This window comes from Nonomuraea sp. NPDC049158, from assembly GCF_040648335.1.
Lineage (GTDB): Bacteria > Actinomycetota > Actinomycetes > Streptosporangiales > Streptosporangiaceae > Nonomuraea.
This window is the reverse complement of the sequence record NZ_JBEZDM010000012.1, coordinates 228853-283153: the sequence shown is the minus strand read 5'-3', so window position 1 is coordinate 283153 and position 54301 is coordinate 228853. Positions and strand designations below refer to the sequence as shown.

60 protein-coding genes (2 of these 60 running past the window's edge) are annotated in these 54301 nt (G+C 70.2%); 28 read left to right on the top strand and 32 right to left on the bottom strand.

Annotated elements, in window-relative coordinates; all coding sequences use genetic code 11:
• From AB0B61_RS26815 to AB0B61_RS26805, 3 genes are all read left to right on the top strand, one after another.
• Positions 1–483, top strand: partial view of a pyridoxal phosphate-dependent aminotransferase gene (locus AB0B61_RS26815; protein ID WP_358437036.1) — the end only. It extends 684 nt beyond the left edge of the window; the window shows 483 of its 1167 coding nt (coding positions 685–1167); the start codon falls outside the window, past its left edge; its stop codon occupies positions 481–483.
• A 121-nt stretch (positions 484–604) separates the two neighbouring features.
• Positions 605–1156: a peroxiredoxin gene (locus AB0B61_RS26810; RefSeq protein WP_358437033.1), complete on the top strand. Its 552-nt coding sequence runs from the start codon at positions 605–607 to the stop codon at positions 1154–1156.
• 28 nt (positions 1157–1184) lie between these two features.
• A complete protein-coding gene (locus AB0B61_RS26805) occupies positions 1185–1721 on the top strand; it encodes a carboxymuconolactone decarboxylase family protein (RefSeq protein ID WP_358437030.1) in 537 nt (178 codons plus the stop codon).
• A gap of 62 nt (positions 1722–1783) precedes the next feature.
• On the opposite strand, the gene AB0B61_RS26800 is transcribed toward AB0B61_RS26805, so the two are convergent.
• The 3 genes from AB0B61_RS26800 to AB0B61_RS26790 form a co-directional block, all read right to left on the bottom strand.
• Entirely contained in the window at positions 1784–2899 is a 1116-nt protein-coding gene (locus AB0B61_RS26800) for an FUSC family protein (RefSeq protein ID WP_358437028.1), read from the bottom strand.
• Between the two features lie 81 nt (positions 2900–2980).
• Complete coding sequence (locus AB0B61_RS26795) at positions 2981–4051, bottom strand: FUSC family protein (protein ID WP_358437025.1); 1071 nt, start codon at positions 4049–4051, stop codon at positions 2981–2983.
• 34 nt (positions 4052–4085) lie between these two features.
• Positions 4086–4751 (bottom strand): alpha/beta fold hydrolase, encoded by a 666-nt coding sequence (locus tag AB0B61_RS26790; RefSeq protein ID WP_358437023.1) that lies wholly within the window; start codon positions 4749–4751, stop codon positions 4086–4088.
• A gap of 140 nt (positions 4752–4891) precedes the next feature.
• Here AB0B61_RS26790 and AB0B61_RS26785 point away from each other — a divergent pair, with 140 nt between their 5' ends.
• The 7 genes from AB0B61_RS26785 to AB0B61_RS26755 all read left to right on the top strand — a co-directional run bounded on the left by AB0B61_RS26785 (position 4892) and on the right by AB0B61_RS26755 (position 10882).
• Positions 4892–5995, top strand: coding sequence for a ring-opening amidohydrolase (locus tag AB0B61_RS26785; RefSeq protein ID WP_358437021.1), 1104 nt, complete (start codon positions 4892–4894; stop codon positions 5993–5995).
• Positions 5996–6006: 11 nt separating this feature from the next.
• A complete protein-coding gene (locus AB0B61_RS26780) occupies positions 6007–6534 on the top strand; it encodes an SseB family protein (protein WP_358437018.1) in 528 nt (175 codons plus the stop codon).
• A gap of 10 nt (positions 6535–6544) precedes the next feature.
• Positions 6545–7180 carry an A24 family peptidase gene (locus AB0B61_RS26775; RefSeq protein ID WP_358437016.1) on the top strand — a complete coding sequence of 212 codons (636 nt, stop codon included), beginning with the start codon at positions 6545–6547 and terminating at the stop codon, positions 7178–7180.
• Positions 7181–7223: 43 nt separating this feature from the next.
• Positions 7224–8405, top strand: a complete 1182-nt coding sequence (gene aroC / locus AB0B61_RS26770) for a chorismate synthase (protein WP_358437013.1) — start codon at positions 7224–7226, stop codon at positions 8403–8405.
• Complete coding sequence (locus AB0B61_RS26765; RefSeq protein WP_358437011.1) at positions 8402–8902, top strand: shikimate kinase; 501 nt, start codon at positions 8402–8404, stop codon at positions 8900–8902. The genes aroC and AB0B61_RS26765 overlap by 4 nt, the downstream gene beginning before the upstream one ends.
• On the top strand, positions 8899–9975 hold the full coding sequence (gene aroB, locus AB0B61_RS26760; RefSeq protein ID WP_358437008.1) for a 3-dehydroquinate synthase: 1077 nt from the start codon (positions 8899–8901) through the stop codon (positions 9973–9975). Before AB0B61_RS26765 ends, aroB begins: the two co-directional genes overlap by 4 nt.
• Before the next feature lie 148 nt (positions 9976–10123).
• Positions 10124–10882: an SGNH/GDSL hydrolase family protein gene (locus AB0B61_RS26755; RefSeq protein ID WP_358437005.1), complete on the top strand. Its 759-nt coding sequence runs from the start codon at positions 10124–10126 to the stop codon at positions 10880–10882.
• 92 nt (positions 10883–10974) lie between these two features.
• On the opposite strand, the gene AB0B61_RS26750 is transcribed toward AB0B61_RS26755, so the two are convergent.
• Positions 10975–12945 (bottom strand): ATP-dependent DNA helicase, encoded by a 1971-nt coding sequence (locus AB0B61_RS26750; protein ID WP_358437003.1) that lies wholly within the window; start codon positions 12943–12945, stop codon positions 10975–10977.
• A gap of 249 nt (positions 12946–13194) precedes the next feature.
• On the opposite strand from AB0B61_RS26750, the gene AB0B61_RS26745 reads away from it, so the two are divergent.
• Together AB0B61_RS26745 and AB0B61_RS26740 are read left to right on the top strand one after the other, a co-directional pair.
• Positions 13195–14361, top strand: a complete 1167-nt coding sequence (locus AB0B61_RS26745) for a hypothetical protein (protein ID WP_358437000.1) — start codon at positions 13195–13197, stop codon at positions 14359–14361.
• Between the two features lie 72 nt (positions 14362–14433).
• The gene (locus tag AB0B61_RS26740) at positions 14434–16014 is read left to right on the top strand and encodes a Na+/H+ antiporter (protein WP_358436997.1); all 1581 of its coding nucleotides are present in this window, start codon (positions 14434–14436) and stop codon (positions 16012–16014) included.
• A 7-nt stretch (positions 16015–16021) separates the two neighbouring features.
• Here AB0B61_RS26740 and AB0B61_RS26735 read toward each other — a convergent pair whose 3' ends face one another.
• On the bottom strand, positions 16022–16279 hold the full coding sequence (locus AB0B61_RS26735) for a UBP-type zinc finger domain-containing protein (protein WP_225289458.1): 258 nt from the start codon (positions 16277–16279) through the stop codon (positions 16022–16024).
• A 96-nt stretch (positions 16280–16375) separates the two neighbouring features.
• On the opposite strand from AB0B61_RS26735, the gene AB0B61_RS26730 reads away from it, so the two are divergent.
• From AB0B61_RS26730 to AB0B61_RS26720, 3 genes are read left to right on the top strand one after another with little or no spacing between them, the layout of a single operon-like run.
• Positions 16376–16765, top strand: a complete 390-nt coding sequence (locus AB0B61_RS26730; protein WP_358436994.1) for a hypothetical protein — start codon at positions 16376–16378, stop codon at positions 16763–16765.
• 44 nt (positions 16766–16809) lie between these two features.
• Positions 16810–17136, top strand: a complete 327-nt coding sequence (locus AB0B61_RS26725) for a DUF202 domain-containing protein (protein ID WP_225289460.1) — start codon at positions 16810–16812, stop codon at positions 17134–17136.
• A 7-nt stretch (positions 17137–17143) separates the two neighbouring features.
• Positions 17144–17473 (top strand): DUF202 domain-containing protein, encoded by a 330-nt coding sequence (locus AB0B61_RS26720; protein WP_358436991.1) that lies wholly within the window; start codon positions 17144–17146, stop codon positions 17471–17473.
• Positions 17474–17566: 93 nt separating this feature from the next.
• On the opposite strand, the gene AB0B61_RS26715 is transcribed toward AB0B61_RS26720, so the two are convergent.
• Both AB0B61_RS26715 and AB0B61_RS26710 read right to left on the bottom strand, forming a co-directional pair.
• Positions 17567–19330 carry a PQQ-binding-like beta-propeller repeat protein gene (locus tag AB0B61_RS26715; protein WP_358436988.1) on the bottom strand — a complete coding sequence of 588 codons (1764 nt, stop codon included), beginning with the start codon at positions 19328–19330 and terminating at the stop codon, positions 17567–17569.
• A gap of 117 nt (positions 19331–19447) precedes the next feature.
• The gene (locus tag AB0B61_RS26710; protein WP_358436985.1) at positions 19448–20560 is read right to left on the bottom strand and encodes a CapA family protein; all 1113 of its coding nucleotides are present in this window, start codon (positions 20558–20560) and stop codon (positions 19448–19450) included.
• 68 nt (positions 20561–20628) lie between these two features.
• On the opposite strand from AB0B61_RS26710, the gene AB0B61_RS26705 reads away from it, so the two are divergent.
• Entirely contained in the window at positions 20629–20937 is a 309-nt protein-coding gene (locus tag AB0B61_RS26705) for a hypothetical protein (protein ID WP_358436982.1), read from the top strand.
• A 159-nt stretch (positions 20938–21096) separates the two neighbouring features.
• On the top strand, positions 21097–21483 hold the full coding sequence (locus AB0B61_RS26700; RefSeq protein ID WP_358436979.1) for a hypothetical protein: 387 nt from the start codon (positions 21097–21099) through the stop codon (positions 21481–21483).
• Positions 21484–21526: 43 nt separating this feature from the next.
• Here AB0B61_RS26700 and AB0B61_RS26695 read toward each other — a convergent pair whose 3' ends face one another.
• Positions 21527–23365, bottom strand: coding sequence for an ABC transporter ATP-binding protein (locus AB0B61_RS26695; protein ID WP_358436977.1), 1839 nt, complete (start codon positions 23363–23365; stop codon positions 21527–21529).
• The gene (locus AB0B61_RS26690) at positions 23362–25083 is read right to left on the bottom strand and encodes an ABC transporter ATP-binding protein (protein WP_358436974.1); all 1722 of its coding nucleotides are present in this window, start codon (positions 25081–25083) and stop codon (positions 23362–23364) included. The genes AB0B61_RS26695 and AB0B61_RS26690 overlap by 4 nt, the downstream gene beginning before the upstream one ends.
• Before the next feature lie 249 nt (positions 25084–25332).
• Here AB0B61_RS26690 and AB0B61_RS26685 point away from each other — a divergent pair, with 249 nt between their 5' ends.
• Positions 25333–25683: a hypothetical protein gene (locus AB0B61_RS26685; RefSeq protein ID WP_358436971.1), complete on the top strand. Its 351-nt coding sequence runs from the start codon at positions 25333–25335 to the stop codon at positions 25681–25683.
• A 9-nt stretch (positions 25684–25692) separates the two neighbouring features.
• Here the strand turns inward: AB0B61_RS26685 and AB0B61_RS26680 are convergent, their stop codons facing one another.
• On the bottom strand, positions 25693–25923 hold the full coding sequence (locus tag AB0B61_RS26680; RefSeq protein ID WP_358436968.1) for a hypothetical protein: 231 nt from the start codon (positions 25921–25923) through the stop codon (positions 25693–25695).
• Positions 25924–25951: 28 nt separating this feature from the next.
• On the bottom strand, positions 25952–26125 hold the full coding sequence (locus AB0B61_RS26675; protein ID WP_358436966.1) for a hypothetical protein: 174 nt from the start codon (positions 26123–26125) through the stop codon (positions 25952–25954).
• A 134-nt stretch (positions 26126–26259) separates the two neighbouring features.
• Here AB0B61_RS26675 and AB0B61_RS26670 point away from each other — a divergent pair, with 134 nt between their 5' ends.
• On the top strand, positions 26260–27084 hold the full coding sequence (locus AB0B61_RS26670) for a DUF1206 domain-containing protein (protein WP_358436963.1): 825 nt from the start codon (positions 26260–26262) through the stop codon (positions 27082–27084).
• A 46-nt stretch (positions 27085–27130) separates the two neighbouring features.
• Here the strand turns inward: AB0B61_RS26670 and AB0B61_RS26665 are convergent, their stop codons facing one another.
• On the bottom strand, positions 27131–29008 hold the full coding sequence (locus AB0B61_RS26665) for a right-handed parallel beta-helix repeat-containing protein (RefSeq protein ID WP_358436960.1): 1878 nt from the start codon (positions 29006–29008) through the stop codon (positions 27131–27133).
• 66 nt (positions 29009–29074) lie between these two features.
• Between AB0B61_RS26665 and AB0B61_RS26660 the strand changes: the two genes are divergently transcribed.
• Positions 29075–29992 carry a TetR/AcrR family transcriptional regulator gene (locus AB0B61_RS26660; protein WP_358436957.1) on the top strand — a complete coding sequence of 306 codons (918 nt, stop codon included), beginning with the start codon at positions 29075–29077 and terminating at the stop codon, positions 29990–29992.
• A gap of 101 nt (positions 29993–30093) precedes the next feature.
• Here the strand turns inward: AB0B61_RS26660 and AB0B61_RS26655 are convergent, their stop codons facing one another.
• The 9 genes from AB0B61_RS26655 to AB0B61_RS26615 form a co-directional block, all read right to left on the bottom strand.
• Positions 30094–31695 carry a fused response regulator/phosphatase gene (locus tag AB0B61_RS26655; RefSeq protein WP_358436954.1) on the bottom strand — a complete coding sequence of 534 codons (1602 nt, stop codon included), beginning with the start codon at positions 31693–31695 and terminating at the stop codon, positions 30094–30096.
• The gene (locus AB0B61_RS26650; RefSeq protein ID WP_358436951.1) at positions 31688–33352 is read right to left on the bottom strand and encodes an ATP-binding protein; all 1665 of its coding nucleotides are present in this window, start codon (positions 33350–33352) and stop codon (positions 31688–31690) included. The genes AB0B61_RS26655 and AB0B61_RS26650 overlap by 8 nt, the downstream gene beginning before the upstream one ends.
• Entirely contained in the window at positions 33349–34365 is a 1017-nt protein-coding gene (locus AB0B61_RS26645; RefSeq protein WP_358436949.1) for an ATP-binding SpoIIE family protein phosphatase, read from the bottom strand. Before AB0B61_RS26645 ends, AB0B61_RS26650 begins: the two co-directional genes overlap by 4 nt.
• Before the next feature lies 1 nt (position 34366).
• Entirely contained in the window at positions 34367–34768 is a 402-nt protein-coding gene (locus tag AB0B61_RS26640; RefSeq protein WP_358436946.1) for an anti-sigma regulatory factor, read from the bottom strand.
• Complete coding sequence (locus AB0B61_RS26635; RefSeq protein ID WP_358436944.1) at positions 34765–35130, bottom strand: STAS domain-containing protein; 366 nt, start codon at positions 35128–35130, stop codon at positions 34765–34767. Before AB0B61_RS26635 ends, AB0B61_RS26640 begins: the two co-directional genes overlap by 4 nt.
• Positions 35130–35963, bottom strand: coding sequence for an STAS domain-containing protein (locus AB0B61_RS26630; protein ID WP_358436941.1), 834 nt, complete (start codon positions 35961–35963; stop codon positions 35130–35132). Before AB0B61_RS26630 ends, AB0B61_RS26635 begins: the two co-directional genes overlap by 1 nt.
• 165 nt (positions 35964–36128) lie before the next feature.
• Positions 36129–37274 carry a DegT/DnrJ/EryC1/StrS family aminotransferase gene (locus AB0B61_RS26625; protein WP_358436939.1) on the bottom strand — a complete coding sequence of 382 codons (1146 nt, stop codon included), beginning with the start codon at positions 37272–37274 and terminating at the stop codon, positions 36129–36131.
• Between the two features lie 156 nt (positions 37275–37430).
• Positions 37431–38669: an NAD(P)/FAD-dependent oxidoreductase gene (locus AB0B61_RS26620; RefSeq protein WP_358436936.1), complete on the bottom strand. Its 1239-nt coding sequence runs from the start codon at positions 38667–38669 to the stop codon at positions 37431–37433.
• Between the two features lie 87 nt (positions 38670–38756).
• Positions 38757–39869 (bottom strand): ferritin-like domain-containing protein, encoded by a 1113-nt coding sequence (locus AB0B61_RS26615; RefSeq protein WP_358436933.1) that lies wholly within the window; start codon positions 39867–39869, stop codon positions 38757–38759.
• 86 nt (positions 39870–39955) lie between these two features.
• On the opposite strand from AB0B61_RS26615, the gene AB0B61_RS26610 reads away from it, so the two are divergent.
• Positions 39956–40606, top strand: coding sequence for a TetR/AcrR family transcriptional regulator C-terminal domain-containing protein (locus AB0B61_RS26610; protein ID WP_358436930.1), 651 nt, complete (start codon positions 39956–39958; stop codon positions 40604–40606).
• Positions 40607–40629: 23 nt separating this feature from the next.
• On the opposite strand, the gene AB0B61_RS26605 is transcribed toward AB0B61_RS26610, so the two are convergent.
• Positions 40630–41178 (bottom strand): lytic transglycosylase domain-containing protein, encoded by a 549-nt coding sequence (locus tag AB0B61_RS26605; protein WP_358436928.1) that lies wholly within the window; start codon positions 41176–41178, stop codon positions 40630–40632.
• Between the two features lie 340 nt (positions 41179–41518).
• Positions 41519–41941 (bottom strand): transglycosylase SLT domain-containing protein, encoded by a 423-nt coding sequence (locus AB0B61_RS26600; RefSeq protein WP_358436924.1) that lies wholly within the window; start codon positions 41939–41941, stop codon positions 41519–41521.
• Positions 41942–42128: 187 nt separating this feature from the next.
• On the opposite strand from AB0B61_RS26600, the gene AB0B61_RS26595 reads away from it, so the two are divergent.
• Positions 42129–42614 carry a glutathione peroxidase gene (locus AB0B61_RS26595; protein ID WP_358436922.1) on the top strand — a complete coding sequence of 162 codons (486 nt, stop codon included), beginning with the start codon at positions 42129–42131 and terminating at the stop codon, positions 42612–42614.
• An 81-nt stretch (positions 42615–42695) separates the two neighbouring features.
• Here AB0B61_RS26595 and AB0B61_RS26590 read toward each other — a convergent pair whose 3' ends face one another.
• A complete protein-coding gene (locus AB0B61_RS26590; protein ID WP_358436919.1) occupies positions 42696–43772 on the bottom strand; it encodes a LacI family DNA-binding transcriptional regulator in 1077 nt (358 codons plus the stop codon).
• Between the two features lie 170 nt (positions 43773–43942).
• On the opposite strand from AB0B61_RS26590, the gene ugpC reads away from it, so the two are divergent.
• On the top strand, positions 43943–45160 hold the full coding sequence (gene ugpC, locus AB0B61_RS26585) for a sn-glycerol-3-phosphate ABC transporter ATP-binding protein UgpC (RefSeq protein WP_358436916.1): 1218 nt from the start codon (positions 43943–43945) through the stop codon (positions 45158–45160).
• A gap of 152 nt (positions 45161–45312) precedes the next feature.
• Here the strand turns inward: ugpC and AB0B61_RS26580 are convergent, their stop codons facing one another.
• The gene (locus AB0B61_RS26580) at positions 45313–46062 is read right to left on the bottom strand and encodes an SDR family oxidoreductase (RefSeq protein ID WP_358436914.1); all 750 of its coding nucleotides are present in this window, start codon (positions 46060–46062) and stop codon (positions 45313–45315) included.
• Positions 46063–46177: 115 nt separating this feature from the next.
• Here AB0B61_RS26580 and AB0B61_RS26575 point away from each other — a divergent pair, with 115 nt between their 5' ends.
• Complete coding sequence (locus AB0B61_RS26575) at positions 46178–47131, top strand: LLM class flavin-dependent oxidoreductase (protein ID WP_358437074.1); 954 nt, start codon at positions 46178–46180, stop codon at positions 47129–47131.
• A gap of 12 nt (positions 47132–47143) precedes the next feature.
• Here the strand turns inward: AB0B61_RS26575 and AB0B61_RS26570 are convergent, their stop codons facing one another.
• The 5 genes from AB0B61_RS26570 to AB0B61_RS26550 all read right to left on the bottom strand — a co-directional run bounded on the left by AB0B61_RS26570 (position 47144) and on the right by AB0B61_RS26550 (position 49689).
• Positions 47144–47470, bottom strand: coding sequence for a MerR family transcriptional regulator (locus AB0B61_RS26570; RefSeq protein WP_358436911.1), 327 nt, complete (start codon positions 47468–47470; stop codon positions 47144–47146).
• Between the two features lie 108 nt (positions 47471–47578).
• Complete coding sequence (locus tag AB0B61_RS26565) at positions 47579–48019, bottom strand: Hsp20/alpha crystallin family protein (RefSeq protein ID WP_358436908.1); 441 nt, start codon at positions 48017–48019, stop codon at positions 47579–47581.
• Positions 48020–48158: 139 nt separating this feature from the next.
• Positions 48159–48299 carry a hypothetical protein gene (locus AB0B61_RS26560; RefSeq protein WP_358436905.1) on the bottom strand — a complete coding sequence of 47 codons (141 nt, stop codon included), beginning with the start codon at positions 48297–48299 and terminating at the stop codon, positions 48159–48161.
• Positions 48300–48437: 138 nt separating this feature from the next.
• On the bottom strand, positions 48438–49223 hold the full coding sequence (locus AB0B61_RS26555; RefSeq protein WP_358436903.1) for a neutral zinc metallopeptidase: 786 nt from the start codon (positions 49221–49223) through the stop codon (positions 48438–48440).
• 265 nt (positions 49224–49488) lie between these two features.
• Entirely contained in the window at positions 49489–49689 is a 201-nt protein-coding gene (locus AB0B61_RS26550) for a hypothetical protein (RefSeq protein WP_358436900.1), read from the bottom strand.
• Between AB0B61_RS26550 and AB0B61_RS26545 the strand changes: the two genes are divergently transcribed.
• Positions 49682–50617, top strand: coding sequence for a hypothetical protein (locus AB0B61_RS26545; protein ID WP_358436897.1), 936 nt, complete (start codon positions 49682–49684; stop codon positions 50615–50617). The two genes, AB0B61_RS26550 and AB0B61_RS26545, sit on opposite strands and share 8 nt — an antisense overlap.
• Before the next feature lie 44 nt (positions 50618–50661).
• On the opposite strand, the gene AB0B61_RS26540 is transcribed toward AB0B61_RS26545, so the two are convergent.
• Positions 50662–50847 carry a hypothetical protein gene (locus tag AB0B61_RS26540; protein WP_358436894.1) on the bottom strand — a complete coding sequence of 62 codons (186 nt, stop codon included), beginning with the start codon at positions 50845–50847 and terminating at the stop codon, positions 50662–50664.
• Positions 50848–50943: 96 nt separating this feature from the next.
• Between AB0B61_RS26540 and AB0B61_RS26535 the strand changes: the two genes are divergently transcribed.
• On the top strand, positions 50944–52113 hold the full coding sequence (locus tag AB0B61_RS26535) for a PQQ-dependent sugar dehydrogenase (protein ID WP_358436891.1): 1170 nt from the start codon (positions 50944–50946) through the stop codon (positions 52111–52113).
• Here the strand turns inward: AB0B61_RS26535 and AB0B61_RS26530 are convergent.
• On the bottom strand, positions 52073–52393 hold the full coding sequence (locus AB0B61_RS26530; protein WP_358436889.1) for a carboxymuconolactone decarboxylase family protein: 321 nt from the start codon (positions 52391–52393) through the stop codon (positions 52073–52075). The two genes, AB0B61_RS26535 and AB0B61_RS26530, sit on opposite strands and share 41 nt — an antisense overlap.
• Before the next feature lie 272 nt (positions 52394–52665).
• Between AB0B61_RS26530 and AB0B61_RS26525 the strand changes: the two genes are divergently transcribed.
• Together AB0B61_RS26525 and AB0B61_RS26520 are read left to right on the top strand one after the other, a co-directional pair.
• Positions 52666–53313: a hypothetical protein gene (locus tag AB0B61_RS26525; protein WP_358436886.1), complete on the top strand. Its 648-nt coding sequence runs from the start codon at positions 52666–52668 to the stop codon at positions 53311–53313.
• 10 nt (positions 53314–53323) lie between these two features.
• On the top strand, positions 53324–54301 hold the start of the coding sequence (locus tag AB0B61_RS26520) for an AAA family ATPase (protein ID WP_358436883.1). It continues 2079 nt past the right edge of the window; 978 of the gene's 3057 nt are visible here — the first part of the coding sequence; it begins with the start codon at positions 53324–53326; its stop codon lies beyond the right edge, outside the window.

Below are 54301 nucleotides of genomic sequence, written 5' to 3'. Positions count from 1 at the left end.
ATGATCTCCTCGGCGGGCAAGACGTTCTCCGTCACCGGCTGGAAGACGGGCTGGATCTGCGCGCCCGCCTCGCTGATCACGGCGGTGCAGACGGTCAAGCAGTTCCTCACCTTCACCGCGAGCGCGCCGTGGCAGCTCGCGGTCGCCTACGGCCTGCGCAACGAGCTGGAGTGGGTCTCGGCGCTCTGCGACGGGCTGGGACACAAGCGGGACCGGCTGATGGAGGGGCTGACGGCGGCCGGGTTCGAGGTGCTCAGGCCGGCCGGGACGTACTTCGTGCAGACCGACATCCGGCCGCTGGGCTTCGAGGACGGGCTGGAGCTGACCCGGCGGCTGCCGGAGCTGGTGGGGGTGGTGGCCATCCCGACGCAGGTCTTCTACGACCACCCCGACCGGGGCAGGCACTTCGTCCGGTTCGCCTTCTGCAAGAAGGACGAGGTCATCGACGAGGCGGTCACCCGGCTCAAGCGCCTGTCGGCCTAGCGGCCTCCCGGAACTGTAGTTGTTCGGCTACGGCGAGGAATGAGCGCAGGTGAGCTAGGGTAGGAGCCGCCCCCAAACAGGGATCGCCTCTGGGCCCCGACCCCCCGAAGGAGACGGAATCGTGCTCACCGTCGGTGACCGCTTTCCCGAGTACGCGCTCACGGCGTGCGTCGGCCTCGACCCCGAGCGGGCGTTCGCGGAGATCGACCACAAGACCTACGAGGGCAAGTGGCGCGTCGTGTTCTTCTGGCCGAAGGACTTCACCTTCGTCTGCCCGACCGAGATCGCCGAGTTCGGCCGGCTCAACGGCGAGTTCGCCGACCGCGACACGCGGGTGCTCGGCGTCTCCGTCGACTCCGAGTTCGTCCACCACGCCTGGCGCAAGCACCACGACGACCTGCGTGACCTGCCGTTCCCGATGCTGAGCGACGTCAAGCGCGAGCTGAGCGGCGCGTGCGGGGTGCTCGGCGAGGACGGCGCGGCCCAGCGGGCCACGTTCATCGTGGACCCGCACAACGAGATCCAGTTCACGATGGTGACCGCCGGATCCGTGGGCCGCAACGTCAAGGAGGTCCTGCGGGTCCTCGACGCCCTGCAGTCCGACGAGCTGTGTCCCTGCAACTGGAGCAAGGGCGAGACCGGTCTCGACGCGCGGATGCTGCTGGCCCAGTGAGCGAGCTGACCTACGGACACGGTGGCGTATGAGCATCGACGAGCTGAAGGCGGCGCTGCCCGGCTACGCCAAGGACATCAGGCTCAATCTGGGCTCGATCACGACCACCTCGCCGCTGACCGACCAGCAGCTCTGGGGCACGGTGCTGGCCGCCGCGCTGGCCACCAGGTCCGGGCGGGTCATCGCCGCGGTCTGCGCGGAGGCCGTCGGCAAGCTGTCGGCCGAGGCGTTCACCGCCGCCAAGGCCGCCGCCTCGATCATGGCGATGAACAACGTCTACTACCGGGCCACCCACCTCATCGGCGACGAGACGTACGCGACGCTGCCCGCCCGGCTCAGGATGACCGTGATGGGCGATCCGGGGGTGGACCGGGGCGACTTCGAGTTGTGGTGCCTGGCGGTCTCCGCGATCAACGGCTGCGGCCGGTGCCTGGAGTCGCACGAGCGGGTGCTGCGCGGTTCCGGCCTGCCTCGCGAGCACATCCAGGAGGCGCTGCGCGTGGCCGCCGTGATCAACGCCACCGCCGCGACCCTCGAGGCCGAAGCGGCCCTGATCACGCTCTGACGGTCGCCGTCCGCGCTTCCGTGGTGGAGGTGGGCTCTCCGGGTGTCCACCTCCGCCGCGGTTCAGCTCTTGGCGCTCTTGGCGTCGTTCGCGTCCTCGACCTGTGGCGCGTCCAGCGGGGTCAGCGCCGCCGTCGCCTCCTCGTGGTCCATCCCGGTCGCCTGGAGCAGGTCCACGGCGATGGAGCGCAGCTGCGCGATGATGACGTGCGCGGAGAAGCCCAGCCGTTCGGGACGCTCCCGCGCCGCGACGGCGAGCAGCGCCTGCCGGGCCAGCATGGGCTCGCGTCCGGCCGCCAGTTCGAGCTGGAGCAGCAGCGCCGCCTCCGACACCTCGCGCATCGCCTCGGCCAGCGAGGTCGGCGGCGGGCTCGTCTCGCCCAGCGCCGCCAGCGTCCGGCGGGCCAGCACCCTGGCGTTGCGCAGGGCCAGGTCCACCGGCACGGCCACGGTCTCATACCTGGCCAGCCGGCCACGGCGATGCCAGTGCAGCGGCGAGATCAGCGTGATCTCCTTGCTGGTCTCCACCGCCCGCTCGAACTCCGCGACCGCCGCCTGGGTGTTGCGCGCCTCCTCCAGCGCCTCGGCGGCCAGATCCACATCGCGCTTCTCGATCGCCTCCGCGGCCCGTTCGAGCACCGTGGACAGCGCGTCGAGCACGCCCGACAAGTGCTTGGCGGCGATCGTGAAAGGGCTGGCCGGAAGCAGCGCCGCCGTGGCGATGCCGATGACGCCGCCGGTGAGCGCGTCGGCCATCCGGTCCCAGCCGCCGGCGCCGTCGGCGGGCACCAGGGCGGCGACGAGTACCGCGGACGACCCGGCCTGCGCCACGAAGAGCGCCCCGCTGTTCAGCAGCACCGCGGCGGTCATCGCCAGCGCGACCACCAGCATGATCTGCCAGGCGCCCGAGCCGATCCAGGACACCAGCAGGTCGCCGACGCCGACGCCGAGGCTGACCCCGACCACGAGCTCGGCCACCCGGCGCAACCGCTGCCCGAGGCCCACACCGACACAGATCAGCACGGAGATCGGCGCGAAGAACGGGCGAGGGTGGTCGAGCAACTGGATGGCGACGGTCCAGGCGAGCGCCGCGCCGACCGCGCACTGCGCGATGGAGGGCGCCATCAGGCCGAACCCGCTCAGCCGTTCCCGTACATGATCGCTGAGCCTCGTTCGCACCCCTCTACCTTGGCGGATCTTTGTGACATTAAGGTCACATTGCCCGTATTCGGGCGTGTCGGGACCGTGGCGGTCACCACGTCAGGGGACGTCCTCCTCGCCCGCGTCCAGCGGCGGGAGGGCGTCCATCGCCTGCTCACGATGGCCGCCGCTCGCCTGGAGCAGATCCACCACGATCGACCGGTACTGCGCGACCATCACCCCGGCCGAGAACCCCCATCGCTCATCCGCCACCTGCCGCGACGCCACCGCCAGGATCGCCTCGCGGGCCCGATCCGGCTCCTGCCCCAGGGCCAGCTCCTCGCGGAGCAGCTGGGTCGCCTCGGCCAGGTCGCGCAGCGCGCCCGGCATCCAGGCGGGCGGCGGGCTCTGCCCCCCAAGGGCCACGACGGCCCGCCTGGCCAGCACCCGGGCGTTCCTGACCGCGTGATCGAGCGGTACGGCGGCCGTCTCGTACCCCTCCAGCCGGTGGCGGCTCTGCCAGTGCAGCGGTGAGATGGTGGCGATCTCCCAGCTGGTCCCCAGCGCCTGCCGGAAGGTGTCCACGCTCGTCTGCGTCCCCCGCGCGGCCTCCAGCGCCTCGGTCGCCAGAGCGGGGTCGGACCTCTCGATCGCCTCCGCGATCCGCCGCAGCGCGTCGCCCAGCGCCTCGAACATCCCCGACGCCTGCTTGGCCACCAAGCCGAACGGGCTGGCCGGCAGCAGGGCCATCGCGATGATCCCCATGACGCCGCCGACCAGCGCGTCGAGCATCCTGTTCACCCCGCCGATGCCCGTCGGGGGCAGCAGGGTGGCGACGAGCACGGCCGAGGAGCCGGCCTGCAGGACGATCAGGGAACCGCTGTCCAGGAGCACGCCCATGGCCATCGCCAGCGCCACCACGAGCGCGATCTGCCAGGCGCCCGAGCCGATCCAGGACACCAGCACGTCGCCGACGCCCACGCCGAGGCTGACCCCGACGACCATCTCGACCATCCGGCGCCGCCGCTGCCCCAGACCCACGCCGATGCAGATGATCACCGCGATCGGCGCGAAGAACGGGCGAGGGTGCCCGAGGACGTCCTTGGCCACCAGCCAGGCCAGCGCCGCCGCCACGGCACACTGCCCGATCGTCGGCGTCATCAGCGCCAGCCTGCTAAGCCGCCGTTTCACCTGCACCCACCCTGGCCTACCCAGCTCGCGGCGCTCAACCGGCCAGGAACTCGTCCACGGCCCCCAGGAACGCCGCCCGCGCGGAGACGTGGATGAGATGCCCGACCTCGATCGTGACCAGCTTGGCCCCCGGAATCCGCGCGGCCACCGCCTCGACGTCGAGGTGACTGGCGCCCGACAGCACCAGCGTCGGCGCGGTGATCGAGGCGAGCCCCTCGGCCCACGCCGGATCGGGCGCGAGGAACTGCCGCTCGGTCTCGTGCACCATCCGCCAGTCGAAGCCGGGGGACTCGCCGTCCTCCACGATCGGCGGGCGGTTCTTCATCGCGTACGGCGGCGCCGGATCCTCCAGGACCAGCCGCTCGACGCGATCGGGCCACGTCATGGCCACGAGGTAGCCCACCGCCCCGCCCAGCGAGTGCCCCACCAGCGTCGCCCGCTCGAAGCCCAGCTCGTCCAGCAGCGCGACGACGTCGCGCGCCATGTCGGCCAGCGCGTACGTGCCCGGGTAGTCGCTGGCGCCGTGCCCCCGCAGGTCGATGGCGAAGACGTGATAGCGGGCGGCGAAGTGCTGGGTGATGCCGTTCCAGTCGTTGTGGTCGGCGGTCCGCCCGTGGATGAGCACCAGCGGGGGAGCGGCCGGGTCGCCCTCCTCGCGATAGACGAGCTTGATCCCGTTGACGTGCGCTTCGCGAATCACACCGGTGACCCTATCCCCGAGGCCGGCCGCCACGTTGGGCGGACATTGCCGGTGAGAGCCCGATCGGCTGGTGGATAGCGTGTCGAGCGTGCCGCCGGGGTACGTCTGGGAGTCGCGGGAATCGTCGAAGAGGGGTTGCGATGCCGGATCCGATAGAAGTGCGCAAGGTGCCGATCGAGAGCGTGACGGACGCCTCCGGCCTGGCGCGGCTGATCGACGACGGGGTGATCGAGGCGCACCGCGTGCTCGCGGTGATCGGCAAGACCGAGGGCAACGGGGGTGTGAACGACTACACCCGGATCCTGGCCGACCGGGCCTTCCGTGAGGTGCTGGCGGCCAAGGGGCATCCGGCGCCGGAGACCGTACCGCTGGTGTGGTCCGGAGGGACGGACGGTGTGCTCAGCCCGCACGCCACCGTGTTCGCCACCACCGACCCGGCCGGCGCGCCGCGATCGGATGAGCCGCGCGTGTCGGTCGGCGTCGCGATGAGCGACGTGATCCTCCCGGAGGACATCGGCCGCCCGGCGATGGTGGAGAAGGTCGCGGCCGGGGTGCGCGAGGCGATGAAGATCGCGGGCATCGACGACCCGCGCGACGTCCACTACGTGCAGACCAAGACGCCCCTGCTCACTTTGGCCACCATCACCGACGCCAAGAGCCGCGGCCAGGACACCGCCATCGAGGAGACCGGCCCCTCCATGGACCTGTCGAACTCCACCACGGCCCTCGGCATCGCCGTCGCCCTCGGCGAGATCGAACCGCCGCGGGCCGATCAGATCCACAAGGACCTGTCCCTGTACTCGTCGGTGGCCTCGTGCTCGTCCGGGGTCGAGCTGGACCGGGCGCAGATCGTGGTGGTGGGCAACGTGCGGGGGATCGGCGGGCGCTACCGGATCGGCCACAGCGTGATGCGGGACGCCCTGGACGCCGACGGCATCTGGGAGGCGATCCGCGACTCCGGCCTGCCGCTCCCCGAGCGGCCGCACCACACCGACCTCGGCGACCGCCTGGTGAACGTCTTCATGAAGTGCGAGGCCGACCCGTCCGGCCGGGTCCGGGGGCGGCGCAACATCATGCTCGACGACTCCGATGTGCACTGGCACCGCCAGATCAAGGCCACGGTGGGGGGAGTGGCGGCGGCGGTCACGGGCGATCCGGCGGTGTTCGTCTCGGTCGCCGCCGTCCACCAGGGCCCGTCGGGCGGCGGCCCGGTCGCCGCCATCGCCGACCTGGGAGAAGGGTAGTCTCGGGCGTTGTGCCCAGCATTCCGCAGCCACTCGACCCCGGCGACGACGGCACGGCCGCGCCCGCCGTGGCCGCCGCCCTGGCCTCCTACGAGCGAGGCGCGGCGGAGGCCACCGAGGTGCTCAACGCCCTGACCGGCGCCCGGCTCCTGGTCCCCGTGGTCGCCCTGCTGACCGAGTCGGAGGTGGGCGAGCACGGGCTGCGCCAGGAGAAGGAGAGCGAGATGGCGCTGCCCAAGCTCGTCGGCAAGGACGGCAGGGAGGCGGTGCCGGTGTTCACCGGCGCCGAGTCCCTGGCCCGATGGCGCCCCGACGCCCGGCCGATCCAGGCCACCCTGCTCCAGGTCTGCCGGGCCGCCGCCGGTGAGCGGGTCGCGGCGGTCGTGGTGGACGTGGCGGGGCCGGTGCCGTTCGTGATCGAGGGCGGCGTGCTGGAAGCCCTCGCCGCCGTCGAGTCCGGCACGCTCGACGAGGTCTCCGGCGTGACCGTGGCCCACGTCGAGCCGGTACGCAAGCGCCGCTGGTTCTCCAGGAAGTAGTGTCGGCGGAGTGGAGGCAGTTGTCGCGCTCCTGGGACTGATCGTCGGCCGCTACGTCAGGACGCTCGCCGCCTGCTTCGTACCGAATCCCCCGGACACCCGCGAGGAAGCCCGCGCCGCCCTGGACGCCGTGCTGCGCACGGTGCCCGTGCCGCGCTGGCCGCCCGCCGTCGAGGTGGCCACCGCCGCCGTCGCCGCGCTCGTCGCCTGGCGCGCGGGCCCGCCGTACGTCTACTTCGCCCTGGCCGGTACGGCCCTGGCCCTCATCGACTGGCGGACGGCGAGGCTGCCCGACGTGATCACCCTGCCGTCGTACCCGATCCTGGCGCTGACCCTGCTGCCCACGGGAGAGCTGCCCAGGGCGCTGCTGGGCGCGCTGGCGCTGGCCGCCGCGTACGCCGTGCTCTGGTTCGCCCGGCCGGAGGCGATGGGCCTGGGCGACGTCAAGCTGGCGGGCCTGATCGGCATGGCGGCCGCGGCGATGAGCTGGCAGACGTGGGTCGTCGCGGCCGTCGGCGGCCAGCTGTCAGGCGCCCTCTACGCCATCGTCCTGCTCCTCACCAGACGCGCCACTCGCGACACACAGTTCCCTTTCGGCCCGTTCATGCTGCTCGGCGCCTTCACGGCGCTCTGTCTCGGCCAGTGAACACCGGACATCCCACTAGGCGGCACGTGGAAGACTTGTACGCATGTTGCGCTGGTTGACCGCCGGAGAGTCCCACGGCCCCGAACTCGTAGCCGTCTTGGAAGGCCTGCCGGCCGGGGTCGAGGTGACCACGGCCGCCATAGACGAGGCCCTGCGCCGCCGCCGGCTCGGCTATGGCCGCGGCGCCCGGATGAAGTTCGAGCAGGACCAGGTGACGATCGCCGGCGGCGTCCGGCACGGCCGCACGATGGGCAGCCCGATCGCCGTCCGCATCGGCAACACCGAGTGGCCCAAGTGGGAGAAGGTCATGTCGGCCGACCCGGTCGACCCGGCCGAGCTCGACGGCCTGGCCAGGAACGCCCCCAGGTCGCGTCCCAGGCCGGGCCACGCCGACCTGGCCGGGATGCAGAAATACGGCTTCGACGACGCCCGCCAGGTCCTCGACCGGGCCAGCGCCCGCGAGACCGCGGCCCGCGTCGCGCTCGGTGAGGTGGCCAGGCGCTTCCTCAAGCAGGCGCTCGGCGTCGACATCGTCAGCCACGTCACCTCCATTGGCGGCGCCCAGACGCCCACCGAGGACCTGCCGGGCCCCAACGACCTGGCGCGCATCGACGCCGACCCCGTCAGGTGCGCCGACCCCGAGGGCAGCGCCGCGATGGTCGCCGTCATCGACCAGGCGCACAAGGAGGGCGACACGCTCGGCGGCGTCGTCGAGGTGCTCGCCTACGGCCTGCCGCCCGGCCTGGGCAGCTACACCCACTGGGACCGCCGCCTCGACTCCCGGCTGGCCGGGGCGCTCATGGGCATCCAGGCCATCAAGGGCGTGGCGGTCGGCGACGGCTTCGAGACCGCGCGCCGGCCGGGCTCACGCGCCCACGACGAGATCGAATACACCGCGGCCGACGGCGTCAAGCGCATCACCAACCGCGCGGGCGGCGTCGAGGGCGGCATGACCAACGGCGAGATCCTGCGGGTCAGCGCCGCGATGAAGCCCATCTCCACCGTCCCGCGCGCGCTGGCCACGATCGACGTCAAGACCGGCGAGGCGGCCAAGGCGCACCACGAGCGCTCCGACGTCTGCGCGGTCCCGGCCGCGGGCATCGTCGCCGAGGCCATGGTCGCGCTGGTGCTGGCCGACGCGGCGCTCGAGAAGTTCGGAGGCGACTCCGTCGAGGAGGTCGCCCGCAACCTGTCCGGCTACCTGTCATCGATGGTGATCAAATGATCAAGGCCGTGCTGATCGGCCCGCCGGGGTCCGGCAAGACCACCCTGGGCCGCCTGCTCGCCGACCTGCTCGGCGTCTCCTTCCGCGACACCGACGCCGATGTCGAGGCCACGGCGGGCAAGCCCGTCGCCGACATCTTCATCGAGGAGGGCGAGGCCCGCTTCCGCGAGCTGGAGCTGCGGGCCGTACGCCAGGCGCTGGCCGAGCACGACGGCGTGCTGGCCCTGGGCGGCGGCGCGGTGCTCAACGAGGAGGCGCAGCGGCTCCTGGCCGGCCACCCGGTCGTCTACCTCCAGGTCGGCCTGTCCGACGCGGTCCAGCGGGTGGGCCTGGCCTCGGCCCGGCCGCTGCTCGTGCTCAGCCCGCGCAGCCAGCTGAAGAAGCTCATGGAGGAGCGCCGCCCGATCTACGAGCGGCTCGCCGTCCTGACGGTCGTGACCGACAAGCGCGAGCCCGCCGAGCTGGCCGAAGAGATCATGAAGGGGCTCCCGGCATGAGCGCGACCAGGATCGCCGTGCGCGGCGACAGCCCCTACGAGGTGGTGATCGGCACCGGCGTGCTGCCGGAGCTGGCCGGGCTGTTCAAGCCGGGCGTACGCACGGTCGCGGTCATCCACCCGGCGGGCCTGCCCGAGATCTCCCGCCCGGTCTGCGAGGCGCTGTCCGGCGCCGGATACGACGTGGTGGAGCTGCCCGTGCCCGACGGCGAGGCGGCCAAGTCGATCGAGGTGGCCGCCGAGCTCTGGTCCGCCCTGGGCCGCTACGGCGTGACCCGCTCCGACGCCGTCGTGGGCGTCGGCGGGGGAGCCACCACCGACCTGGCCGGGTTCATCGCCGCGACCTGGCTGCGCGGCGTCCAGGTGGTGCTGGTGCCGACGACGCTGCTGGCCATGGTCGACGCGGCGGTCGGCGGCAAGAACGGCATCGACACCCCCGAGGGCAAGAACCTCGTCGGCACCTTCCTGCCTCCGGCGGGCGTGCTGTGCGAGCTGAGCACGCTGTCGAGCATGCCGCGCGCCGACTACGCGGCCGGGCTCGCCGAGATCATCAAGGGTGGCTTCATCGCCGACCCGACCATCCTCATGCTGATCGAGGACGACCCCGACGCCGCCGCCACGCCCGAGGGGCCGCACACCCGCGAGCTGATCGAGCGGAAGATCCAGATCAAGGCCGACGTCGTCGGCGCCGACCTGCGCGAGGCCGGGCTGCGCGAGATCCTCAACTACGGTCACACGCTCGGCCACGCGATCGAGCGGGCCGAGGACTACACCATGCGCCACGGCGAGGCCATCGCCATCGGCATGGTGTTCGCCGCCGAGCTGTCCAGGCTGGATGGGCGCATCGGGATCGACCTGGTCGAGCGCACCCGGACCATCCTCACCTCCGTCGGCCTGCCCACGACCTACCGGGCCGAGGCCTGGCCGCGACTGCGCGACCACATGCGGCTCGACAAGAAGAACCGGGGCGCCAAGCAGCGTTTCGTCGTGCTCGACGGGCTGGCGAAGCCGGGGCGGCTGGAAGGGCCCTCCGAGGAGCTGCTGGAGGCCGCCTACCAGGCGGTCGGCCGGTGACGCCTTTCCCTTGATCGTCTTGTCTTAATCGTCTTCCGCTCCATTGCTTTCGCATGCGATCGGGGTGGCGGCGGGCGTGGCGGCCGGGGTTCGCACTACAGTCAGATGTCCTGACGCACCACGGCACGGCGGAGATGAACAGCAGGTCATGAGGCAATATCACTCTTTCGTCGCTCTTGGTGACAGCTTTACCGAAGGTCTCAACGACCCCGGCACCAACGGCCACTACCGCGGCTGGGCCGACCGGGTGGCCGAGCGGCTGGCGGCCGACGACCCGTCCTTCCGCTACGCGAACCTGGCCGTGCGCGGCAGGCTGCTCGACCAGATCGTCAGCGAGCAGGTGCCGATCGCCGTCGAGATGGCGCCCGACCTGGTCAGCCTGTGCGCGGGCGGCAACGACCTGCTCCGGCCGGGCAGCGACCCCGACGTGATGGCCAAGCGGCTGGCCCGCGCCGTGCGCGACCTGCGGGCCACCGGCGCCGACGTGCTGCTGTTCACCGGCGTCGACCCGCGCGACACGCCGGTGATGCGGCGGCTGCGCGGCCGCTTCGCGATCTTCTACCTGCACATCCGCTCCATCGCCGACCTGTACGGGTGCCGGCTCGTCGACCAGTGGTCCATGCAGGGGCTGCGCGACTGGCGGGCGTGGAGCGAGGACCGGCTGCACATGAACCAGGACGGGCACCGGCTGGTGGCCGCCCGGGTTCTCGACGTGCTGGGCGTGCCGTTCGACGACTGGCACAAGGTGTGGCCCGAGCGCACCCTCGACCCGCGCGCCCGGCGCCGCGAGGACGCGCAGTGGATCCGCGAGCACCTGGTGCCGTGGGTGACCCGCCGCCTGCGCGGCGCCTCCTCGGGCGACGGCCTCGACCCGAAACGCCCCGACCTCGCCCCTTGGGTCCACTGACGAGGCCAGCCCTCTGACCAGCCCAGCTCTCTGACCAGCCCAGCTCTCTGACCGGCACGGCTCTCAAAAACCCCTGCCGGGCAGGGGGCGGGTCAGTCTTCCGTTGACAGGCGCTTGAGGGCTGCTCGGGGGATCGCCGGGTCCGTGGTGCGCCAGAACGGGGGCAGCGAGCCCAGCAGGAAGCCGCTGTAGCGGGCGGTGGCCAGGCGGGGGTCGAGGACGGCGATGACGCCCTTGTCGTGCTGGGCGCGCAGCAGCCGACCGGTGCCCTGGGCGAGCAGCAGGGCGGCGTGGGTGGCGGCGACCGTCATGAAGCCGTTGCCGCCCTTGGCCGCCACGTGCCGTTGCCGGGCCGAGGTGAGCGGGTCGTCGGGACGCGGGAACGGGACCCGGTCGATGATGACCAGCCGCAGCGACGGGCCGGGGACGTCGACGCCCTGCCACAGCGACAGCGTGCCGAACAGGCAGGTCGCCTCGTCCTCGGCGAACTGCTTGACCAGCAGCATCGTGGAGTCGTCGCCCTGGCAGAGCAGCGGCACGTCGAGCCGGTCGCGCAGCGCCTCGGTGGCGGCCTTGGCGGCCCGCATGGAGGAGAACAGGCCGAGCGTGCGCCCGCCCGCCGCCTCGATCAGCTCGGCGATCTCGTCGAGGTAGGCCTGCGGCAGGCCGTCACGGCCCGGCTGCGGCAGGTGCTTGGCCACGTACAGGATGCCCGCCCGTGGATGGTCGAACGGCGAGCCGACGTCGATGCCCTGCCAGCCCTTGTCGCCCAGCCCCCACTGGCGGGCCAGGCCGTCGAAGGTGCCGCCGAGCGCCAGCGTGGCCGAGGTGAGGACCACCGTGCGGTCGCCGAAGAGCCGGTCGCGCAGCATGCCGCCCACGTTGAGCGGGGCCACCCGCAGCGCGGGCGGGCGCCGGTCGGTGGCGCCCTCCAGCCACACCACCTCGGCCCGGTCCTCCTCCGAGGCGTGGCCGTAGGCCTCGAGCATGCGCACCGCCGTGTCGTGCACCTCGTCGAGCGCGGTGAAGGCGGCCTTGCGCTGGCCGGCTCTGTCGGGATCGTCCTTGTCGCCGCCGCGCGGGCCGAGCGCCGAGACGCACCGCGCCGAGGCGTCGCGTACCAGCGCCAGCGTGAGCCCGAGCACCTCGGGCAGCTCGTCGACACGTCCGGGGGGAGCGGCGGCCAGCAGCGCCTTGAGGTCTTCGGCCGCCTCCATGAGCTGGTCGGCGATGGGCTGCTCGATGAGCCGGCCGACCCGGCGCACGGCGAGCGCGGCCGAGCTCTCCGACAGCTCGGAGGTCACCACCGAGGTCACCCGGTCGACGAGTTCGTGGGCCTCGTCGACGACCACCATGGCGTGCTCGGGCAGCACCGGGATGTCGCCCATCGCGTCGATCGCCAGCAGCGCGTGGTTGGTGACGACCACGTCGACCTCGCCGGCCCGGCTCCTGGCCAGCTCGGCGAAGCACTCGGCGCCGCTGGGGCAGCGCGTGGCGCCCAGGCACTCCTGGGCGCTGACCGAGAACTGCCGCCACGCCTGCTCGTTGACGCCGGGCACCAGCTCGTCGCGGTCGCCCGTCTCGGTCTCCTCGGCCCACTCCTGGATGCGCTGGACCATCCGGCCGGTCGCGCCGACCTCGCGGGGGTCGAAGAGCTGGTCCTGCTCGTCGTCCTCGGGCCAGCCCGCCGTCGCCTTGTAGCGGCACAGGTAGTTGCGCCGGCCCTTGAGGATCGCGAACGTCGGCTCGTGCGGCAACTCCTTGCCGAGCGCCTCGGCCAGCCGTGGCAGGTCGCGGTCCACGAGCTGCCGCTGCAGCGCGATCGTGGCCGTGGAGATGACGACCGGCTTGTCGGCCTCCATGGCGTGCCTGATCGAGGGCACCAGGTAGGCGAGCGACTTTCCGGTGCCGGTGCCGGCCTGGACCGCCAGATGCTCCTCTTCCTCGATGGCCCGTTGTACGGCCTGCACCATCGTGATCTGGCCCCGCCGTTCGCTCCCTCCGAGAGCGTTGACCGCGATGCTGAGCAGTTCTTCGGCTGAGGGAAGATGGGAGTCCGGCACGGCAGTAAACGGTACCTGCAATCAGGGGCCGACGCGCCGAACGCCGTGTGATCGTGCAGACGCATCCCGGCGTTCTGGGATGTCCACCGCGGCTCGCGTGGCACACTGAACGATCGGAACTCCAACTGGCCCAAAAGACCTGCCTGGAAGTGGCCAGTGGGGTATGAGGTCAGATGGGGAGAGCCGGTTCAGTAGGGTTTACCGGGGTTGAGTGGACGGATAAAGGCTGGTTAAAGCAGTATGTCTGCCATGTCGGAAGTTGTCCCGTTGCCGTCGTTCGGCGAAGTGTTCTTCGATGCTCGAGGTCAGGAGCGGTGTCTCCGGGTCACGTGGCATGAGGGCACCCTGGTGCTCAGCCTGTGGCGAGGTGAGATGTGCACCGCCAGCTTCCGCATGCCGATGGACGATGTCGGCCGGTTGCTCGACACCCTCGATGACGGGTTCGCTGAGGCCACGGGCGAGCAGCCCGCCGTGCCCGCGCACGACCCGGGCACCGAGGTGATCCCCGGCACCGGCCAATACCAACGGCCGCACCAGAGCTCCCCGCCGCCGCACGAGGACCGGCCCACCGCGGCGCTGTCCCCCAACGACGTCCTGGTGGCCAGGGGCACCCCGCCGCCTCAGGACAAGCTGGTCGCCTCCTACGGCGAGACGACCGCACCGCCGCCGCGCGACCCCCTCGGCCAGCAGTACGGCCAGCAGGGCTCCTTCGGCGCGCAGCAGTACGGCCAGCCCAACCCCCGTGAGCCGTTCACCGGCCCCCAGTACACCGAGCCCGAGCCGCCCGAGCCCTTCACCGGCCCGCAGTACGCGGTCCCCGCCGCCCCGGATCCCTACAGCGGCAGCCCCCAGTACACCGGCGACCCCTTCACCGGTCCCCAGCAGTACGCGCAGCCGGCGCCGGTCCAGGATCCCGGCGAGCCCGTCTACCAGATGCCCGGCGACCGCCGCCGGCCGGCGCCCAACACCGACCCGCTCGGCTTCCCCTCCCAGACGCCCGCGCCGGGCCGGCCGCAGCCCGAGCCGTTCGCCCAGCAGCAGCAGCCGCACGACCCCTATGGCCAGCGCGGATACCCGCAGCAACAGCCGCCGCAGCCGGACCCGGGCGCCGCCGGTCTCGGCACCCCGATGCACGGCATCCCCGGCGCGGGCCGGCGCCAGGAGCCCATCACCTACGGCAACCGCGACCTGTACCCGCAGGTGCCCTACCCCTCCACGGACGGCTTCCCCGCCTACCAGACCCCGCCCAACCCGGTCGACCCGCTGTTCTCGATGGGGAGCAACCAGCAGCAGGGCACGCCGTACCAGACGGACCTGTCCCGGCCCTATGTGGGCGACCCGATGTTCTCCACCGGTGAGCGGCTCCGTCCCGACCAGGAGTACGACGACGACAGGGACCGCCGCAGGGAGTGGTGAGCCCGAGGCGGCCGGGCCATCTCATGAGCGGTACGCTGCCTTCGCGTGCCCGTGCCGAGGTGGAGGAGCGCCGTGAACCCCACGATGGGCCTGCAACTGCTGCTGGTGGCGGCAGGGGCGGTCGCGGTCGCCGCCGTCGCCCGGCGCAAGGGCTGGCCGGCGCCGCTGCTGCTGGTGGCCGCCGGGCTGCTGGTCTCGCCGCTGGTGCCCGCCGTGCCGCTCGATCCGCAGCTGGTGCTGTTCGTGTTCCTGCCGCCGCTGCTCTACTCGGCCGCGCTCGACAGCTCCTACCTGCGCCTGCGTGACGTCAAGCGGGCCGTGGCGCTGCTGTCGGTCGGGCTGGTGCTGTTCACGACGGCCGTCGTCGGGCTGGTCGTCCACCTGCTGCTGCCCGACCTGCCGCTGGCGGCGGCGTTCGCGCTGGGCGCCATCATCGCGCCGCCCGACGCCGTGGCCGCCGTCTCGGTCGGCAGGCGGCTCGGGCTGCCGCGCCGGGCGCTGACGATCCTCATCGGCGAGAGCCTGTTCAACGACGCGACCGCGCTGACCCTCTACCGGGTGGCGATCGGCGCCGCCGTGGGCGGCACGGTGGACCTGCTCGAAGGGGTCGGCGAGTTCCTCTACTCGGCGGCGGCCGGGGTGGCGATCGGGCTGGCGCTGGCGTTCTTGTTCTCCTGGGTGTTCCGGCACACCCGTGACTCCCTGGTCGAGAACACGCTGATGCTGCTGATCCCGTTCGCCGCCTACCTGGCGGCCGAGTCGGTGCACGCCTCGGGCGTCATCGCGGTGGTGATCGTCGGGCTCTATCTCGGCAACCAGATGCACAAACGGGGGTTCGGCACCCGGCTGGTGTCCGACGCGGTGTGGAAGGTGACCGACTTCTTCCTGGAGGCGATCGTCTTCGCGCTGATCGGCCTGCAGCTGGTCACGGTGATCAAGGGGATCGGCGGCTACGGCGCCTGGGAGGTCGCGCTGTACGCGGTCGTGGTGTTCCTGGTGACCGTGCTGTCGAGGTTCGTGTGGATGTTCCCCGTCACGTACCTGACGTGGCTGTTCACCGGGAGGCGCAGAGGCGAACCGGCGCCCGCGCCCGCGCCGACCGTGATCATCAGCTGGGCGGGCATGCGCGGGGTCGTCTCGCTCGCCGCCGCCTTCGCCATCCCGGTCGGCATGCCCGACCGCGACATCCTGCTCTTCCTCACCTTCACCACCGTGATCGGCACGCTGCTCGTGCAGGGCACGACGTTCCCCGCGCTGATCAGGCGGCTGCGCGTGTCGAGCGAGCAGGAGCAGTATGAGGACAGGCTGGCCGAGGCGGCGGCGCAGCAGGCCGCGCTCGCCGCGGGCACCGAGGTGCTCGACGGGCTGGTCGAGGCCGAGGGCGAGCCCGACGAGATCCAGAAGCAGGTCATCGACCAGCTCAGGGAGAAGTCGTGGCGGCGCTCGCTGACCGCGTGGGAGCGTCTGGGCGGCGGCACCGCTCAGGGCGGCGCCGAGACGCCCAGCACGCTCTATCGCCGGCTGCGCCGGGAGATGCTGCAGGCCGAGCGCGAGACGTTCGTCCGGCTGCGCGACGAACGCCGCCTCGACGACGAGGTGCTGCGCGAGGTGATGGCCGAGCTCGACTTCGAGGAGGCCATGCTGGAGCGTTAGGCCCGCCTCAGGCCATCGCGTTGTCGACGAAGCACCACTTCCAGCTCTCGCCCGGCTCGTACGACTGCATCACCGGATGCGAGGTGGCGTGGAAGTGCTTGGTGGCGTGCTTGTTGGGCGAGGAGTCGCAGCACCCGATATGACCGCAGTCCAGGCAGCGGCGCAGGTGCACCCACCGGCCACCTGCCGCCAGGCACTCCTCGCAGCCCTCGGGCGTGCGCGGGGCCGGGTCGTCCGCTTGGGAAATATGCTCACACGTTGCCATAGGTGAAATCCTAGAGCTTCCGCGGCACGGCCATTTGCTGGCACCCCTCCCCGCTTGGCCCCGCCGGGGCGCGAACCCGTTGGGTAGGTTCGGAGTATGCGTCGCCTCAAAAGTCAGTTCGTGCCCCTTGCCGCCTTCACCATGCTCGTCTTCGCCGCGGGCTGCGGTGAGGTCAACAACACCATCGACAAGGCCCAGTCCTGCCTGGAGGCCCCCAAGATCGTTACCGAGCTGGGCGCCAAGCTCACCGAACTGAAGGACGACCCGAAGGCCATGGAGAAGGCCCTCGACGACAGCGCCGCCAAGCTCAACGAGGTGGCCGACAAGGCCGCCAACACCACGCTCAAGCAGGCCTCCGACGACCTGGCCAAGACCCTGAGCGGCATCAACGTCAACAACGTCAACGACGCCGTCGACGCGGTCCAGAAGGTCGGCTCCGAGACCGCCGCCTACCTGGAGAAGGTCGCCAAGGCCTGCGGCGGCTAACCCGGCTTCTCTAGGGGGAATGTGTGCCAATTAGCGTCGTTCGTATGGAGCCTGACCCGCGTTTCACGCTCGCGAACGAGCGTACATTCCTCACATGGCTGAGCACCGCGCTGGCACTCAGCGCCGGGGGCGTCGCCATGGCGGCGCTCCCCGACCACCTGTTCGTCCCCTGGGTGCGCACCGCCCTGGCCGTGGTCCTGGTCTCGCTCTCCGCGCTGGCGGCGGGCATGGCCTATCCGCGCTGGCGCAACATCCAGCGCGCGCTGCGCGAGCGCGCGCCGCTGCCGCCGCCCGCCCTCGCCGCCGTCTTCGGCTACGGGGTGGCGGCGGTGGCGGTGATCGCCCTGGTGGTCATCGTGATGGGCGCCTGATCCGCCCATGTCCGAGGAGATCTGGGACCCCGGGCTGCAGAGCGAGCGGACCCGCCTGGCCTGGGTACGCACCGCCGTGGCCCTGTCGTCGGGCGGCCTCGGCGCGATGGGCCTGTCCGCGCGGCACGGGCTGCCCCTCGCCGTCGTCGTCACGTTCGTACCGGCCGCGCTCTGCGGCGCCGCGCTGCTGCTCAGGACCCGGATACGGTTCCGCCGCGTACAGGAGGCGCTGCACGGCGGCCGGCCCGTCGATGCCGGGCTCGACGCGCTGTTCGCCTGGCTCGGCACGCTCAGCGTGGCGGCCGGAGCGCTCGCTTTCGTGCTGGCTCTCGCCTAGCTTTCGCGCTGGCTCTCGCCTTGTACGGCAGCCGGCGTGGCGTCCTGACCTGGTCATCCGATGCGGGGCGGCCGGGGCCCGTCCTGAATCGGGTCATCCGATGCCGCGTAGCTGGGTCCCGTCCTTCTCCAGCGAGCCCACGACGAGCAGGCCCGGTCCCGTCAGGAGCCGGGCCGTGGTGTTGCGGCCGCAGCTCGATCCGCATCCTGAGGGGTCGTAGGGTTGCCGGGCGCGTACTTGGCCGGTGGCGACGTCGAGCGAGAGCAGTTGCAGAGCGGATCGGGTCGAGTCGGTCGCCGCGTTCTCCGCCGGGCCCAGCAGCAGGTAGGCGATGCCGTCGCGGCTCACCGCGTCGATCGGCGCCCAGCCGGCCGGCTCGGTGATCCGCCGCGTCCAGCGCACCCGTCCCGTGGCCAGGTCCACGCCGACGGCCGGCTCACCCGGATAGATGATCGTGCCGTCCGCGAACAGCGGGAACCGGTAGTGCTCCAGCTGCTCCGAAGGCAGGGGATGCTCCGCCGTCATCGCGCCGGTGTCCGCGTTGAGCAGCGCAGCGGCCCGCGTCGCCGTCTTCTCGTCGGCGGACGTCCGGGAGTACGCGACCCAGAATCGGTCTCCGGCCGCATGGATCGGCAGTTCCAGTCCCAGGGTCCGCGCTCCCGCGCCGGCCGGGGGCCGCCACGTCCAGCGTTGCCGGCCGTCGGCGGTGGACAGCGCGATCACCATGTCCGCCTCGGGCCTGCCGCGGCAGCCGGCCAGCAGCGCGGCGACCGGACCGGCGACCGCAACCGCCGTGGCGACCTCACGGCAGCCGTTCTCGAGCTTCGCCGTGTCCCACCGCCACAGAGGCCTCCCGTCGCGGGGATGCAGCGCGACGAGCTCGCCGCCCAGGGCGGTGTTGTCGAGCAGCAGCACATCACCGCCGGCGACCAGACGGGGCAGCCCGGCGACCGGGCTCATCCGCAACTCGCGCCGCCAGCGCTCCTGGCCGGTCGCGGTGTCCAAGGCCACCACCATGGCGCCGGTGAAGAAGTGGTACGACAGGACGGTCATGAGCCCGTCGGTGGTGACCACGAGGCCCGCGAGATCGTCCTCCCTGGTGACGTCGTCACGCTCATAGGACCACAGCGGGCGGCCGGTGACGGCGTCCAGCGCACGTACGCCCCTGCCCTCCGGGACTATCACCTGGCGACCCGCGGCGACGGGCTCGACGATCAGCCGGAACGGCTCCGCGGGTGCCTGCCAGCGATAGCGGCCGAGCTGGGATGGCGGGCCGCCGGGCACGGCGGGCAGCGCCGCGCTGGTGGTGTGCCGGACGAAGCGGCCCTCGGTGTACCAGCCGATCGCGGGGCCGGCGCCGAGCCCCACCAGCAGCAGGACCGCCGACGCCGCGGCGATCGAGATCGGTGCCATGCGCGGCGGCGTACGACGGACCGGGAGGAGCGGCGGTGTACGGCGGACCGGGAGGAGTAGCAGCCAACCGGCGGCAGCGGCCGCGCAGGCGAGCACGGCCACCGGCCCGCCCGCTCGGATGCCTTCGTCCGGGGTGATGTCCAGCAGGGCCACCGTGGCGATCCCCCCGGCCAGGAGGGCGGCGCCCGCGGCCGTCAACGGCGCGCCGACGGATGTGCCCGCCGTCGGGCTTTGGCCGGCGGTCGGGCGGCGCATGGACCACAGCGCCACTCCGGCGCTCGTCACCGGTCCGAGAGCCAGGATCACGACCCACGTCGTCGTGCTCGGGGGATCCTTGGGCAGGCCGGCCCAGGACCACGGAACGAACAACGCCGCCACGACACCGATCCCGCCGAGCGCGACCAGGCCCGCCCCGGTCAGCCGTATCATCGCCCGCCAGTCCACTGATCCTCCCCTGGGGTGCCGATGAGGAGGCCCCGCGAGCCTATTCGTCACGTCGGTCCCAATGGATCACCGCCGGGGCTTCACATATGAAAAGTGGTACATCGGCGCTGGCCACGCTCAGCCCGCCACCAAGGCGAGCACGCCGTCGGGCTCGCTGCGGATCCGCCCTCCGAGACCGCGGCCGGCCCTGTCGAGGGTCGTACGCAGCCACGCAACGTCGTCGGGTGCGGCGTGGCGGAGTCGTATGCGCCGGATCCGCAGGGGCGCCATGCGCAGGGCGGCGAGCCGTCCGGAGTCCGGATCGAGCGAGGCGAGGTAGAGCAGCCGCAGGTCGCCGCGGTACTCCTCGTACCCGGTGATCCCCTCGTAGTCGTCGATCATGTCGCCGCAGCCGTACAGGACCAGGTGGCCGCGGTAGATCTCGATCGGGCGCGGATGGTGCGAGGAGTGCCCGTGCACCACGTCGACGCCGCCGTCGATGAGCGCGTGCGCGAAGACGATCTGCTCCCGGGAGACGAAATACCCCCAGTTGGAGCCCCAGTGGAGGGAGGCCACCGCGATATCCCCGGGCCGCTTGGCCCGCCGCACCCGTTCGGTGATCGCGGCCGCGGCGGTCGGCGACGGCTCCGGTACGAAGTCGACGCCGGCGCGGTCCGCGGTCGCCGCCCAGTGCGGTAGCACACCACTGGACGGCATGCCGAACGCGAACACCAGCACGCGCCGCCCTCCCGGCAGGGGTACGGCCACCGGACGGCGCGCCTGGTCCAGGTTCTTGCCCGCCCCGGCGGCCGCGAGCCCGGCGGCGGCCAGCGCGTCGAGCGTCTCGGCGAGCCCGGCGCGGCCGAAGTCCAGCAGGTGATTGTTGGCCAGCACGCAGGCGTCCGGCCGCGCCGCGGCCAGACAGGGAAGGTTGGCGGGGTTCATGCGGTAGTGGATGGCCTTGCCCGGAGCGTACGCACCGCTCGTGGTCACCGCCGTCTCCAGGTTCACCACCCGGACGGCCTGCTCGTACGCGTCGAGGACCGACAGCGCGTCACCCCAGGGCCACGCGAAGCCCACAGGGCGTGGGATCGGTCCGTTGACCGCCTCGGCGAGCTCGACGTAGGTGCGCGCGTCGTCGATGTGCGGCTCGCGCAGGGCGGGATCACCCGGATGCGGCAGGACCTGGTCCACACCTCGGCCGAGCATGACGTCGCCGCAGAGGCACAGGGTCACCAGGTCAGCGCCCATACCTCCAGGGTAGGGGGCGGTTGCCAGTTCGCGACAAATAGGACGACACTCAAAGGAGGGGGTGACTCATGGAAGAAGAGCTCAAGATCCTGCCATTCGAGTGCCGCGGGTGCTGGCATGTGTGGGAAGAGGAATACCTCGTCAGGCGCTTCGACGATCGTCACGGCAACGAGCGCGAGATCTGGTTGCGCTCCGGTGTGCCGGTCCCACCGCCTTCGTCGGGCGCCATCTGCCCCAACTGCGGCTGCCAGCAGGCCATCATGTTCCCGGAGGGATATCTCAGCCGGCATCCGGAGCTGAGGCCGCCGGCCGAGCCTGTTGCACCCGACGCGACACCGCTCCTCAGTCCGGTCCAGAGACGGGTTTACCCGCTCTAACCTGACAGTAGGTGAGCATTTCATAGCCCTGAGTGTCATAGTGCCGTCTTGCCGGGTGGCAGGACGAGGTGGACACTCTAATCGGATGGCGGCACGTGACCGGGGGTGGTCCTGGTGCGGGATGGGTTCAATACCCAGGAGACATGGCCTTTCGAGTGCATGCGCTGTTTACATGTCTGGGAAGAGGAGTACGTCGTCAGGCACCTCATGGACGACTACGGCAACGAGGTCACGATCTGGCTGCGGGCCGGCGTGACCGTGCAACCGCCCTGGTCAGGCATGTCCTGTCCGGGCTGCGGGGCATACCACGTCACGTCGTTCCCGACGGGATACCTGTCACGACACCCCGAACTGGTGCCGGTGCCGGTGCCTGAGCCCGTGGTGGAGGCGCCTGCCGTGGTCGCCGGGTCCGTGGCGGCGAGGCGGGTGCCCACGACACGGGCACCCCTCCCCGGACGGCTTCTGCTGGCGGTCGGCCTGCCCGTGGCGTTGTTCGTCGGCTACGAGCTGTACGAGAACATGACGCGCGTGGTGCACCCGCACTGACGACACGGACAGCGGGGTGCACCGCACCCCGCTGTCCGTGTCGTCAGCTGCTGAGGCTGTCCAGCCAGGCCTGGTGCAGGCCGGCGAAGCGGCCGGAGGCGGCGATGAGCCGGTCCGGCGAGCCGTCCTCGACGATCTCGCCCCCCTCCATGACCAGCACCCGGTCGGCGATCTCCACGGTCGACAGCCGGTGCGCGATGATCAGCGCCGTGCGGTCGGCCAGGATCGTGCGCAGCGCCCGCTGCACCAGCCGCTCGCTCGGCACGTCGAGGCTGGAGGTCGCCTCGTCGAGGATGAGCACCGCCGGATCGGCCAGGAACGCCCTGGCGAACGCCACCAGCTGACGCTGACCGGCCGACATGCGGCCGCCCCGCTTGCCCACCTCGGTGTCGTAGCCGTTGGGCAGCGCGGAGATGAACTCGTGCGCGCCGATCGCCTTGGCGGCCTCGCGTACCTCACGGTCGGAGGCGCCGGGGCGGCCGAACCTGATGTTGTCGGCGACCGTACCGCTGAACAGGAAGTTCTCCTGCGTCACCATGACCACGGCCTTGCGCAGCGTGGGCTCGTCGAGCGTGCGCAGATCGACGCCGTCGAGCAGGACGCGGCCCTCGGTCGGGTCGTAGAAGCGGGAGATCAGCTTGGCCAGCGTCGTCTTGCCCGCGCCCGTCGAACCGACCAGCGCGACGCTCTGCCCCGCCGGGATCGTCAGGTCCAGCCCCGGCAGGATCGGCCGGTCCTCGACGTAGGCGAACCTGACGCCCTCGAACCTGACCTTGCCGCGGGCCTTGGGCAGCGCCGCCGGCTCGCGCGGCTCCGGCACGGCCGGCTCCTCCTCCAGTACGCCCGACAGCTTCTCCAGGGCGGCGCCCGCCGACTGGAGCGTGTTGTAGAACTGGCTGATCTCCTGCATCGGCTCGTAGAACTGGCGCAGGTAGAGCAGGAACGCCGCCAGCACGCCGACCGTGACCTCGCCGTGGAGCGCCAGCCAGCCGCCGTAGACCAGCACGACCGCCACGGTCACGTTGCCGATCAGCTTGATACCCGGCATGAACACCGCGATGAGGTGCATGCTGCTGGCGTTGGCGCCCCGGTAGTCGTCGTTGAGCTGCTTGAAGATCTCCTGGTTGCGCGGCTCCCTGCGGAAGGCCTGCACGGCGCGGATGCCGGTCATCGACTCCACGAAGTGCACGATGACCAGCGCCACCGTCTCCCTGGTACGCCGGTAGACGATCGCCGACTGCCGGCGGAACCACCGGGTGAACAGCAGTAGCAGCGGCAGCGGGATCAGCGCCACCAGGCCCAGGTGGACGTCGAGCACCAGCAGCAGCGCGGCCGTGCCGAACATGGTGAGCACGGCGGTGACCAGGCCGTCGAAGCCGGACTGCAGCAGCTCGGCGATGGCGTCGATGTCGGAGGTGAGCCGGGAGATGACGCGGCCGGAGGTGTACTTCTCGTGGAAGCTCAGCGACAGCCGCTGGAAGTGGTCGAAGACGCGCCTGCGCAGCTCCAGCAGGATGTTCTGGCCGATGCGGCCCGCCATCTGCAGGAACACCTGCCGGGTGAGGGCCTGCGTCACCGCCGCCGCCAGGATGACGCCGACGACGGTCAGCAGCGTGCCGGGGCCGGTGCCCTTGAGCATCGGCGGGATGCCCGCGTCGATGCCCACCTTCACCAGGTAGGGGATCGCCAGGCCCGCCAGGTTGGACACGATGATGATCGCGGTGAGCAGCGCGATCGCCTTGCGGTGCGGCGTGAGCAGGTCGCCGAGCAGCCTGCGGGAGCGCTCCCGCAGTAACACCGTCACCGTCTCGGACAGGTCGTCCTGATTCTCGGAGGCGACACCCCGCCAGTCGGCGGGGTTCGATGTCGTGGTGGTCGTCATCGCAGGGCTCCTTCCGAGGGGTCGAAGTCGGCGTCCTGGGCGAGCAGCTCGCGGTATTCGGGCACCTCGTCCAGCAGGTCGTGGTGCCGTCCGACGTGCGTGATCGTGCCGTCTCTGAGCAGCGCCACCTTGTCGGCCAGCAGGACCGTGGAGGCGCGGTGGGCGACCACGATGCCGGTCGCCTCGCGCAGCACGTGGCGCAGCGCCTCCTCCACCAGCGCCTCCGTCTCGACGTCGAGCGCGGACAGCGTGTCGTCGAGGACCAGGATCCGTGGCCTGCTCAGTACGGCCCGCGCCAGGGCGAGGCGCTGCCGCTGGCCGCCGGACAGGGACATGCCCTGCTCGCCGATCCGGGTGTCGAGGCCCCACGGCAGGTCGTACACGAACATGGCCTGGGCGGTGCGGATGGCCTCGTCGAGCTCCTCCTCGGTGGCGTCCTGGCGGCCGAGCGTGAGGTTCTCGCGCACGCTCATCGAGAACAGCGTCGGCTCCTCGAACGCCGTGGCCACCACCTCGCGCAGCGCGGGCAGCGACAGGTCGCGCACGTCGTGGCCGTCGATCGTGACCCGGCCGGCGGTGGGGTCGATGAGCCGGGGCACGAGCGAGGTCATCGTGGTCTTGCCGGAGCCGGTCGCGCCGACGATGGCCACCGTCTCGCCCGGGCGTACCTCGAGCCACACATCACGCAGCACCGGCTGGTCGGAGTCGGGGAAGCGGAACTCCACCCCCTCGAAGCGCAGGTGGCCGCGCGGCCGCTCGATCGACCCGGAACCGCCCTCGATGGCCGGGACCGTGTCCATGACCTCCATGACCCGGTCGGCGGAGGTCATCGCCTCCTGGGCCATCGCCAGGATGTAGCCGAGGCTGGCGACCGGCCAGACCAGCTGCAGCATCAGCGTGGTGAAGGCGACCAGCGTGCCCAGGGTCAGCGAGCCGCCGCCCACGGCCAGCGCGCCGAGCAGCAGCACCAGGGCGAGGGTGAAGTTGGGGATCACCTCGAGGAAGGTGAAGAAGCGGGCCGACAGCCGCACCTTGTCCATCGAGGTGCCGTAGACCTTGCGCGCGGTGTCGTCGAACTGGTCGAACACGTGGTGGCGGCGGCCGAACGCCTTGATCGTCCGGATGCCGATCGCCGACTCCTCGACGACCGTGGCGAGGTCTCCCTGCTGGTCCTGTACCTGGCGGGAGATCCTGATGTACTTCTTCTCGAAGCTCAGCGACACCAGGATGATCGGCACCGCCGAGGCGGCCACCAGCAGGCCGAGCGGCCAGTACATGTTGAGCAGCAGCACCGTCACGGTCGTCAGCTGCAGGATGTTCATGACCAGGAAGAGCATGCCGAAGCCGAGGAAGCGGCGGATGGTCGACAGGTCGGTGGTGGCTCGCGACAGTAACTGGCCCGACTGCCAGTCGCCGTGGAAGCCCATCGGCAGGCGCTGCAGGTGCGCGTAGAGGTCGTCGCGGATCTGGGTCTCCAGCCCGAGGACCGGGCCGGTCTGCGTCCAGCGCCTGAAGAAGATCAGGAACGCTTCGAGCACGCCCACGCCCAGGGCGATGAGGCCGAGGGGGAGCAGGGCGCCGGAGTCGCCATGGAGCACGGGCCCGTCGACGACCTCCTTACCGACGAGCGGCAGGGCGATGCTCGCCCCGATGCCGATGATCGCGGCCAGCCAGATGAAGACCAATCTGGTGACGTAGGGGCGGAGATAGGGCTTCATCCGCCACAGGGCATTGGAGGAGAGTGATCTGAAGATGGGCAGGGGACGGCGAGGGGAACGCGTATCGGGAGGCATCCCATCCAGGCTAATACGTTGGATCAACCGATTTTCTGGCGCCCACCGCCTGCTCCCTGCGGCCAAAGCGGAACAGTTTTGCATCCGCTCAGCCCATTGAGAGCCCTGGTCCCAGGCCCTTGGGGTGATATATCCGGATGCGCTGCGGGCCGCCGATGGAGTTGACTGCCTCGCATGAACGCGTCGGTGAGCGACTACGCGGGCGCCGCGACGGCACCCGGCGTACGGCGGACGGTGACCGTGCTCGAATCCGAGACCCACCTCCTGGCCGCGCTCGACCGGCACGGCTACCGGGACGCCGGCGACGGCCCCTTCTTCGTCACCATGGCCCACGACCTGCGCGAGCTCGCCGAGCCCGAGCCGTCGCCCGGCTACCGGCTCAGGACCGTGGGCGACGCCGACGTGCCCGGCCGCGTCGCCGCGCATCGGTGGCCTAGGGGAGATGACGCTTATCCGGTTCCGGCGCGGCTGTATCGCGGCCTCGGCTTCCACGACATCACCAGAAGCCGCCTCCTGCACTCCTGATCGTCCTGTTCAGCCTGTTAACCCGTGGCGGGACGCGTAGTGGGTGGCCTCGACGCGGTTGCGGACGCCGAGCGCCACGAACAGCAGCCAGCACACGGCGCTGACCCCGTACAGCGCCCAGATCCACAGCGCGCTCTCCCGGGCGGTGACCAGGGTGATGATGACGAACAGCGTGCCGAACACCTGCACCACCGGCCAGCCCGGCGCGATGGTGTCCGGCAGCGACCGCTTCTCTCCCATGCGCTTGATTCCACCAGGTACGGGCTGGTCAGCGCAGGCGGGTGATGAGCTCGATGAGAAGAAGCCGGTAGGCGATGAACCCCACCAGCACCACACCGGCGACCACCGCGATCCCGACCCACGTCTTGCCGGTCATCTTGCCTCCCTTGCGCGATTCCTGCGCTTTGCCGGCTGCGAGCCTGAGCAGTTCGTTTCTGTCCATGACCGTGAAACTACGGATCGGGGCAGGTGGAGCGGCACCGCCAGATGGTGGAGATACGGGTGGAGAAGCGGGGTGGAGCGCCTAGACGGCCGCGGTCAGGGCACTTGGCAGGCTCTTGGGCAAAGGAGGAGACGGTGACCGCAACGGAGAAGGCGGGGCGGCAGGCTCGGGCCGCCGCCAGGAAAGCGACGGCGCATCCGGCGATGAACCGGCTCGCCAGGGTCGGGCTGGCCTGCCGGGGAGTGCTGTACGCGCTGATCGGGGTGGTGGCCGTGCGGATCGCGCTGGGCGAAGGAGGGGGACGGGAGGCGGACAAGGCGGGCGCGATCTCGACCGTGGCGCGGTTGCCGTTCGGGGAGGTGGTGTTGTGGGTGATGGTGGCGGGGTTCGTCGCGCTGACGCTCTGGCAGTTGTCGGAGGCGCTGTTCGGTGGGTTGGGCGTGGGGGACCGGCTGGAGACGGTCGGCCGGGCCGCCGTGTACGCGCTGATCTGCAGCACCTTGCTCAGCGTGCTGCGGGCCGGGAAGGCCACCTCTGACGACGAGAAGTCGCGGGACGCGACGGAGGCGCTGCTCGGCCTGCCGGGCGGGCCGTTCATCGTCGGAGCCATCGGGCTGGGCCTCGTCGCACTCGGCGCCCGCTGGGGGCACCAGGGCGTCACCAAGAAGTTCCGGGACGAGCTGAACCTCGGCCAGATGTCCCCGCGGGCCCGCTCGGTGATGGACAAGCTCGGTCTGGCCGGGTACGTCGCCCGCGGGGTCATCGCCGCCCTGGCCGGGGTCTTCGTCGTCGAGGCGGCGATCACGTACGACCCGGACAAGGCGGGCGGGCTGGACGCGACACTCAGAGCCTTCGCCGACACGCCGGTGGGGCCATGGCTGCTCGTGGTGGTGGCCTTGGGGCTGGTGCTGTTCGCGGGTTACTGCTTCGGCGAGTCACGCTGGCGCCGCGTCCGCTGACGCCCGCCGCCAATGGACGGGGGCGTCAGCGTTCACCAATTCGCGGTCATCGGGAGCGGGGGTGGAGCAGGCCGGCGTCCCGTTGGATGGCCGCTGTGGCGGCGGCCAGTTTCTCCTCGTCGGGGAGTGTGGTGTTGTCCTTGTACGTGACGCCCGCCGGCACGTCGGCCACCCCGATCGGGTCGGCGTCCCAGAAGTTGCCCCGGTAGACGACGTTCTCCAGCGGCGGCGACACCTGGAGGACGGCGGTGTTGTCGGCGCGCGTGACCACGTTCTCCGCCACGGTCACCCAGGCGGCGCCGTAGTCGGTGTAGAGGGCGAAGTTGTACGGCGTGCGGGTGTCCTTGATGACGTTGCCGCGGATCACCGCGCCGTTCTCGGGCGAGTCGCCCTGCGGTCCCGACAGGTAGACGCCGCCGCCGTCGGCCAGCACCCCCATGGTGCCGACGGTGAGGTTGCGCAGGATGCGGGTGCCCTCGGCGGGCCCGGCCACGATGCCGCAGTGGGGCACCTCCTCGACCTGGTTGTGGGCGACCACGCAGCCCTTGGTGCCCTGCACCGCGATGCCGGGGGAGCCGGTGAACTCCAGGCCGGTGTGATGGATCCAGTTGTCCTCGACCAGGGGGTTCACGGCGCGGGTGACGGAGACCGCGCCGGCCGAGAGCGTGTCGAAGTCGCACCCGCGCACGCTGACGTCCGCGCCGCCGGTCAGCTCCAGGCCGGCGGCGCCCATGCGGGTGAAACGGCAGTGCTCGACCTCCACGCGTACACCGTCCTCGATCACCACGCACGCGGGGATCCGGGCCGACTCGCGCGGCACCGTCACCCACGCCTGCCCCTCGACGAGCTCCACCTTGTCGATGGGACCGCCCTCGTAGTAGCCGCTGCCGTGGTAGTGCAGGAAGCCCTCCGCGCGGCCGGGCCGCAGCCAGGTGGCGTCGGCGAAGACCAGGCCGCGGAAGGACACTCCGCTCGTGCCGCTGGTACGGAGCAGCGTCTCGAGAACGGGGGCGACCACGCGCGTGCGGTCCGGCGTCTCTTCCGGGAGGGGAAGGTAGCGCAGGACGTGGTGACCGGGCCGCGAGCGGTCCAGGACGAAGGTGCCGGGCTCGGTGAGGAAGGTGACGTCGTTCTCGACCCGGGTGGGCAGGCCGGGGCCGTGGTTGATGGTGCCTTCCCACGCGGAGTTGTAGAGGTCGAGGGCCCACCCGAAGCCGGGCTGAGCCATGGCGATCACGGTCACCTCGCCGCCGTCCGTCCCGGTGGTGATCCCAGCGGTAACACCGCTGTCCATCCTGGTGGTGACCGTGGCGACGCCGCAGCGGGCCTCGGTCCATGGGTAGACGCCGCGGTAGACGAACTCGACGTCGGCGGGGTTGTGCCAGGCTCGCGGGGCCGCGTTGTCGCTCTCGTAGCCGGTCTCCGTCATGGTCACGGTGCCCGGCAGGCCGTCCAAGGCGGCGCGCTCTGACCGGCGGCCGTCCACGTACAGCTGGCGCGTGTCCAGGTCGCCCACGTCGGCCAGCCACACGCCGTCCTCGACCCGCCAGCCGGTGATCTCGCGGCCGCCGCTGACGACGACCTCCTCCTGGTCGGCGGTTCCGTAACCGTGGGCCTGGTAGATGATCCGGTGGCCGTCACGGCCGGAGTCGGCCTCGGTGAGCTCGAACGGCTCGGTGAGCACGTGGGTGCCGGCCCGCAACTGGATGACGACATCCCCGGTCGCGGTTCCGGCGGGGTCTCGCGGGACATCCCCGATCGCGGTTCGGGCGGGGTCTCGCGCGACGTCCCCGGTCGCGGTTCGGGCTGGGTCCCGTACGAGCTCTCGTGCGGCGTCGCGGGCGCGGTGCAGGCTGGCGAACGGGCGCTCCGCGGTGCCGGGCCAGGAGTCGTCGCCCGAGGGGTCGACGTGGAACTCGGTCATGATGTACCGCCCCTTTGCAGTTTATGGTGTACACGAGGTATTACACCATAAACAAGGGAGGTGTCCATGACGAGAGGTGGCGCGGGAGATCCCGACGACGGGGTCGAACTGCTGTGGCGAGAGGGCGACGTCGAGCCGCGACCAGGGCTGAGCCTGGGCCGGATCGTCCGGACGGCGATCGAGCTGGCGGACGCCGAGGGGCTCGAAGGGCTGTCGATGCGCAAGGTCGCGGACCGGCTCGGGTTCACCACGATGTCGCTCTACCGCCACGTGCCCGGCCGCGACCACCTGCTCGACCTCATGCGCGACGCCGTCATGGGCTCGCCGGGCGCGATCCTCTCAGAGACAGGCGGTCAGGAGCGGGGCGCGGGCGCCGAAGAGGCGGGTGGCCAGGGGCGCGGCGAGGACGTCCAGGAGGCGGGTGGGTGGCGGGTGCGGTTGGAGGCGTGCGCGCGTGAAGGGTGGCGGCTGCGCGAGCGGCATCCCTGGCTGGCCGAGGTGCGGGGCTCTCGCCGTGTGCCGGGCCCCAACGCCGTCGCCCACTACGAGTACATGCTGAGCGCCGTCTCCGGCACCGCTCTCACGCCCGCCGAGATGATCGCCGTCGTCGGGCTCGTCGCCCGGTTCGTCGACTCCGAGGCCCTGCGGCTGGCCGAGGTGGCGCGGACGGAGCGGCTCAGCGGGGTGAGCGAGGAGGAGTGGTGGGGCTCCCGCGACTCGCTCTACGCGCGGCTTGAGCGCTACCCGACCCTCACGCGTCTGTGGGAGGAGGGCGGCTACGACGAGCCGGAGGACCCGTTCGAGTTCGGCCTGCGCCGGGTACTGGACGGCATCGAGCTCCTGATCCAGGAGCGTGATGAAACGCGTGACGAAACCTGTCAGATGTGTGGCGCGCCAGTAGAGCAGGCCGCGTCGGGACGTCCGCGCGCGTACTGCTCACGGGCCTGCCAGCAGCGCGCCTACCGCAAGCGCAGATCCGGCTGACCATCGCCCGCGCCGGGCAAGGGACCAGGCGAGGCACGGGGTAAGGGCCGGGCTCTCGCGGGGCACCGGCAAAGGACCAGGCGCCCTCGCCGTCGCGGGGTTCAGGCCTCGCGGCGTATCGCCACGATGGCCACGTCGTCCTCCCGCGAGCCGAACGCGGCGAGCAGCCGGTCGCAGAACTCCTCCAGATCGCCCTCGACCGTCTCGGCCACCTGCCTGGCCTGCTCCAGGCTGTCGTCCAGCAGGATGCCGCGGTCCTCCACCAGCCCGTCGGTGAACAGCAGCATCGTGGCGCCCGCCGGCAGCTCCAGCCGGTTCACCTTGTAGTCCTCGTGCGCCACACCCAGCAGCAGGTTGCCCAGGCCCAGGTAGTGGGCGCCGGGTCCGGCCAGCATCGGCGGGATGTGCCCGGCGTTGGCCAGCTCGACCTCGCCGCTCTCCGGGTCGATGAGCAGCAGGCAGACGGTGGCCGTCATGCCGGGGTGGTAGCGGCGCAGGACCTTGTTGAGCAGGTCCATCGAGGCGCTCAGGTCGACCGAGTCGATCAGCGAGGCGCGCAGCGCGTGCCGCAGCTCGGCCATGATGGTCGCCGCGTGCAGCGAGTGGCCGGCCACGTCGCCGATCGCCACCAGCACTCGGTCGCCGACCCGCAGCACCTCGTAGAAGTCGCCGCCGACCTCGATGTTGTCCACGGCCGGCTGGTAGCGGAACGTCACCTGCAACCCCGGCACCTCAGGGATGCGCGTCGGCAGGAGGCTGCGCTGCAGGGTGAGCGAGATCGTGTGTTCCTCGGTGTAGACGCGCAGCGCGTCGACGGCCAGCGCCAGCCCTTGGCCGAGCTGCCTCAGCACGTTCAGCTCGTCGGCGTCCAGCGGAGGGTCGGCCTCCAGCCCCAGGTAGACGGGTGGCTGGCCCCTCTTGGTACGGCACAGCACCCCCGTCACCGGCGCGTTGAGCTGTACGTCGCTCACCAACGTGAGCCACTCGGCGGCCGGCAGGGTGAAGACCTTGGCGCCCGACGGCGCGCCCAGCGACATCGCGCTGAGCCGGTCCAGCAGCTGGGGAGCGGCGGACCTGCTGCTGGCCGTCTCGCCGGGCCGGGCGCGGAAGCGGCGCATCCGGCCGTCGGGCGGCAGCGCCAGCGCGCCCGCGTAACGGCCCAGCACGTCGACCGTGCCCTCGACGGCTACGGCCAGCAGCCGGTCGAAGGAGTCGGCCCCGTTCATCCGCAGCGTGACGTCGGCCAGCTTGGCCAGGCGCTCGGCCATCAGCTCCGCCCGCCGTCTGGCGCGGTAGTAGCGCAGCGTCGCCTCTACCGTCGCGGCGAACTCGGCCGGCTCGATCGGCTCCGACAGGTAGGCGTCGGCGCCGCGTTCGAGCCCTTCCGTACGGTCGGCCGAGGTGATGGCGTTGCCCGACACCTGGATGACCGGGATCGAGGTCGTCGCCGGGTTCGCCTTGATCCGCTCGCACACCTCGAAGCCACCGATGTCGGGCAGCCGTACGTCGAGCACGACCAGGTCGGGGCGGCTCGTGGCGAGCATGGCCAGTGCTTCCTCGCCGCCGGCCGCCTCGACCACGGTGTGGCCCGCCCTGCGCAGCCAGCTCGACAGGATGTAGCGCTTGGTCGGGGTGTCGTCGACCACCAGCACCGTCGCGCCGCCGGCGGGCTCGATCAGCGCCCCGGCCACGTGCTCAGTCATGATCCGCCCCCACCGCGCCTCGGATGGCCTGGAGCAGCTGGTCGCGGCGCAGCCCCTGCTTGGACAGCACCGGGTGGCCGGCCGGTGCGGCGTCGGGCTGTATCGTCACCACCACCACGCCGACCGGCCGCAGGGCCTCGACGTCGGCCATGCGCTGCAGCAGCGCGGTGCCGTCCAGCCGCGGCATCAGCATGTCCAGCAGGATCACATCCGGCGGGCGCGCTGTCATCATCTCCAGCGCGGCGACTCCGTCCGCCGCCTCCTCCACCTCGACGGCGAAGCCGTACAGCATCCTGCGGGCGGCGGCGCGGAACGCCTCGTCGTCGTCGGCGACCAGCACCCGCGCGATCTCGGGCGTGCCGTCGTGGTGCGGCAGCCGGATCGTCACCGTGGTGCCCCGCCCGACGTCGCTCGCCAGCTCCAGCGTGCCGCCCAGCGCCTCGGTGAGCCGGCGGGCGTACGGCAGGCCGAGCCCGGTGCCCTTGACCCTGACCTGGAGCGCGCTCGGCACCTGGAAGAACTCCTCGAACACGGTCGCCAGATACTCCCGGGGGATGCCGATGCCCGTGTCGGTGACCGTGATGACCACCTCGCCGGTGGTGGCGTCGGCGTGCGCGCTCAGCCGTACCTCGCCCTCCTGGGTGAACTTCAGGGCGTTGGACAGCAGGTTGCGCAGGACGCGGACCAGCATTCCCTCGTCGGTGTAGACGTCGGTGACGTCGGGCGCGACGTCGACGCGCAGCGTGACGTCGCCGGGCCCGCTGGTGGGCTGCATCGTCAGGCGCAGGTGCTCGGCCAGCGTGGGCAGGTGGACGACCGACGACTGGGGGTCGAGCCGCCCGGACTCGGCCTTGGCCATGTCGAGCAGCTCGCCGACCTGCTCCAGCAGCGACTCCGCCGAGTCGCCGATGAAGCGCACCTGACGTGACTGCTCCTCGCTGAGCGGCTCGCTGCCGGGCCCGACCATCAGCCTGACCAGGCCGATGATGGAGTTGAGCGGGGTACGCAGCTCGTGGCTGACCGTCGCCCAGAACCGGTTCCTGGCCTCGGCCGCCTCGCGGAGCTGGGAGGATTTCTCATCCAGCTCCCCGTACAGGGCCACCACGCCGCGGTTGGTCTCCTCCAGCTCGGCCGACAGCTGGTTGTACAGGGCCAGCACCCCGGTGTTGGTCTCCTGCAGCTCGGCGTTGAGCTGCAGGACGTCCTCCAGGGTCTCGGCGAGCTCCTTGTTCTGCTGGCGCAGCTCTTCGAGGGCGCTGACCGGCGCCATCCCGGACAGGCGCTCGCGGATCTGGTCGATCGGGAGCCGCGGGGAGTGGGGAGGCAGCCGCTTGGCTATGGTGACGCGCCCGTGTTCGGCGTCGAGGGTGACCACGTCGACCAGGCGGCCGGCCAGTGCCAGCCCCTCGGATCGGGCGAAATCCGCGCCCATTGCGTGATCCATCGTGATGAGCAGTTTCCCTTCATCGAGCGAGAAGACGACCGCCGCCCCGGTGCCGAGGAGCTCCCGGCAGACCTCGCTCAGCGCGGTCGCCACCCTGACCTGGTCCTGTGCCTCCAGCCCGGCCAGCTCGGCGACGGCCTTGCCCAGGCGGCGCACCGCGAAGACATCGTGGTCGTGTTCGAGCGCGGCCCTGGCCAGCTCAGTCGCGGTCATGGCCGGGGCCTCACGGTCACCACGCAGGCGTCGTCCCGGCGGCTGCCCGCCTCGCGCAGCAGCCCGGCGGCGACGACCGCGGGGGAGCGGGCGAACAGGCCCGGCATGGCGGAAGGGTCCCACCGCTCGGTCAGACCGTCGGAGTGCAGCACCACGGTGGCGTGCTCGGGCAGCTCGAACTCGTACTGGCGCAGCTGCCGCGCCTGGTGTCCGGCGATGCCGGGCACCGAGATCATCCCCCGGCGGCCGTCGGCGCCGACGATCCAGCCGGAGATGTTGCCCAGCCCGGCGTAGGAGACGGTGGCGGCCCTGACGCGGGCCACCGCGACCGCCCCTCCCCGGGTATGGACGAGGCCTCGATGCAGGCGCTGGAGTGTCGCCAGCGGCTCCTCGCCCGTCGCCCGCAGGAACAGCTCCACCGCCGTCCTGGACGCCTGGGCGGCCAGCTCGCCGTGGCCCAGGCCGTCGCACAGCAGGATCGTCGTCTCGAGCGTGGCGCCGTCGCCTGTGGCGGCGATCGCGAAGGAGTCGCCGCAGACCACCTCCTCGCCGATGGGGCGGCTCAGGCCGCTGGCGTGCGGCGCCGAGATGGGCGCGCCGGTGGCGGCGAAGCGCATGACCAGCACGGTGCCCCTGCCGGGCAGGGAATGGACGTCGTACCAGGAGGAGATGCGGGCCATCGCCCCCATCCCGATGCCTAGGGTGCCGGAGGTGGAGTAGCCGTCGCGCAGGGCGCGGGCGACGTCGGGCATGCCCGGCCCCTTGTCGATGGCGATCAGCTCCACGACGGCCTGGTCCCCGGGCTGGGAACGGACCATGACGACGCCCTCCACCGCGTGCTTGACCAGATTGGAGACGGCCTCGGTGACCGCGACCGCCGTCTGCCCCGTACGTTCGCCGTCGAACCCGGCGGCTTCGGCGAGTTCGACGGCCATCCGGCGTACGGCGCCCACCGCACTGGGGCTCTCCGCTCGCACCCAGATGTCGTCCCGCGTGTAGCTCACCGGCACCATGTCATCGAGCCCATTTCGTCACCGTCACCGTCGTGCCCTTGCCCGGAGCCGAGACCAGGTCGAACTCGTCGACCAGCCGTCGTGATCCGCTCAGGCCCAGCCCCAGCCCGGTGCCGGTGGTCCAGCCGTCGGTGAGCGCCTGCTCGATGTCGGGAATCCCCGGTCCCTCGTCGCTGAAGGTGAGTTTAAGGCCGCGGCGCGCCCCGTTCTCGACGATCTCGATGCGGGCCATGCCGCCGCCGCCGTACACCAGGGCGTTGCGGGCCAGCTCGCTGGCCGCCGTCACCACCTTGGTCTGGTCGATGAGCGACAATCCCACCTCGACCGCGACACTCCTGACCCGCTGGCGGACCATCACGACGTCGGAGTTGCTGGCGATGGGCAGTTCCCAGCCGCCGGTCACGACGTCGCGCCTCTCACATGGTCGAGCAGCGCGATTCCCTTCTCCAGGTTGAGCGCGGTGCGTACGCCGCCCAGCGACAGGCCGAGCTCGACCAGGGTGATCGCGACGGCCGGCCGCATGCCGACGACCACGGTCTGGGCGTCGAGCAACCGCGACGTCGCGGCGATGGTGGCCAGCATCCTGCCGATGAAGGAGTCGACGATCTCCACCGCGGTGATGTCGATGATGACGCCGCGCGCTCCGTGGGTCACCACGGCGTCGGCCAGGTCCTCCTGCAGGGCGAGCACGCTCTGGTCGTCCAGGTCGATCTGGATGGAGATGATCAGGATGTCCCCGAGCTTGAGAATGGGCACCCGGTCCATCAGACGTTCTCCGTCCGCACCGCGAGGCGGGTCGCCTTCGGCGCGATCACTTCGATGCCGCTGCGCCTGAGCGCGTGGGCCAGCGCGTCGGCCAGCGAGGCCTTGGTCACGATGTCGCCGAACTCGATGCCGAGCGTGACGATGGTGTGCGCGATCTGCGGGCGAATGCCGGAGATGACACACTCGGCGCCCATCAGCCGGGCGGCCACGACGGCCTTCAGCAGGTGCTGGGCGACCTGGGTGTCGACGGCCGGGACGCCGGTGATGTCGATCACCGCGTGCTCGGCGCCCGTGTCGACCAGCGTCTGCAGCAGCTTCTCCATCACGACCTGGGTCCTGGCGGAGTCGAGCGTGCCGACCAGGGGCACCGCCACGATGCCCTCCCACAGCTTGACGACCGGCGTCGAGAGCTCCAGCAGCTGCTCGGCCTGGTCGAGGATGATCCGCTCGCGGGCCGTCGTGTACGTCTCGAAGGTGAACAGGCCGAGATCGTCGATGAGCCTGGAGAACCAGATGAAGCCGCGCAGCGCCTCGGCGCCGCCGTCGTTCTCGACGGCCTCGTACAGCGCCTCCTTCAGGCCGAAGACGGCCCTGGAGGTGTCGGCCGGGGTGAAGCCCTGGCGGGCGCGGGAACGTGACAACTCGGCGAGCAGGCCGCGCATGTCGGCGAGGTCGCCGCCCTGTTCCAGGGAGGAGAGCAGCGCCCGGTAGATGTCGCTGAGCTCTTCGCTCGACGCCTTGGCGATCAGGGTCCACCGGTGCAGGATCTGCGTCTCGTTCTCGCGGAGCAGCTCTTCGATACGTCGCCTGGCGACATCGGCATCGACGGTCAAGGTCACTCCTGGGAGGGAAAATTCACCGGCTTTGCCGGGGATGCTAACGACACTGTTCCGCTTCGGCGGGCGGTTAGCGAGATAGCCCGTTTCATGCGTTGAACGACCTTATCTGACGATATAAAGGTATACGTCCTGCTTTGCGAGATAGTGATCCGCGGCCGATCAGGCGAATCCCGCGCCCTCCGCCGGGCGGGCACCCAGCCTGGTCAGCAGCCGCACCATGCGCGGGGCGTCGAGCGGATCCACCGGCAGCACATGGCCGGTCCACCAGCGGGCGATCTCGGGTGTGGGCCCCTGCTGGATCATCGGCAGGTAGTCGTCAAGCGGCGGATCGTAGACGAATCCGGGCACCACGCCGAGCCGCTCCAGCCCGGCGACGATCTCGTCGCGCCTGTCGACCAGCAGCGGCACCCGCAGGAGCGGACGTACGGGGGATTCGCGGACGCCCGCCGCCACCCACGGGGTCCGGCGCAGCACCTCGACCCCGGCCATGCGGCGCTCCCGCTCGCGGTCGATCGCCCGCAGGCGCGAGCGCTGATAGCGGCAGAGCGCGGGGCTCGGGCTCATCCGCCAGCCCTCGTGGTCGATCCCCAGCCACGGGTCCATGGCCGACAGGTTTCCTCTGACGGCCATGAGGGCCTCCTCATGGGGCGCGGGGCGGTGGCCGCTCCACTTGACGATCCCGAGCCGCCGTGACAGATGCCACATCAGCCGGACCGTGCCGGTGCGGTGGAGGGTCTCGCGCAGCATCGGCTGCAGCACGGCCTCCAGCTGGTCGCGCGGCTCGCCGGACAGCAGCAGCGCGTCTCTCGCCTCGGCCAGCGCCGCCAGCGCGCCGGAGTTGGGCGTGGTCAGGAAGCCGCCGGACATCGCCCGGCCGTGCTTGGCCAGGCTGAACACCCCGGCCTGGCCGAACGTGCCGGCCAGGCGCCCGCCGACCATCGTCTGGAAGGCGTGGGCGGCGTCGTCGATGAGGACGAGGCCGCGCCGCTCGCACTGCCGGATCAGATCCTTGATCTGATCCGGCTGGCCGTACAGGTGAGTGGTGATGACGCCGGCCAGGCCGCTCCAGTTGACGCGCGCCGCGTCGATGTTGCCGTCGCGCCACGACACCGGCGCCATGACCGGCTCCAGGTCGGCGGCCAGCACGACGAACAGCACGGCCTCGGAGGTGGTCGGCGCGATCAGCACCCGGTCGCCGGGGTCGAACCAGTGGCGCAGCGCCAGCAGCAGACCGAACCGGGCCGACGGCACATGCAGGCAGTCCTGGCCGACCCGGTGCCGCATGAGGTCTTCCAGGGGGCTCATCGGCGACCTCGCCGGCCGCGGCGTTTCAGCATCCGTTCGGCCAGACCGTGCAGGAAGGACCGGTCCAAGTGATCCCCTCCCTGATCTTGGTCACTTTGCAGATTTATAGCAGCAGAGCCTCGATCGGGCTTAACGGGCGTAACGAAGTGATATCCGCTATTCGACGACCGTGGCCGCGCTGCGGCGCGGCCCCGCGTACCGCGCCAAGAAGCTGACCAGGACGCTCACCCGGTTGCGCCCGCCCAGCAGATAGGTCAGGTGCAGCCCGATCCAGGCCAGCCAGGCGAGCGGGCCGTGCATGGTCATGCCGTTGGACAGCTGCAGCACGGCCGAGCCCCGGCCGACCGTGGCCATGATGCCGGGATCGCTGTAGGAGAAGGGCGCCGCGGGACGGCCATGGGCCAGCGCCAGGATCTGCTTGCCCACGTGCTCGCCCATCTGGATGGCGGGCTGGGCGAGCTGCGGCAGCGGGTGGGGCGGCCCGGCCAGATCGCCGGCGACGAAGATCTCGGGGTGCGCCGCGACGTTGAGCGCCGGCGTGACCTCGATCCGGCCGCCCTTGCCCTGCGGCAGGCCCAGGTTGGACACCTCGGCGGGCGCGGCGACGCCGAGCGCCCATACGGTCACATCGCTCGGCAGCCGGGTGCCGTCGCTCAGCACGACCGCATCGGGCTCGACCGAGGCCACCGTGCTGCCGAGCCGCAGGTGCACGCCGCGCCTGCGCAGCGCGTTCGCGGCCGCGTCGCGCAGCCGCGGCTTGTACGGCGAGAGCACGTAGTCGAACCGCTCGACCAGGGTGACACTAGTCTGATCGGGTTTGATCTCCGGATAGGTCACCGGGAGCGTCCGCTGGCGCAGCTCGGCCATCGTGCCCGCGATCTCCACCCCGGTCGCGCCCGCGCCGACGACCACGGCGTGCGCGCTCTCGCGCTTACCCTCCGCGACCTGCTGCAAGAGGCTCTGCAGCCGTTTGCGCAGCACGATGGAGTCCTGGACCGAGTAGATCGGGTAGCCGTTGTCCCGCGCGCCCTCGATGCCGTACCAGTTGGTGGTCACTCCGGTGGTGAGCACGAGGTAGTCGTAGTCGAGTGAGGTGCCGTCGTCGAACTCGACCCGCCGCTCGGCCGGGTGCACCTTCGTCAGCGCGCCCCGCCTGGCCCGCGCCCGCCGATACTTGGCGGCGAAGGCCCGCGTCGGGTAGGTGATGTCCCCGGCGGCGAGCCCGGCCGTCGCCACCTGGTAGAGCAACGGCTGGAAGGTGGAGTAGGGATGGCGGTCGACGAGCGTGACGCGCGCGCCGCCGCGGGCCAGCACCCGGGTGGCGTTCAGCCCGGCGAAGCCCGCGCCCACGACGACGACATGCGGCCTGGTGGACCGCGCTGGTTCCTGGACCATGGCGAGATGCCCCCTCCGGCGGATGCCCATAGGGTGCATATGGCACAAGAGGCAACTCTTAAACCACTCGCCGGGCGTCGGCGGTCGTCAGTCGGAGCCCAGCTCGATGGTCTCGGCGACCTCGGCGTGCCGCTCGGTCTCCTCCTCGGCGAAGCGGGCCTCGTCGAGCTTGTCGGCGATGTCCTCGTCCTGCCGCATCAGCGCGTCGAGCGACTGGCCCGCCATCTCCAGCACGCCCATGTCCGCGTACGCCTGCCGCAACCGCGGGCTCCACAGCCCGATGTCCTTCACGCACGGCACGATCCGGCTGAACAGCAGCGACCGGAACAGCCGCAGATACTCCGAGTGCTCCGTGGCCACCTCGGCCTCTTCGACCTCCGCCTTCGACAGGCCCAGGTTCTCCCAGGTCTCCCGGCCCCTGAGCCGGTCGCGCATCAGGTAGCAGCCCTCGATGACGAAGTCCTCGCGCTCACGCCGCTCGGCCTCGGTTAAGTTCCCGTAGTAGTCGCGCAGCGCCATCCGGCCGAACGCCACGTGCCTGGCCTCGTCCTGCATGACGTACGCGAGGATCTGCTTGGGCAGCGGCTTGGTGGTGATGTCGCGCATGACGCCGAACGCGGCCAGCGCCAGGCCCTCGATCAGCACCTGCATCCCCAGGTAGGGCATGTCCCACCGCGAGTCGCTGAGCGTCGAGTCGAGCAGCGACTTGAGGTGCTCGTTGATGGGGTAGGCCAGGCCCACCTTCTCCTGGAGGAAGCGGGCGTACGTCTCGGCGTGCCGGGCCTCGTCCATGGTCTGGGTGGCGGCGTAGAACTTGGAGTCGAGGTCCGGGACCGACTCCACGATCTTGGCCGAGCAGATCATCGCGCCCTGCTCACCGTGCAGGAACTGCGAGAACTGCCAGGCCGCGCCGTGCAGACGGACGTCCTGCCGCTGCTTCTCGCCCATCCGGTGCCACAGCGGCGTGTCGTAGATGGCGATCGTCTGGTCCGGGATGCCCAGAACGTTGTACGGGTCGACCTCGAGATCCCAGTCGATGCGTTTGGTGGAGTCCCACTGCTTGTCCTTGCCCTTTTGGTACAGGGCCAGCATCCGATCCCTGCCGTCGTCGTACTCCCACGTAAACCTGCTGGAACCGGACATCTCCACGTCCCACGTGGAGAGCTCGGCCGGGATGGTGTAGAGATCGTGCGTCGACATGGGGTCCTCCGCAGGGGGGCTACGTACACTGTACGTCCACTGTCGAGGCTTGCACGTACGGCGTACGTGCGTCAATAGAATGAGCTATGCCCACCGAGCCTCTCTCGCGGACCCGCATCGTCGCCGCGGCGATCGACCTCATCGAGCGTGAGGGGGCCGACGCGGTGTCCATGCGGCGCATCGCCGCAGACCTCGGCGTCGGCGTGATGTCGCTCTACAACCACGTGCCGAACAAGGACGCCCTGCTCAACGGCGTCGCCGAGGCGGTGCTCAGCCAGATCGAGTTCACCGACGACCCCGACGCCCACTGGACCGACCGGGTGCGGATGCAGGCCCGCGCCTTCCGCCAGATCGCCCACGGCCACCCGCGCTCCACGATGCTCGTCGTCAGCCGCCAGCTCCACTCCAACGCCGGGCTGCTGCCGGTCGAGCGGGCTCTGGCCACGCTGCGCAGCGCCGGGTTCGACGGGGTCGACGCGGTGCGGGTGCTGCGGATGTTCATCGCCTACATCGTGGGCTCGCTGCTGCGCGAGGTCGGGGTCACGCCCACGTTCGCCCCGTCGCACCGGCAGATGGTCAACCCGGACGACGTCGATCCCACCCTGTTCCCCGAGGTGAACGGGCTGGCCCCGCTGCTGTCCAGCTGTGACCACGACGCCGACTTCGACTTCGGCGTCGAGTTGCTGATCCAGGCGATCGCGGTGCTGCCGAAGCGGAAGAGGGAGGGCACCCGATGATCCCGGATGCCCTCCTGCTCTGGTTAGTACCAGTTGTGCGCTCTGAAGTGGCCCCAGGCGCCGCACGGCTTGCCGTATCGGCCGGTGATGTAACCCAGCCCCCAGCGGATCTGCGTCTCAGGGTTGGACTTCCAGTCCTCGCCCGCTCCCCGCATCTTTCCTCCGGGGAGCGCCTGCGGGATGCCATAGGCACCTGAGGAGCTGTTGTACGCGCGGTGGTTCCAGTTGCTCTCTCTGGTCCAGAGATTGTCCAGGCACTGGAACTCCTCGTAGGACCAGGCGCGCTGGACGACCTGGTTCAGCGCGATGCCCTTGTTCCGGCTCTTCGGCGCCTTGGCCTTGATCTTCGGCCGCGCGGAGGTGGTCCAGGAACGGGTCTTGATCACGGGGGCGTGCCATGAGCCCTCGATGATCCGGGGCTTGGGTATCCGCGGTGCTGCTCGCGGTGCGGTTGTTCGCGGTTGTGCGGTTCGTGACCCGGCTTCGGCCCAGACGAGGGTCGAGCTGCCGGTGACGGCTGTGAGCGTGGTCAGAGTGATGAACGTGTAGCGCAGAGCGCGGTTGCTGTCCATGTCGATCCTTGCTGCCAGGTCGCGTGCGGACGGGCGCTCTCGCTTCCCCGGCGCCCTTGCCGGTCCGCGTCCGTGGCTCGGACGAGGAGGGTCCGCGCGGCCCCCCGGGCTTCGGTTGACGCCCACATGGTGCTGGGCGGCCCGGAGGGCTCCACGACGTTTTCTCTAGCCGGTTTCTATTACGCACAGTCACTGTCAATCACTCTCGGTGATTGGCTTTGGGAAGACGCTGGCGTGATCGCTAGAGATATTTAGCGTGCTCGCAGGACCGCCATGGCACGGCCCGTTCGCGCGTTGACCTGGCCTTTCGCAAAAACAGGGACAGGCAGGGGGTGGCGGATCAGTACCAGTGGCGGGACTGGAAATGCGCCCACGCGCGGCACGGGGAGCCGTACCGCTGCTTGATGTAGCCGAGGCCCCACGCGATCTGCGTGCGCGGATTGGTGCGCCAGTCGCGGCCCTTGGTGGCCATCTTGTGGCCGGGCAGCGCCTGCGGGATGCCATAGGCGCCCGAGCCGTTGCCGGCTCGGTGGTTCCAGCCGCTCTCTCGTGACCAGAGGCGCACCAGGCAGCGGTACTGGGCCTTGGTCCAGCCGCGCTTGGCGACCATGTGCTTGGCGATGGCCTTGTTCTCGCTGATGGCTCGTTGCGTGCCGGCCTGGGAGCTTGCCTGGGAGCTCTGCGCCTGTGCGGCCGTCGCGCCGCCTGCCACCACGAACGTGGTGGACAGGATCAAGGCGCTCGTACGGCGGAGCATGGGCATGCGGGTTCCCTTTCGATGGGTTCGGGGGACCGCGCCACCCTGCCCTATCCGCCCGATTTACCGCGAATTGACCATGAAAAGGTAGATCGTTGGCAAAGATCACTCTTTAGGGCTGTTCAGGGGAAATGTCGGGAAAATGTGGAGTACCTCACAAACCGCGAGGGGAGGCGTTCTGTAGGGTCGGATCATGAGTCTTCGTGACATTCCTGTCCGCACCCTCGCGGACGCCCCGACCACGCTCGCCGAGCTCGTCGGCGACAAGGCCGTGCTCATCGTGAACGTGGCCTCCAAGTGCGGCCTCACCCCGCAGTACACCGGTCTCGTCGAGCTGCAGCGGCAGTACGGCGAGCGCGGGTTCAGCGTGATCGGCATGCCGTGCAACCAGTTCATGGGCCAGGAGCCCGGCTCGGCCGAGGAGATCCAGGAGTTCTGCGCCACCACGTACGGCGTGGACTTCCCGCTGCTGGAGAAGGCCGAGGTGAACGGGCCCGACCGGCACCCGCTCTACGAGGAGCTCGTCGAGACGCCCGACGCGGAGGGGGAGGGCGGCGACATCCAGTGGAACTTCGAGAAGTTCCTCGTCGACCGCGAGGGGGCTGTCGTCGCCCGCTTCCGTCCGAGGACCACTCCGGACGACCCGGCGGTCATCGCGGCGATCGAGAAGGTGGTCTAAGGGTTCCCCCGGGTGCTCCGCCACGCGTCGCTCCCCGCGACGGTCCGTGGTGGCCGGTGGCCCTTCGGGGGCGGCGGGGGGTCAGTGGCGGGGGCCGCAGCTGCCCCGGACGATGAGTTCCGTCGGGAGCAGTACGCTCCGGGGTCGCCTGCTGCCCGCCCGCAGCACCAGCTCCGCCGCGCGGTAGCCGATGTCGCGGCCCGGTTGGGCGATCACGGTCAGTGGTGGGGAGCACAGCTCGGCCCACGGCACGTCGTCGTACATCACCAGCGACACGTCGCGTGGCACCCGCAGATCCAGCTCCCTGGCCGCCAGGACGGCCGCCTCGCCCAGCACGTTGCCGCCGGTCACCACGGCCGTGAGGTCGGGACGGCTCTGGAACAGCCCGGAGGCGGCCGCGTAGGCCGAGTCGCGGCTGCCCGTGGCGAACACGACCAGGTCCTCGTCCACGGGCGCGCCCACCGCCTCGCGGAAGGCCGCCACCCGCCTGCCGTGCCCCGGGCCGCCGAGGAAGGCGATGCGCCGGTGGCCGAGCCCTCTCAGGTAGCGCACCGCCGTACGGATGCCGGCCCGGTCGTCCGCCAGCACGGCGGGGACGTCCAGCGGCCGGGTGCGCGAGGCGGGCGGCAGGCCGTCGAGCAGCATGAGGTCGGAGACGCCGCGCGACACCGAGTCCCTGTCGGACGGCACGTCGAACGGCGCGTCGGACGGCAGCCGGTCGGCGAAGACCACCGTCATGCCCGCCTTGATCGCCGGAGCCCACGTCTCGGCGCCGCCGGACGGGACCGCGATCACCCGGTCCACGCCCTGCTCCAGCAGCATGCCGACCAGCTCGGCCTCCTGCTCGAGATCGTCGCCCGTCGAACCGAGCACCACCGGCTCGCCCGCCGAGCGCGCGCAGGCCAGCACGCCCTCGGCCAGCTGGCCGTAGAAGGTGTCGGTGAGGTCGGGCACGAACAGCCCCATGCCGCCGGTGCGCCGCTGGCGGAGGTTGCGGCCGAGCGCGCTCGGCCGGTAGTCGAGGTGGGCGGCGACGGCCAGCACCCGTTCCCTCGTCTCCGGGCTGGCCGAACCGCCGGACAGGACCCGGGACACGGTCGCGACGCCGACGCCCGCCGCCTCGGCCACATCCTTGATGGTGGCCCGCCTCGATTCCATGGAAACGATTCCATCATGCTTTCCGTCGCGCAGGAAGACCGGGACACTGACATGCGCTGCTCTCTTGACACACATGTCCGTTTCGGGTGAGATGCTTGAAAACGTATCCATGCACATGGGTACCCCCCGCACAACATCCGGGTCACCCGCCCGGGGCGCGAAGGACTGTCATGGCATCCATCGTTCTGACCAATGTCGACAAGATCTACGCCGGTGGCGTTAAGGCCGTGAACGGGCTCAACCTTGAGATCAAGGATGGCGAGTTCATGGTGCTGGTCGGCCCATCCGGTTGCGGTAAGTCGACCGCGCTCCGGATGATCGCCGGTTTGGAGGACATCAGCGGTGGCGAGATCGCGATCGGCGAGAAGGTGGTCAACCACCTGCCGCCGAAGGACCGCGACATCGCCATGGTCTTCCAGAACTACGCGCTGTACCCGCACATGACGGTCGAAGAGAACCTCGCCTTCGGCCTCAAGCTTCGCAAGATGCCCAAGCCAGAGATCCAGAAGCGCGTCAACGAGGCCGCCAAGATGCTCGGCCTGGAGACGTACCTCAAGCGCAAGCCGGCCGCCCTGTCCGGTGGTCAGCGCCAGCGTGTCGCGATGGGCCGCGCCATCGTCCGCGAGCCCCAGGCGTTCCTCATGGACGAGCCGCTGTCAAACCTCGACGCCAAGCTCCGTGTCTCCATGCGCGCCTCGCTCAACCAGATGCACGAGCGCCTCGGCGTCACCACCGTCTACGTCACCCACGACCAGGTCGAGGCCATGACGCTGGGCGACCGCGTCTGCGTCCTGCGCGACGGCATCCTGCAGCAGGTCGACACGCCGCAGAACCTGTTCGACAAGCCGGTCAACCTGTTCGTCGCCGGGTTCATGGGCTCGCCCGCCATGAACTTCGTCACCGCCGAGCTGGTCCGCGACGGCGGCACCGCCGTCACGTTCGCCGACCTCAAGCTGGACATCCCGGAGTCGACGTTCACCGACAAGCCGGGCCTCGACCAGTACATCGGCAAGCAGGTCATCCTCGGCATCCGCCCGTCCGACTTCGAGGACGCCGCCTCCGCCGGCCAGAACGCCAACGGCTGGGCCACCCTGGCGGTCAAGGCGGAGGTCACCGAGGAGCTCGGCTCCGAGATCAACGTCCTGTTCCTGATCGACGCCCCGCCGGTCGAGCACAAGGACACGGTCGCCGCCGCCGACACGGGCGACGACGAGGAGGCGGCGCTGCCGCTGGTGGGCGACAAGTCGCTGTGGACCGCCCGCGTGAACGCCCGCAGCCACGCCCGTCCTGGCTCGAGCCTCGACCTGGTGCTGGACACGCACAACCTGCACTTCTTCGACCCGACCTCCGGCCTGGCCATCGGCCACGAGGCGAACGTCGGCAAGTGATCTCCACCGAATCTCGGCCGTGAGCCCGCTCACGACCGGACTGGGCGTGAGTCCCCCCTCACACCCGCCTGGGTGCGATCACCTCGCACCCGGACAGGGCCCCCACCGCGACCCCCTCCCGCGGTGGGGGCCCGCTTGTTCGTCCGACCTCGTCAGCGGCCGAATTTCGCCGCCGCGCCGCTGACCACCGTACGAGGGACGAATCTGCCGATCGCCGCGATCGCCTTGTACCGCACGTCCGGGATCGACACCCGCTTGCCCAGAGCCAGGTCGCGCATGGCCGCGTTGACCACGTTGTCGGCCTTGAGCCACAGGAAGCCGGGGATGTGGGAGGTGTCCATGTACGCCCGGTCGTGGAACTCCGTCCGCACGAAGCCGGGACACAGGGCCATCACCTTGACGCGTGGATTGCCCACCTCGGCCGCGGTCGCCTCGCTGAAGTTCACCACCCACGCCTTGGACGCGCTGTAGGTGCCGTGGACGAAGAACGCCGCGACGGAGGCCACGTTGATCACGGCGCCCCGGTCGCGCTCCTTCATTCCGGGTAGTACGGCCAGCGTCAGCCTCAGCACGGCCTCACAGTGGACCTTGAGCATGCGTAGCTCGTCCTCGACCGGCACCTCCAGGAATTTCTGGGGGTGGCCGAAGCCGGCGTTGTTCAGCAGGAGATCGACCCCGTCGCGCAGCCGCGCCTCGACCCGGGCGAGGCCGTCGTCGGTGGCGAGATCGGCGGGCAGCGACTCGACGCTGACGCCGTACCTGAGCTTGAGCTGGCCCGCGATCTCGCCCAGCCGGGCCTCGTCGCGGGCCACCAGGACCAGGCTGAACCCGTCGGCGGCCAGCCGGCGGGTGAAGGCGGCGCCGATGCCGGCGGTCGCGCCAGTGATCAATGCGGTAGGCATGGCAGCACCTTAACGCCTCTCCCGTCACCGTCTGGTGGGGGCGTATTGCCGTGGTGGGGATTCTCGAGTGGACTGAAGCCACAGCCCAGATCACGAGGAGCAGCGGGCGCGGCACATCCGGCTCGGGACCGGGGTGACCTCGCTGTCGTACCACAACCCGCTCTGGGTGGCCGATCGCATGGTGTCGCTGGACCACCTGACGCGCGGCCGGGTCATGCTCGGCGTGGGGCCCGGCTCGCTGCCCACCGACTCGGCGATGATCGGGCTCGACCCCACCGACACCCGCGAGCTGCTCGACGACAACCTGGACATCGTGCTGCGGCTGCTGCGCGGCGAGAGCGTCACCGCACAGACCCGTACGCACAACCTGGTCGACGCGCGGTTGCAGCTGCGGCCGTACAGTGACCCGATGTTCGAGGTGGCGGTCGCCGCGGTGGCGTCGCCGACCGGCCCGCGCCTGGCCGGGCGCCACGGCCTCGGTCTGCTGTCGATCGGCGCCACGCTCACCGCCGACGGGTTCGACGCGTTGGCGCACCACTGGAACGTCATGGAGGAGCGCGCCGCGACATATGGGACCACCGTCGAGCGCGCCGCCTGGCGGCTGGTCGGCGTCATGCACGTCGCCGAGACTCGCGAGCAGGCCGTCCGGGACGTGGAGTACGGCATCGAGGCGTGGTTCCGCTACTTCCAGAAAGTGGCGGCCTTCCCGCAGATGGCCGTGGCGGGCGGCGACCTCAAGGAGATGATCGACTTCGTCCGGGAGTCCGGCATCGGTGTGATCGGCACCGTCGAGGACGCCAAGGCGCAGGTGCGGCGGCTGCTCGACCAGTCCGGCGGGTTCGGGGCGATGCTGTTGATGGCCCACGACTGGGCCAACCCGGCGGCCACCAACCGGTCGTACGAGCTCATCGCGCAGCACGTGATGCCCGAGTTCCAGGGCCAGGCACAGCCGACCCTGGACGCACGGGACCGCGCGAGCGCGGTCCGGGAAGGGCACGCCGAGGCGCAGCTGGCGGCGGTCACGCACATGGCGAACAAGTATCAGGCCGAGGCGAACATCAAGGACTGAGCGGGGCTCTGCCTACCTTTTCTCCGGCCGGGATTCGGCGTCCGCCAGGCGCCGGGCGAGTTCGTCGCGTTCGCGGGTGATCTGGGCGAGTTCGTGCTGTAGCTCGATGATGCGGCGGATGGCCGGCAGCGTCATGCCCTGGTCCATCATCGTCACCACTTCTTGGACGCGGCCGATCTCGTGGCGGCTGTAGCGGCGCTGTCCGCCCGCCGAGCGCTGGGGGGAGACGACCTGGTTGTCGTCGATGCGGCGCAGGAACGCCTGCTGTACGTCCAGCATGTTCGCCACCTGTCCGACAGTGAAGAGGGCCGCGTGCTCGTCGTCCATGGGTAGTTTCATGACCCTTCTTCCTGTCGGAATGCGGGCGGCCCCGCCCGGTGGCGCACGTAGGGGCCGTACCGGGGCGGGGCCGTAGCCTGTCCAGGTGCAGGGGCGCTGCGCGGGCGGTCAGCTCTTGATCGCCTTGTGCGACTCGGTGGTGCGCTGGATGGCCACCTTGCGCGGCTTGGCCTGCTCCAGCACCGGGATCCGCACCGCCAGCACGCCGTTGTTGTAGGCGGCCTCGATCGCGCCGGCGTCCAGGTGCTCGGACAGGTAGACCCGGCGAGTGAAGGAGCCCATGACGCGCTCCCGGACGAACAGGCGCTCGTCCTGCTCATACTCCTCCTCGCGTCGAGCGGTCACCGACAGGACGCCGCGGTCCACGGTGACCTCGATGGACTCGGGGTCGACGCCGGGCAGGTCGAACCGCAGCACCACATCGTCGGCGCGGCGGAGTCCGTCCATCGGCATCGTCGCGCCGTTGCCCTGAGCGCTTGCTTGGCGGGCGAGACGGTCGAACTGACGCTCGAACTCCTGGATGAACGGGTCGATCGACGTGAGCAGCATCGCGCTTTCACCTCCGAAGACACCCGGGGGCTCCTCGTCCCCCGGAATACCTATCCTCCGTCCAAGAGGAAACCTACAGCTGAAATTATAAGTTTCCTGCGGACGGAGTTGTCAACTGGTTGCCGCGGCGCGTCCCCGGTCACTTCTCGCCGCGACCGCCACCACCGCCGCTGTGCTTGCCGCGTCCGCCCGCCCGCTGGTCCGGCCCCGGCTTTTCGGTCTCGAAGGACTTGTCCTTCTGCTCGTCCTTTTCGTCGCGCTCACGCTCGTGCTTGCCCATGCCGGCCTCCTCGCCAGTACGTCGCTTAGTGTGATCTTAGGACTACCTAGAGTCTCCGATGACCGTAATTCTCGGCGACGGACGGCCGTCATAGCGAGCCGCCGGGGGCGACCGTTGGACGCCCCCCGCGGAAAAGAGCTAGGCCACCTTGGAGGAGGGTGCCGCCCAGGTGTTGCACGAGCCCGGGTCGCCGGTGGCGAAGCCGCGCTTGGCCCAGGCGACGACGGTGGCCGTCTTGCCGTACCAGCGTGCCTCGCCGGGTGCGTCACCCTCCTGCATGCTCTGCAGGTAGGTCCAGTCCTTGGTGGTCCTGCCCTTCAGCGGCCAGACGCTCTTGATGAACGCGCCGGAGAGGCACTCGTTCTGGAGGTTGCCGCGCCGGCCCAGCTCCCAGCCCGCGGCTTTGGTGCGGGCCGGCACCACGTCCAAGGCGTCGGCGATCCCGACGAGCTTCTGGACGTGGTAGCCGTACATGTAGGTGACCGTGCTGAGCAGCCACATGTCGGAAGGGTCGTTGAGCCAGGTCTTGCCGACCTGGAAGATCAGCGTGTTGGTGCGGTCGCAGTAGTAGGTCGTGGAGTCCTCTTGGTCGGTCTTCATGCCGCAGTACGTCTTCGGGATCTTGTCCACGTGCCGCACCTTGGGCTTGCTGAAAGGCAGGCCGGCGGCGGTGAGGTGCTGTTCCCAGGTGGTGTCGAGGCAGGCGACGATCGCGTCGATGTAGGCGCGGGCCAGCTTGCGGTTGTTGCGCTTCACCGGAGGCTCGTCACAGGTCGTGGCGGGCAGCGCGCCGGCCTCGTAGAGGGGGTTGGCGATCAGCTTGGGGTGTTTGACGGGGTTGGCCGCCGTCGTCGCGGCGGTGGCCGTACCGGTTAAGGAGAGCATCGACGCGACGGTCAGCGCCATGATCGGAAATTTTCTCACGAGGGGTGACAATAGGGCCGCTGGCGTGTTTTCGCATCATCAATTCCTTTGTATCCGTTCCTTCACTGTGCGTCGTCTCGGTGTGGGGCGCGGGCCTGCCCGGGTGGAGGCCGGGAATGGGCGGACCGGAGGGGTCACCGATGCAACAAACACCGCTATTGACTCGCCGGCCACCAGCACCGTCACAAATACCATTTATTGTCATGTGAAATGTTAGATATCAAAATCAGCGCCGTCATTCGCGCGTCGGCGAAAATTAATTCCCTTACCCCTTCACATTGAAGCGGCGACCTCTCAAGATGAAAAAGTTCGCCAGAATCGCTTCATGGAAGGGAAGATTCATGAGTGCACGCTCAAGGCGCGCCGCAATTGTCGCTTTTGCGACATTGCTGGCAGTCTCGGGGTTGAGCGCGACCGCGACGGCAGCACCTTCCCCTGCCGCATCCGCCACGGGGGTGGTGAACAAGTCCGACAGCAAGAGCATCCAGGCCCACTGGACCGCCGAACGCATGCGCGCGGCCACGCCGGAGCCGGTCGTGGCGGTCCCGGACGCGAAAGCGCCGCCGGAGCAGGTCAAGAACGTCCTGCCCAGCCGCTCGGCCGAGGGATCGCTGCCGACCAGGAAGATCAGCCGGTCTGCGAGCCCATCGGCCGGTCTGCTCGCCGGTCAGCGGGCCGAGCGCTGGGGGCGTCAGGGGAGCATGCCCGCCCTCACGATCGGCAAGATCTACTACACGCGTAACGACAACAGCTCCGGCTACTGCACCGGCAGCGTGATCAACGCCGCCAACAAGAACACGGTCTGGACGTCCGGCCACTGCGTGCACGCGGGGAGCGGTGGCGCGTCCGGCTGGTTCCGTGACTTCATCTTCGTCCCCGACGCCGACAACGGTCTCGAACCTCAGGGCCGCTGGACCTGGCGATACGCCAACACGACCAACGGCTGGTTCAACAGCCACAACTGGAGTTACGACATCGCGGCCATCGCCTTCAACCCGCAGCCGGCCCGCGGCAACCTCCAGGACTGGACCGGCTCGCAAGGCTACAAGTTCAACCAGGGCCAGGCGTGGACCGGCATCAACGCGTTCGGTTTCCCGCAGGACGGCTACCAGCGCACCGACTTCACCGGCAACGACCTGTGGTACTGCTTCGGCAACGTCACCCGCGCCAGCTCGTCCGACGACCGTATGCACATGAACAACGACATGTTCCACGGCTCCAGCGGCGGCCCCTGGCTGCAGGACCTCCAACTGAGCCGAGGCTGGGGCTACATCATCGGCGCCAACAGCCACCGGGACGTCGACGCCAACCAGAACCCGACCAACATCGTCTACAAGTCGCCCTACCACGGTGACGGAGCTGTCAACGTTTATAACGATGTAACAGCCCACTAATCACGATAAAAGAGGCGAGGGGCTTAACGGCCCCTCGCTTTTCGTCATCCCGGACTGGCCTCATTCATGCGCTCCTTGGTCCAGTGGGACGCGATGTCCTGCGGAGCGCGCGTATTGTGAATCCCGGTCGCCGCCTCGTCGGAAGCGGGACCACGGAAAATCACGACCACCGTCGCCGCCACGACGAGGGCGGCGGCGACTGCCACAAGTGCGATGGCTTTACGCCTCATACCGCCATCGTACGACGCGGCATCCCGGTCGAAGGCACCTAGGGTTATGCGTGGTGATATGTCCCGATTAGGGATGGGCGTGGAAGGATGGGCGGCGTGCACCGCGCCCTGGTTCTCTTGGTGGCCACCGTCACCGCCTGTTCGGCCGTCCAGCCCGCGCCCCCCCTGTCCGCCTCGGGCTCTCCCGCGCCACCCCTGTCCGCCTCGGGCTCACCCGCGCCTGCCGTGAGCGACGAGGGCGAAGGCAGCCCCGCGCCGACCCGTGGCGAGCTGCGTTTCACCAAGCTCGCCGAGCTGGCCAAGCCCGTGGCGTTCGCCGTCAGGAAGGGCGACGAGCGGCTGTACGTCGCCGAGCAGGGCGGCCGGCTCAAGACCCTCGACGGCGACACGATCGTGAACCTGTCGGGCGAGGTCAGCGGCGGCAACGAGCAGGGCCTGCTCGGTGTGGCCTTTCACCCGTCGGGCCGCTGGTTGTACCTCGACTGGACCGACGCGAGCGGCGACACGCACGTGACCGAGTGGGCGTACGACGGCAAGCAGGTCACCCGCAGGCGGGACGTACTGACCCAGGACCAGCCCTATGCCAACCACAACGGCGGCCAGCTCGCCTTCGGCCCCGACGGCCTGCTCTACATCGCTCTCGGCGACGGAGGCAGCGGCGGAGACCCGCACCGCAACGGCCAGAACCTCGGCACGCTCCTCGGCAAGATCCTGCGCATCGACCCGCGCGGCACGCCGTACAAGATCCCGCGGGACAACCCGTTCGTCGGCAAGGAGGGCGCGCGGACCGAGATCTGGGCGTACGGCCTGCGCAACCCCTGGCGGTTCGGCTTCGACCGCGACAACGGCGACCTCTGGATCGGCGACGTCGGGCAGGACCGATGGGAAGAGGTCGACTACCAGCCGGCCGGATCAGAGGGCGGCGAGAACTACGGCTGGAACCTCCGCGAAGGCGACAAACCCTTCAGAGGCGGCAAGGGCCGCGAGCTGACCGGCCCGGTGATCACCTATCCGCTCCACGAGGGCGGCAACTGCTCGGTGATCGCCGGGTACGTCTATCGCGGGGACAAGATCCCCTGGCTGCAGGGCCAGTTCCTGTACGGCGACTTCTGCGCCGGGTGGGTCAGGGCCGCGCCCGTGGACGAGCTGACCAAGGACGCCAAGGTCGGGCAGGTCGAGCAGCTCTCGTCGTTCGGGGAGGGGCTCGACGGGGAGCTCTACGCACTCAGTCTCCAAGGTCCCGTCTATCGGATCGACCCCGCCTGACGCCTTCGATCAGGTCCTCGACCTGGTTGTTCAGCCGCGAGCCACGGGTCCAGCCCGCGTAGTGGGTGAGGAAGACCACGACCTCCCGCAGCTCACTCTCGCTCAGGTCGCCCGCGCGCAACGCCGCGTCGAGCTGCACCTCCAGTTGGTCGTCGATGCCCTGCCCGACGAGCAGGCCGAGCAGGAGCAGGCGGCGCTCCTTGACCGAGAGGACGTCGCGCGACCAGACGTCGGCGAACATCCGCTCCGCCATCATGCCGAAGCTGTCCACTGTCTCCATGGCCGGTTCTGTCATTGTCCGCTCCGGGTAGCAGGGGATCCCTCTATCTTTCGCTACTTTGCCGGTTGAACCAATGGGGGCGCGCCAACGTAGTACGGGCGCCCGATTCGAGCGGGTCTGTAACAACTGAAGCCAAGGTACGGCCAAGATTTGGTCAAGATTTATCACCGTACACTCGGCCTCATTCCGCATGAAAGCGGGCACAACAACTCCGTTGGTCCGTAAAGCGGAGGTAAGCCCTGGTGAAAAAGACACGGGCTTGGATCGCGCTCATGACCGCGATCGTCATGCTGTCAGCGTGCGGGCAGCCGGATTTCACCTACGTACGTGACAGGGAAGGCACCACCTACTTCAAGGTGCCGTCCTCCTTCAGCCAGCTCAACGCCTATCCGATCGAGCTCTCCCTGTCGGGCGACCATCCGAACTCGGAGGCGGCCCGGCTGCGGCGCGAGCGGGTCTGGTCCACAGCCTTCGACCAGTCGGCGCAGCCGTCCGTCGCGCACCTGCTCAGCTCGACCGATCCGTTCATCTACGCCACCGTGCACAAGCTCACCGACGAGCAGCGGGACGGGATGTCGCTGGATCGGCTGCGTGACTTCATCCTGCCGGTGACCGCGCAGATCCGCGCGAGCTACGAGTCCAAGGCGGCCGAGGCGGGGCGGCAGCCGTTGTTCAACCGGTTCGAGCCGATCAGCGATCAGATCCTCCAGCTGGACCGTGGTGCCAGGGGAGTGCGGGTTCGCTTCAACTACCAGATCGGCGGCGACGTCCAGACCTTCGACCACACCGCCATCCTCGACGAGCAGGGAGCCACGGTCTCCGTGATGCTCATCGGCTGCCAGGCGATCTGCTTCAGAGCGCGCGCGGCCGAGTTCGACAAGATCGAGCAAACCTTCAAGCTGCTCCGGCTGCCCGGATGAGGGAGCGTCATTGACCACCACCACGCATCACGGAGGGCTGCGCGCGCCCGGTAGCGGCCCCTCCGATCCCGAAGCCGTGACCAGGAAGAAGATGCGGTTCTGGGATCGCAGCAAGTTCCTCATCGGGCTGGTCCTCGCCTTCCTCGTCCTCACCTGGAAGGTGATGGCCGACTACGAGGGCATCGTGTCCTTCGGCGAGGCCATGCGGGCCATCGCCTACACCTATCAGTGGATCTTCTGGCTGCTGGGCGTCGAGGCGCTGCGGCAGCTCCACTTCTTCGTCAGCGAGCGGTCGTCGGCCTACCACCGCTTCTGGAGCCACCGGGTCTTCGGCGGGTTCGAGCGGTGGTCCCACCGGCGCTTCGACGACTGGACCAGGTATCGCTTCTCCCGTGCCGCGAAGATCATTTTCTGGGTGGTGCTGATCGCGCTGGTACTCGGCGCGGTGCTCGAGACCAGCCCGTTCCTCGCCCTGTTCAGCGCGCCCGCGCTGATCTGGAAGGCGATGCCGTTCCTGATCCAGATCGCGTTCCTGTTCTTCGTGGTCATCATCCAGTTCGTCGGCCTGTTCTGGTTCCTGTCCAGAGGGGGCGTCGAGACGTACTTCCCCGACGACATCAAGACCCGCTTCTCCGACGTCTGGGGACAGGACCACGTGGTCGAACGCGTCCAGGAGAACATCGTCTTCCTGGAACGACCCGACGAGATCGAGAAGCGCGGCGGGTACGTGCCCAGCGGCCTGCTGCTGTGGGGACCGCCGGGCACCGGCAAGACGCTGATGGCCGAGGCGGTGGCCGGCGAGACCGGCAAGCCGTATGTGTTCGTCGACCCCGGCGCGTTCACGAACATGTTCATGGGCATCGGCATCCTCAAGGTCAAGACCCTCTTCAGGAAGCTGCGCAAGCTCGCGCTCAGGTACGGCGGGGTGATCGTCTTCTTCGACGAGGCCGACTCGCTCGGCAAGCGCGGCCGGCTCGCCCAGCAGGGC

Coding starts and splice junctions, on each gene's coding strand:
- ugpC (WP_358436916.1), top strand. CDS start 43,943: ATGGCATCCATCGTTCTGACCAATGTCGACAAGATCTACGCCGGTGGC.
- AB0B61_RS26530 (WP_358436889.1), bottom strand. CDS start 52,393: ATGGAGACAGTGGACAGCTTCGGCATGATGGCGGAGCGGATGTTCGCC.
- AB0B61_RS26705 (WP_358436982.1), top strand. CDS start 20,629: ATGGAAGAAGAGCTCAAGATCCTGCCATTCGAGTGCCGCGGGTGCTGG.
- AB0B61_RS26580 (WP_358436914.1), bottom strand. CDS start 46,062: ATGCCTACCGCATTGATCACTGGCGCGACCGCCGGCATCGGCGCCGCC.
- aroC (WP_358437013.1), top strand. CDS start 7,224: ATGTTGCGCTGGTTGACCGCCGGAGAGTCCCACGGCCCCGAACTCGTA.
- AB0B61_RS26625 (WP_358436939.1), bottom strand. CDS start 37,274: ATGAGCCCCCTGGAAGACCTCATGCGGCACCGGGTCGGCCAGGACTGC.
- AB0B61_RS26525 (WP_358436886.1), top strand. CDS start 52,666: ATGACCGCGATCGTCATGCTGTCAGCGTGCGGGCAGCCGGATTTCACC.
- AB0B61_RS26695 (WP_358436977.1), bottom strand. CDS start 23,365: ATGACGACCACCACGACATCGAACCCCGCCGACTGGCGGGGTGTCGCC.
- AB0B61_RS26665 (WP_358436960.1), bottom strand. CDS start 29,008: ATGACCGAGTTCCACGTCGACCCCTCGGGCGACGACTCCTGGCCCGGC.
- AB0B61_RS26675 (WP_358436966.1), bottom strand. CDS start 26,125: ATGGACAGAAACGAACTGCTCAGGCTCGCAGCCGGCAAAGCGCAGGAA.
- AB0B61_RS26720 (WP_358436991.1), top strand. CDS start 17,144: ATGTCCGAGGAGATCTGGGACCCCGGGCTGCAGAGCGAGCGGACCCGC.
- AB0B61_RS26560 (WP_358436905.1), bottom strand. CDS start 48,299: ATGGGCAAGCACGAGCGTGAGCGCGACGAAAAGGACGAGCAGAAGGAC.
- AB0B61_RS26710 (WP_358436985.1), bottom strand. CDS start 20,560: ATGGGCGCTGACCTGGTGACCCTGTGCCTCTGCGGCGACGTCATGCTC.
- AB0B61_RS26730 (WP_358436994.1), top strand. CDS start 16,376: ATGCGTCGCCTCAAAAGTCAGTTCGTGCCCCTTGCCGCCTTCACCATG.
- AB0B61_RS26615 (WP_358436933.1), bottom strand. CDS start 39,869: ATGTCGACGCACGATCTCTACACCATCCCGGCCGAGCTCTCCACGTGG.
- AB0B61_RS26590 (WP_358436919.1), bottom strand. CDS start 43,772: ATGGAATCGAGGCGGGCCACCATCAAGGATGTGGCCGAGGCGGCGGGC.
- AB0B61_RS26725 (WP_225289460.1), top strand. CDS start 16,810: ATGGAGCCTGACCCGCGTTTCACGCTCGCGAACGAGCGTACATTCCTC.
- AB0B61_RS26570 (WP_358436911.1), bottom strand. CDS start 47,470: ATGAAACTACCCATGGACGACGAGCACGCGGCCCTCTTCACTGTCGGA.
- AB0B61_RS26755 (WP_358437005.1), top strand. CDS start 10,124: ATGAGGCAATATCACTCTTTCGTCGCTCTTGGTGACAGCTTTACCGAA.
- AB0B61_RS26595 (WP_358436922.1), top strand. CDS start 42,129: ATGAGTCTTCGTGACATTCCTGTCCGCACCCTCGCGGACGCCCCGACC.
- AB0B61_RS26645 (WP_358436949.1), bottom strand. CDS start 34,365: ATGGTGCCGGTGAGCTACACGCGGGACGACATCTGGGTGCGAGCGGAG.
- AB0B61_RS26700 (WP_358436979.1), top strand. CDS start 21,097: ATGCGCTGTTTACATGTCTGGGAAGAGGAGTACGTCGTCAGGCACCTC.
- AB0B61_RS26685 (WP_358436971.1), top strand. CDS start 25,333: ATGAACGCGTCGGTGAGCGACTACGCGGGCGCCGCGACGGCACCCGGC.
- AB0B61_RS26610 (WP_358436930.1), top strand. CDS start 39,956: ATGCCCACCGAGCCTCTCTCGCGGACCCGCATCGTCGCCGCGGCGATC.
- AB0B61_RS26605 (WP_358436928.1), bottom strand. CDS start 41,178: ATGGACAGCAACCGCGCTCTGCGCTACACGTTCATCACTCTGACCACG.
- AB0B61_RS26735 (WP_225289458.1), bottom strand. CDS start 16,279: ATGGCAACGTGTGAGCATATTTCCCAAGCGGACGACCCGGCCCCGCGC.
- AB0B61_RS26660 (WP_358436957.1), top strand. CDS start 29,075: ATGACGAGAGGTGGCGCGGGAGATCCCGACGACGGGGTCGAACTGCTG.
- AB0B61_RS26785 (WP_358437021.1), top strand. CDS start 4,892: ATGCCGGATCCGATAGAAGTGCGCAAGGTGCCGATCGAGAGCGTGACG.
- AB0B61_RS26805 (WP_358437030.1), top strand. CDS start 1,185: ATGAGCATCGACGAGCTGAAGGCGGCGCTGCCCGGCTACGCCAAGGAC.
- AB0B61_RS26765 (WP_358437011.1), top strand. CDS start 8,402: ATGATCAAGGCCGTGCTGATCGGCCCGCCGGGGTCCGGCAAGACCACC.
- AB0B61_RS26655 (WP_358436954.1), bottom strand. CDS start 31,695: ATGACTGAGCACGTGGCCGGGGCGCTGATCGAGCCCGCCGGCGGCGCG.
- aroB (WP_358437008.1), top strand. CDS start 8,899: ATGAGCGCGACCAGGATCGCCGTGCGCGGCGACAGCCCCTACGAGGTG.
- AB0B61_RS26650 (WP_358436951.1), bottom strand. CDS start 33,352: ATGACCGCGACTGAGCTGGCCAGGGCCGCGCTCGAACACGACCACGAT.
- AB0B61_RS26620 (WP_358436936.1), bottom strand. CDS start 38,669: ATGGTCCAGGAACCAGCGCGGTCCACCAGGCCGCATGTCGTCGTCGTG.
- AB0B61_RS26680 (WP_358436968.1), bottom strand. CDS start 25,923: ATGGGAGAGAAGCGGTCGCTGCCGGACACCATCGCGCCGGGCTGGCCG.
- AB0B61_RS26635 (WP_358436944.1), bottom strand. CDS start 35,130: ATGGACCGGGTGCCCATTCTCAAGCTCGGGGACATCCTGATCATCTCC.
- AB0B61_RS26600 (WP_358436924.1), bottom strand. CDS start 41,941: ATGCCCATGCTCCGCCGTACGAGCGCCTTGATCCTGTCCACCACGTTC.
- AB0B61_RS26540 (WP_358436894.1), bottom strand. CDS start 50,847: ATGAGGCGTAAAGCCATCGCACTTGTGGCAGTCGCCGCCGCCCTCGTC.
- AB0B61_RS26690 (WP_358436974.1), bottom strand. CDS start 25,083: ATGAAGCCCTATCTCCGCCCCTACGTCACCAGATTGGTCTTCATCTGG.
- AB0B61_RS26565 (WP_358436908.1), bottom strand. CDS start 48,019: ATGCTGCTCACGTCGATCGACCCGTTCATCCAGGAGTTCGAGCGTCAG.
- AB0B61_RS26745 (WP_358437000.1), top strand. CDS start 13,195: ATGTCGGAAGTTGTCCCGTTGCCGTCGTTCGGCGAAGTGTTCTTCGAT.